This window comes from Collinsella aerofaciens, assembly GCF_015561195.1.
Classification (GTDB): domain Bacteria; phylum Actinomycetota; class Coriobacteriia; order Coriobacteriales; family Coriobacteriaceae; genus Collinsella; species Collinsella aerofaciens_AC.
Genome location: NZ_JADMSU010000011.1, coordinates 1 through 47383, shown reverse-complemented (window position 1 = coordinate 47383; position 47383 = coordinate 1). Strand labels below are relative to the sequence as shown.

39 protein-coding genes and 1 rRNA gene are annotated in these 47383 nt (G+C 59.0%); 34 read left to right on the top strand and 6 right to left on the bottom strand.

Going from position 1 to position 47383, the window contains the following annotated elements:
• The first annotated feature begins 442 nt into the window (after window positions 1-442).
• The gene (locus tag I2H81_RS09200; protein ID WP_195645337.1) at window positions 443-646 is read left to right on the top strand and encodes a hypothetical protein; all 204 of its coding nucleotides are present in this window, start codon (window positions 443-445) and stop codon (window positions 644-646) included.
• Between the two features lie 138 nt (window positions 647-784).
• Entirely contained in the window at window positions 785-979 is a 195-nt protein-coding gene (locus I2H81_RS09195; protein WP_195645336.1) for a hypothetical protein, read from the top strand.
• Between the two features lie 111 nt (window positions 980-1090).
• On the opposite strand, the gene I2H81_RS09190 is transcribed toward I2H81_RS09195, so the two are convergent.
• Window positions 1091-1930: a LysR family transcriptional regulator gene (locus tag I2H81_RS09190; RefSeq protein WP_195645339.1), complete on the bottom strand. Its 840-nt coding sequence runs from the start codon at window positions 1928-1930 to the stop codon at window positions 1091-1093.
• A gap of 177 nt (window positions 1931-2107) precedes the next feature.
• Between I2H81_RS09190 and I2H81_RS09185 the strand changes: the two genes are divergently transcribed.
• The 3 genes from I2H81_RS09185 (at window position 2108) to I2H81_RS09175 (ending at window position 4791) form a co-directional block, all read left to right on the top strand.
• The gene (locus I2H81_RS09185; RefSeq protein WP_195645335.1) at window positions 2108-2959 is read left to right on the top strand and encodes an aldo/keto reductase; all 852 of its coding nucleotides are present in this window, start codon (window positions 2108-2110) and stop codon (window positions 2957-2959) included.
• 61 nt (window positions 2960-3020) lie between these two features.
• Window positions 3021-3899: an aldo/keto reductase gene (locus I2H81_RS09180; protein ID WP_195645334.1), complete on the top strand. Its 879-nt coding sequence runs from the start codon at window positions 3021-3023 to the stop codon at window positions 3897-3899.
• A gap of 286 nt (window positions 3900-4185) precedes the next feature.
• Complete coding sequence (locus tag I2H81_RS09175; RefSeq protein ID WP_195645333.1) at window positions 4186-4791, top strand: helix-turn-helix domain-containing protein; 606 nt, start codon at window positions 4186-4188, stop codon at window positions 4789-4791.
• A gap of 22 nt (window positions 4792-4813) precedes the next feature.
• On the opposite strand, the gene I2H81_RS09170 is transcribed toward I2H81_RS09175, so the two are convergent.
• Window positions 4814-5410, bottom strand: a complete 597-nt coding sequence (locus I2H81_RS09170) for a nitroreductase family protein (protein WP_195645332.1) — start codon at window positions 5408-5410, stop codon at window positions 4814-4816.
• A 294-nt stretch (window positions 5411-5704) separates the two neighbouring features.
• Between I2H81_RS09170 and rrf the strand changes: the two genes are divergently transcribed.
• The 4 genes from rrf to uvrB all read left to right on the top strand — a co-directional run bounded on the left by rrf (window position 5705) and on the right by uvrB (window position 9521).
• Window positions 5705-5819 (top strand): 5S ribosomal RNA (gene rrf, locus I2H81_RS09165).
• Window positions 5820-6013: 194 nt separating this feature from the next.
• Entirely contained in the window at window positions 6014-6655 is a 642-nt protein-coding gene (gene coaE / locus I2H81_RS09160; protein ID WP_195645331.1) for a dephospho-CoA kinase, read from the top strand.
• Complete coding sequence (locus tag I2H81_RS09155) at window positions 6648-7229, top strand: lytic transglycosylase domain-containing protein (RefSeq protein ID WP_195239188.1); 582 nt, start codon at window positions 6648-6650, stop codon at window positions 7227-7229. Before coaE ends, I2H81_RS09155 begins: the two co-directional genes overlap by 8 nt.
• Before the next feature lie 51 nt (window positions 7230-7280).
• Window positions 7281-9521, top strand: coding sequence for an excinuclease ABC subunit UvrB (gene uvrB, locus I2H81_RS09150; RefSeq protein WP_195645330.1), 2241 nt, complete (start codon window positions 7281-7283; stop codon window positions 9519-9521).
• Between the two features lie 65 nt (window positions 9522-9586).
• Here the strand turns inward: uvrB and I2H81_RS09145 are convergent, their stop codons facing one another.
• The 4 genes from I2H81_RS09145 to I2H81_RS09130 form a co-directional block, all read right to left on the bottom strand.
• A complete protein-coding gene (locus I2H81_RS09145; protein WP_195645329.1) occupies window positions 9587-11227 on the bottom strand; it encodes an NAD(P)/FAD-dependent oxidoreductase in 1641 nt (546 codons plus the stop codon).
• 80 nt (window positions 11228-11307) lie between these two features.
• On the bottom strand, window positions 11308-12579 hold the full coding sequence (locus tag I2H81_RS09140) for an NAD(P)/FAD-dependent oxidoreductase (RefSeq protein ID WP_195645328.1): 1272 nt from the start codon (window positions 12577-12579) through the stop codon (window positions 11308-11310).
• A complete protein-coding gene (locus tag I2H81_RS09135) occupies window positions 12580-13410 on the bottom strand; it encodes an Mrp/NBP35 family ATP-binding protein (RefSeq protein WP_022094864.1) in 831 nt (276 codons plus the stop codon). It lies immediately after the preceding gene.
• A gap of 145 nt (window positions 13411-13555) precedes the next feature.
• A complete protein-coding gene (locus I2H81_RS09130; RefSeq protein WP_195645327.1) occupies window positions 13556-15709 on the bottom strand; it encodes an LTA synthase family protein in 2154 nt (717 codons plus the stop codon).
• Window positions 15710-15902: 193 nt separating this feature from the next.
• Here I2H81_RS09130 and uvrA point away from each other — a divergent pair, with 193 nt between their 5' ends.
• From uvrA to I2H81_RS09005, 25 genes are all read left to right on the top strand, one after another.
• Window positions 15903-18782, top strand: a complete 2880-nt coding sequence (uvrA, locus tag I2H81_RS09125; protein ID WP_195645326.1) for an excinuclease ABC subunit UvrA — start codon at window positions 15903-15905, stop codon at window positions 18780-18782.
• A 132-nt stretch (window positions 18783-18914) separates the two neighbouring features.
• On the top strand, window positions 18915-19415 hold the full coding sequence (ybaK, locus tag I2H81_RS09120) for a Cys-tRNA(Pro) deacylase (protein ID WP_195645325.1): 501 nt from the start codon (window positions 18915-18917) through the stop codon (window positions 19413-19415).
• 105 nt (window positions 19416-19520) lie between these two features.
• Window positions 19521-21101 (top strand): murein biosynthesis integral membrane protein MurJ, encoded by a 1581-nt coding sequence (gene murJ, locus I2H81_RS09115; protein ID WP_195535925.1) that lies wholly within the window; start codon window positions 19521-19523, stop codon window positions 21099-21101.
• 6 nt (window positions 21102-21107) lie between these two features.
• Window positions 21108-23048, top strand: a complete 1941-nt coding sequence (gene uvrC / locus I2H81_RS09110) for an excinuclease ABC subunit UvrC (protein WP_324253207.1) — start codon at window positions 21108-21110, stop codon at window positions 23046-23048.
• Window positions 23049-23413: 365 nt separating this feature from the next.
• Window positions 23414-25027 (top strand): ABC transporter substrate-binding protein, encoded by a 1614-nt coding sequence (locus tag I2H81_RS09105; protein WP_195645323.1) that lies wholly within the window; start codon window positions 23414-23416, stop codon window positions 25025-25027.
• A gap of 157 nt (window positions 25028-25184) precedes the next feature.
• Window positions 25185-26141, top strand: coding sequence for an ABC transporter permease (locus tag I2H81_RS09100; RefSeq protein WP_035138896.1), 957 nt, complete (start codon window positions 25185-25187; stop codon window positions 26139-26141).
• Window positions 26142-26144: 3 nt separating this feature from the next.
• Window positions 26145-28160 carry a dipeptide/oligopeptide/nickel ABC transporter permease/ATP-binding protein gene (locus tag I2H81_RS09095; protein ID WP_099431432.1) on the top strand — a complete coding sequence of 672 codons (2016 nt, stop codon included), beginning with the start codon at window positions 26145-26147 and terminating at the stop codon, window positions 28158-28160.
• Window positions 28161-28988, top strand: a complete 828-nt coding sequence (locus I2H81_RS09090) for an ABC transporter ATP-binding protein (protein ID WP_089573612.1) — start codon at window positions 28161-28163, stop codon at window positions 28986-28988.
• A gap of 80 nt (window positions 28989-29068) precedes the next feature.
• Entirely contained in the window at window positions 29069-30046 is a 978-nt protein-coding gene (locus I2H81_RS09085; protein ID WP_195645322.1) for an acetylxylan esterase, read from the top strand.
• Window positions 30039-30890 carry an acetylxylan esterase gene (locus I2H81_RS09080; protein ID WP_195645321.1) on the top strand — a complete coding sequence of 284 codons (852 nt, stop codon included), beginning with the start codon at window positions 30039-30041 and terminating at the stop codon, window positions 30888-30890. Before I2H81_RS09085 ends, I2H81_RS09080 begins: the two co-directional genes overlap by 8 nt.
• A gap of 68 nt (window positions 30891-30958) precedes the next feature.
• Entirely contained in the window at window positions 30959-31879 is a 921-nt protein-coding gene (locus I2H81_RS09075) for a dihydrodipicolinate synthase family protein (RefSeq protein ID WP_089573615.1), read from the top strand.
• Window positions 31880-32051: 172 nt separating this feature from the next.
• Entirely contained in the window at window positions 32052-33017 is a 966-nt protein-coding gene (locus tag I2H81_RS09070; RefSeq protein WP_117766049.1) for an ROK family protein, read from the top strand.
• A gap of 70 nt (window positions 33018-33087) precedes the next feature.
• Window positions 33088-33774: an N-acetylmannosamine-6-phosphate 2-epimerase gene (locus I2H81_RS09065; RefSeq protein ID WP_022094877.1), complete on the top strand. Its 687-nt coding sequence runs from the start codon at window positions 33088-33090 to the stop codon at window positions 33772-33774.
• Between the two features lie 101 nt (window positions 33775-33875).
• Entirely contained in the window at window positions 33876-34796 is a 921-nt protein-coding gene (gene rapZ, locus I2H81_RS09060) for an RNase adapter RapZ (RefSeq protein WP_022094878.1), read from the top strand.
• Window positions 34797-34802: 6 nt separating this feature from the next.
• The gene (whiA, locus tag I2H81_RS09055) at window positions 34803-35732 is read left to right on the top strand and encodes a DNA-binding protein WhiA (RefSeq protein WP_128620088.1); all 930 of its coding nucleotides are present in this window, start codon (window positions 34803-34805) and stop codon (window positions 35730-35732) included.
• Between the two features lie 193 nt (window positions 35733-35925).
• A complete protein-coding gene (gene gap / locus I2H81_RS09050; protein WP_099431436.1) occupies window positions 35926-36951 on the top strand; it encodes a type I glyceraldehyde-3-phosphate dehydrogenase in 1026 nt (341 codons plus the stop codon).
• Between the two features lie 140 nt (window positions 36952-37091).
• Window positions 37092-38282, top strand: coding sequence for a phosphoglycerate kinase (locus I2H81_RS09045; protein ID WP_117564871.1), 1191 nt, complete (start codon window positions 37092-37094; stop codon window positions 38280-38282).
• A complete protein-coding gene (gene tpiA, locus I2H81_RS09040) occupies window positions 38275-39042 on the top strand; it encodes a triose-phosphate isomerase (RefSeq protein WP_022094882.1) in 768 nt (255 codons plus the stop codon). The genes I2H81_RS09045 and tpiA overlap by 8 nt, the downstream gene beginning before the upstream one ends.
• A 5-nt stretch (window positions 39043-39047) precedes the next feature.
• Complete coding sequence (gene gpmI, locus I2H81_RS09035) at window positions 39048-40601, top strand: 2,3-bisphosphoglycerate-independent phosphoglycerate mutase (RefSeq protein ID WP_195645320.1); 1554 nt, start codon at window positions 39048-39050, stop codon at window positions 40599-40601.
• A 164-nt stretch (window positions 40602-40765) separates the two neighbouring features.
• Window positions 40766-41020 carry a preprotein translocase subunit SecG gene (gene secG / locus I2H81_RS09030; protein ID WP_006236144.1) on the top strand — a complete coding sequence of 85 codons (255 nt, stop codon included), beginning with the start codon at window positions 40766-40768 and terminating at the stop codon, window positions 41018-41020.
• Window positions 41021-41313: 293 nt separating this feature from the next.
• Window positions 41314-42990 (top strand): peptide ABC transporter substrate-binding protein, encoded by a 1677-nt coding sequence (locus I2H81_RS09025; protein ID WP_229108151.1) that lies wholly within the window; start codon window positions 41314-41316, stop codon window positions 42988-42990.
• A 156-nt stretch (window positions 42991-43146) separates the two neighbouring features.
• Window positions 43147-44184 (top strand): ABC transporter permease, encoded by a 1038-nt coding sequence (locus I2H81_RS09020; protein ID WP_117637996.1) that lies wholly within the window; start codon window positions 43147-43149, stop codon window positions 44182-44184.
• 14 nt (window positions 44185-44198) lie between these two features.
• Window positions 44199-45134: an ABC transporter permease gene (locus tag I2H81_RS09015; RefSeq protein WP_117770484.1), complete on the top strand. Its 936-nt coding sequence runs from the start codon at window positions 44199-44201 to the stop codon at window positions 45132-45134.
• Between the two features lie 2 nt (window positions 45135-45136).
• The gene (locus I2H81_RS09010; protein WP_022094887.1) at window positions 45137-46228 is read left to right on the top strand and encodes an ABC transporter ATP-binding protein; all 1092 of its coding nucleotides are present in this window, start codon (window positions 45137-45139) and stop codon (window positions 46226-46228) included.
• On the top strand, window positions 46229-47257 hold the full coding sequence (locus I2H81_RS09005; protein ID WP_195645319.1) for an ABC transporter ATP-binding protein: 1029 nt from the start codon (window positions 46229-46231) through the stop codon (window positions 47255-47257).
• Window positions 47258-47383 lie beyond the last annotated feature (126 nt).

Below are 47383 nucleotides of genomic sequence, written 5' to 3'. Positions count from 1 at the left end.
TCAGCCCGTGGGAGGCCAGGGCGCCGCTGACCGGTGGACGGCACCGAGCCGTACGCTTGACTTGAAGAAGGGGGAGGCCTAGCGGCCTCCCCCTTTTTTGCGTCAACTTGAGGATGTTGCGGGGACGGATGTTGCCCTTGTATCGGCTGAGAACGTTCTGCAGGCGTAGACAAAGCAAGAAAAATGGACGCGGAGACGATATTCTATTGCTGGACGAGCATGGCTCCCATGGACTTTGCTTCTATGGGGATAAAGGCAGATGTGCTGCAAGAAAGGGGCTACGGTATGCGCGTGCGATTTCTCGAGTATCCCAAGTGCTCTACGTGTAAGAAGGCTAAGATCTAGCGTGTGCTCAATTAATGGCCGGGGGACGCTGATCAAGAGATATAACATAGGGCCGACCGCGAGGTTTGCGGTCGGCCCTTACTATTTTATTGATTACATGTGGCGGGATACAGCGGCGTTTACGCAAAAACTGCGCGCTTGTCCGGCCGATGACAAGCGTGACCGGTCGCTCTATGGCGTGGATGAGTGCATTTCCGATCGCCTGGGGAGTCTAATCGAGCCGTTTACGGTGGGATGCCGTGGGCGCGTTGCGGCATGGTGCTCGCAGGCGAAGGTCGATGACTTTATGCGGCTGGGATAGATCGGGAGCCGTTTTGTCTCCGTTGCGGTCAACAACAAACCGCATGCGCTCGACCTGCTGCATCTGACCTATGCGCAAAAGTCCATCATCGGGTCGAGTGGCTATGCGCCCGAGGATGTGCGCGACGTGTAAACGGTCATGGCGAGCGGTCGCTGGGACCTGGAACGTATTAACAAGAACGAGTTCGCACTGGAAGTCACCGACTTTGCCGATGTTGAGCACACCGTTCTCGCCCATGGTGGAATCGTAGATGAGCTCAGAGCGGGCGGCAGGGACCTTGGCTTCTCGGTGGTCTTGTCGGCAATCTTGCGGGCGCTTTCGATGCCTATGTAGTCGCGGCCACCAGATTGTTTGCGTCGGCGGGCGCCACGGTAAAGCCGCGGCGGGCAAGAATGTTGTCAGCTAGCACAAGCTGCATGAATGCTTAGTCGCCTGGTTAAGATATTACTGCGCTGCCACCCAATCAAAAGCAGCCTGCGCATCGGGGCGGGCATCGTTGTTGACAAGCAGATAGAACGTGGCGTGCGCCGCGGTATCGCGCAGGGGCGCGATAACCTTGTCCGCGGGGGTATCGATATCGTTTTGTGGCGCATCGCTCACGAAGAACAGCAGATTGGTGGTTTGGGCGAGCTGCAAAAAGACGGTGCGGTCTTCTTGCGTCACAAAACGCGAGTGGGTGAACAGCGTGTCGCAGTAGCTCTTCCAAAAGCCGATCTGGCTGTAGAGCAGAAACGTCTCTCCGTCTAACTCGGCTGCGGAGAGCGTGGAGCGACCGGCCAGCGGGTGTGTCGCGGGGAGCACGACCGAAAGGCTCTCGGTCATGAGCTGTGTGTAGCGGACGGTAGGGAGCATTACGGGCCTGGTCGAGATGCCAAGGTCGATTTGCCCGTTGATGATGGAACGCTCAACGTCCTCTTGCGTGAGCGTCTGCGAGGTGAGTATCGTTTGCGGAAAGTGGTCTACCAGCTGCGCGGTGAGGCGCCAGAGCGGTGCGGGCGCCACCGTTGCCACCGAGAGCACGTTTTGGCGGCGGGCGTAGACGTTGAGGGCCTCGCGCATGAGACGCTCCTCACGTAGGATCTGGCGCGCGTAGTCGAGGGCAATCTTGCCGGCCTCGTTGAGCTGGCTGTGGCGTCCGCTGCGGTCGATGAGCGACTGACCGAGCTCGGCCTCGAGGCGCTGCACGGAGCGGCTGAGTGCGGGCTGCGAGACACGGAGTTCCGTGGCTGCGGCGCTGATGGTACCTGTGCGGTCGATGGCGTCGAGCTGCCTGAGCTGTTCGATATCCGTGAGAAGCTCCTCTCATTCATGCGTCTCGTGCATATGATATCGCGCAATCGGCATTGTACTTTCGATGTGCCGGCACGCAAACTTAAAGCTGTAAAACACGCGCCGGCATTGCCGCCATAACGGGGTTGTCCCTTTGTGGCAGTTTTGTCGCACAAGATGAAAGGGCGTTCTATGCACAGCGTCACGATGAACGATGGCAATAAGATTCCGCAGCTCGGCTATGGTGTGTTTCAGATGACCTCCGATGAGGTGCGCGCGTGTTTGCCGCGCGCCATCGAGGCCGGGTACCGCCATATCGATACCGCCAACATGTATCTCAACGAGCGTGCCGTGGGTGAGGTGATCGCCGCGTGCGGCGTTCCGCGTGAGGAGCTCTTTGTAACCACTAAATTCTTCCCGCAGAGCTATCCGTACGAGAAGTGCGCTGAGGCAATCGACAAGACGCTCGCGCGCCTGGGGCTCGACTATATCGACCTGCTGCTTTTCCATCAGCCTTACGGTGAGTACGTGGACGGTTGGCGCGCGATGGAAGAGGCCGTGCGCGCGGGCAAGGTGCACAGCATCGGCCTGTCGAATTTCAGTGCCGAGAAGGTTCAGGAGGTGCTCGACGTGGCCACCATCAAGCCGGCGGTGCTGCAGGTAGAGATCAACCCCTACTGGAATCAGCATGAGCTCAAGGCGGAGCTTGCCGAGCACGGCATTACCTTTGAGGGCTGGTATCCGCTCGGCCACGGTGACGCTGGACTGCTCAACGCTCCCGTCTTTACCGAGCTTGCTGCCAGGTACGGCAAGACCCCGGCCCAGGTGATTATGCGCTGGCACATCCAGGAAGGCAACGTGGTCTTCCCCAAGACGCTCAGCCCTGCGCATATGGACGACAACCTCGATATCTTTGACTTTGAGTTGACTGAGGACGAGATGGCGCGTATCAACGCCTTGCCGCAGAAGGCCTACTACCATGTGGCCGACGAGGCCCCCGAGTGGGCCATGGCCGAGGTCGACGTGGACGCGGCGCAGCAGTAGGCGCTTAAAGACGTGATATGAACGGGCTGCTCCAAGCGCGGCCAAACATGAAGGGACAGATATGTTTTATAAGACCCTCAACAACGGCGTGAAGATACCCATGCTCGGCTATGGCGTGTTCCAGACCCCGCCCGCCGAGACGGCCGAGTGCGTGCGTCAGGCACTCGAGGTCGGCTATCGTCTCATCGATACCGCGCAGGCCTACGGCAACGAGGAAGGCGTGGGCGCAGGCGTGGCCGCGTCCGGCGTGGCGCGCGACGAGGTGTTTATCACCAGCAAGGTGTGGGTCTCCAACATGACCTACGAGCGCGCGGCTGCATCGATCGACGAAAGCCTCAAGAAGCTCGGTACCGACTACATCGACCTCATGTTGCTGCATCAGGCCATGGGCGACTACACGGGCGCCTACCGTGCCATGGAGGATGCCTGCAAGGCCGGTAAGCTGCGCGCTATCGGCGTCTCCAACTTCTATCCCGAGCGCCTTGTGGACGTGGCGCTGCTCGCCGAGGTGGTGCCTGCCGTCAACCAGATCGAGACGCATCCGTTCCGTCAGCAGGCGGAGGCCCATGCCAACATGGTCGACCTGGGCGTGGCGCACGAGGCCTGGGCGCCGTTTGCCGAGGGTCAGAACGACATCTTTTGCAACCCGCTGCTTGCGTGCATCGGCGCCAACTACGGCAAGACCGCTGGCCAGGTGGTGCTGCGTGCGCTCATGCAGCAGGACGTAATCGTGATTCCCAAGACGGTTCATCGTGACCGCATGGAGCAGAACTTTGACGTCTTCGACTTTGAGCTCACGGTTGAGGATATGGCGGAGTTTGCCACGCTCGAAGACCCATCGGTTCCGCGCATCTTTGATCATTACGATCCCGCCACGGTCAAGTACCTGCTAGGTGAGTTTGTCAAGAAAAACCAGCTTAACGGCGCTACGTTGTACTAGCAGACACAGTTGATTCGCAGCTTGATATGAGGTGCCGCCAGACCATGAGCCGGGCGGCGCTTTTTTGCCATTTCTGGGACGGTTGCTGGGAATTCTGTCCGAGAATGCCGCAAGCGGCGGGGTGCCGCATCGTTTATCGGTGAATGCTATCTTGCCGTCCGCAGTTCATACCCAGCGGCTGACTCTACCGAGCGTAGGTAGGAATCGGCGACGAGACATCTCATAATGAGTTTCACGGGCAGGCGCCGCCCGGTTTTATTGCTTTGATAACTCAGAGGAGACGCACATGTCTACTTACCTATCGCCCGAGACGCTGCGCGAGCTGCGGGCTGAACGGGGGCTTACCCAGGCGGCGCTTGCGGAGAAGATCGGCGTGACCGATAAAGCCGTGAGCAAGTGGGAGACCGGCCGCGGCCTTCCTGATATCACGTTGATTGACGACCTGGCTTCGGCGTTGGGTTGCTCGGTCGCCGAGCTCCTGTGCGGCGAGGTCCGTCGCAACGCCAACCGTGCAGCCAACATGAGCCGCTGCATATTCTATGTGTGCCCTATCTGCGGAAACGTGGTGGTGGCGACGGGTGAGGGCTCGTTTAGCTGCTGCGGGTCCACGATGTTGCCGCAGGAGGCCGAGACGCCCGAGCCGGGCTCGGCACACGATTTCTCAATCGAGCGCGTGGAACACGAATGGTACGTGACGGCTGGCAACCATCCCATGACTAAACAGCATTTCGTGAGCTTTATCGCCTATGTGACGAGCGACGGCGTGAATCTCAAGAAGCTCTATCCCGAGCAGCTTGATTGGCCACGGTTCCACATGACCGGCTCCGGCTGGATCTATGTCTACTGTAATCGGCATGGCCTCTATCGCAAGCGCACGCCGCGCGTGCGATAGCCGGGTTTCCGAATAGCGGTTTTTATGCTTTTGCCCTTTCAATACGGATGATGCGTCCGTCTTCGCGCGGCTTGGGCGCGGGGTGTTTGTCACCTAGGCGCGGGTAACTCAAGAGGAGTTGGGCTATGGCGTAATGGGTGGTCGGCATCTTCCACTGGCGCAGGATTTCCTGGCCGTGGGGATCGTTGAATGCGGGCCAGCCCTGGCCGATGTAGCAGGAAGCGATTCCAAGCGCATCGGCCGCGAGTATCATGTTCTCGGCGGCTGCCATGCAGTCTTCGACGGCAAATAGGAAGTTCTTGGGTCCAAAGAGGGTGATGACGGTGGGTGCGTCGTAGAAGGCGTTCTTGATGTTGGGGTCATCTACGATGCCTGACTGTTCACGCGACACATAGTTTGTGGCAGTTGCCATGTGCGGTCGGGAGTTGGCGCGCTTGATTTTGCCCAGGCGCTCATTGACCGAACGGTCTTGGCAAACAACGAATACTGGGCCCTGGCGCCCGCCGGCACTGGGGGCGTAGAGTCCGGCTTCACGGATTTGCTGCAGAGCGTCCTCCTCGACAAACTGCTCGGAGACATATTTGAACGAATAGGTTGCATCGTCGTTGCTGATTTTCACGCAGCCGGGCAGTGCCTCGGCAATCAGATCGAGCTGCTACTCCAGCTTGCGGTTGGCTTTCTCGAGTTTTTGCTGGTAGAAGCGCTCGCGCTTGCGTGCCTGTGATTGTTTGCGGTTTGGTGGCTCTATTTCTCCTGGATCTGCTTGCCGGTGAGATGCTCGATCTGAATCTAGAAGAGCTGGACGCCGGCAAATCCCTGGGCAATCTCCTCGTCGACTCCTCGACCGTGGGATAGTACTTGATGGCAAGCTCGCGCACGCGGGCGCGGGTTACATCCTCGTCCTCGATCAGATGATAACGGCCAGAGCAAGGGGGCGCGCCCGGTCCCGTTCCGAACCCGGAAGCTAAGTCCCATCGCGCCGAGAGTACTGCGGGGTCAGCCCGTGGGAGGCCAGGGCGCCGCTGACCGGTGGACGGCACCGAGCCGTCATCGAAACTGTAGAAGGGGGAGGCCTCGCGGCCTCCCCCCTTTTTTGCGTTTTATAGAGAGCTGTAATACAAGAACTCGCCTTCTTTTAGCTTGTCTTACTGTTTGGCTGTATTTTGAGTCCTTCTTTTGTATTTGCGCGATAATAACTCCCATTGGCGTTAGGGAGGACTTGATGTTTACCGTTTTTGTCTTGGGCAATATTGCTTCGGGTAAGTCGACTGCCTGCCGCTATTTCGAATCTCATGGCGCCATGCTTATCGATCTGGACGAGCTTGCCAAATCGCTGTATGTGCCAGGCTCCGATATCGTCAATGCCCTCGCGGAAGAATTTGGCTGGGATATTTTGGACGAGGAGGGCGGCGTTCGCCGTAACATCCTCGCTTCTCGAGCTTTTGTTTCTCCTGATGCGGTCGCGAGGCTCAATAGCATTGTGCACCCCGTTCTCATTGAGCAGCTGTCACTGAGGATTCTTGATCCGGTTTGCTGCACGGTTTCGTCCCCCCGTTATCCCTTTGCGGTGGTCGAGGTTTCTGCCCCGACTGGTTTTGAGGATGCTTTTGGCCTGGCTGATGAAATTCTGGTTATCAGCGCTCCTTTAGCAGTTCGTCGCGGGCGTGCTATTCATCGTGGTATGGAGCCATCTGATTTCGATGCCCGTTCTGCTTGCCAGCCTGATGAATCTGCGCTGTGCAATCTCGCTACAACGGTGATTGATAATGCCGCAGGCGATAATTCGCTCTTTGAGCAGCTTGACTCATGGCTTGCATGCCATGGGTTTATAGACACTGCGAATAAGGAGGATGCCGATGCCTAAGACACGTTTCTTTGCGTGGTATCGCCTTATACCGCTGGCTGCCGTTTTTGCCTTCGGCCTTATCTCATTCGTTTACTCGTGTGCTCCTGCGGCTTTCTTTAAGCCGCTGTATCCCATTGACTACGAGGCGTATGTAAAGCAATCTAGTATTTCGCATAATCTGGATCCGTATCTGGTGTGCGCTGTCATTAAGTCTGAATCGAATTGGGATCCCAAGGCCGAATCGAATCAGGGTGCTCAGGGATTGATGCAGCTGATGCCCGTGACTGCTCAGGATATGATCGCCAAGGGCCTTGTCGACGGTGACGAGTATTCGGCCGACAACCTTAACGATCCGGCTACGAATATCGAGTTTGGCTGTGCGTATCTTTCGTATCTTCTAGCGTATTTTAACGGGTCGACTGACAGTGCCATTGCCGCCTATAACGCCGGTATGGGCAATGTCGACGGATGGGCGCAGCAGAACACGTCACTCCATAATGCGATTACCTTCCCTGAAACTCAGGCTTATCTGATTCGTGTCAATAATGCCTGGGTTCGCTATAAGACCCTCTATCCCGATCGGTTCGTATAGGACTATGCCTGCCGCCTGCGTATACTGCAGATATATGAGTTAGGAGTATCCATGGCGGAATTTGAAGTTGAGCGTGTTGGAGGAGAGCTCAAACGTTTTGGCGTTGAGGGCTCTGAGGTGCCATTTAAGGTTGTATCTCCTTATGAGCCTGCAGGTTCTCAGCCTAAGGCCATTGAGTCGCTTGTGCAGGGTGTGAGGGACGGAGATCGCTATCAGGTTTTGCTGGGCGTGACTGGTTCGGGCAAGACCTTCACTATGGCTAAGACTATTGAGGCCCTGGGGAAGCCGACGCTGGTCATGGCTCCCAATAAAACGCTCGCCGCTCAGCTTGCGAGCGAGCTCAAAGAGTTCTTTCCCAACAACGCTGTGGTCTACTTTGTCTCGTACTACGACTACTATCAGCCCGAGGCGTATGTGCCGCAAAGCGATACATATATCGAGAAAGACTCCTCGATTAACGAAGAGGTCGAGATGCTGCGCCATCAGGCGACCGCGTCACTGCTCTCTCGACGCGATGTGATCGTTGTCGCATCGGTCTCGTGTATCTATGGCATTGGCTCTCCTGAGGACTATGCGGGTCTTGCTCCAAACGTCGACAAGAAGGTGCCGCTCGAGCGCGATGACTTTATCCATGCGCTTATCGACATTCAATATGATCGCAATGACTATGACCTAGCGCGCGGCACGTTCCGCGTGCGCGGCGATATTGTCGACGTGTATCCGCCTTATGCCGAGCATCCGTTGCGGTTTGAGTTCTTTGGCGACGAGGTCGAGCTGATTGCCGAGATCGATGAGGTCACCGGCGAGATGATTCGTGAGTACGAGGCCATTCCCGTCTGGCCGGCCTCGCATTACGTGACCGAGAAGCCAAAGGTCAAGGCCGCTCTGAAATCAATCAGTGAAGAGTGCGAGAAGCGTGTGGCCGAGCTCAAGGCGACCGACAAGTTGCTCGAGGCGCAGCGTCTGCAGCAGCGCACCGATTATGATCTTGAGATGCTCGAGACGATGGGCTTTTGCAACGGCATCGAGAACTACTCGCGTCATCTGGACGGTCGCAAGCCGGGTGAGCCGCCGTTTACCCTGATCGATTACTTTCCCAAGGACATGCTCTGTATCATCGACGAGAGCCATGTGACGGTGCCGCAGATCCGCGGCATGCATGAAGGCGACCGCTCGCGTAAGATAACGCTGGTGGAACACGGTTTTCGCCTGCCCTCGGCACTCGATAATCGCCCGCTTCGTTTCGATGAGTTTGAGGCAAGGATACCCCAGTTTATCTATGTTTCGGCCACGCCGGGCGACTACGAGCTGCGGGTGAGCCAAAACGACGTGGAGCAGATTATTCGTCCGACCGGTCTGCTCGACCCCAAGATCGATGTTCGTCCGGTTCGTGGGCAGATTGATGATCTTGAGGACGAGATTCGCGAGCGCGTTGCCCGCAAGGAGCGCGTGCTGGTGACCACGCTCACCAAGCGCATGGCCGAGGACCTGACCGACCATCTGCTTGATGCCGGCATTAAGGTCAATTACATGCATTCCGATACAGCGACGATGGACCGTGTCGAGATCCTGCGAACGCTGCGCGAGGGAAAGATTGATGTTCTCGTTGGCATCAACCTGCTTCGCGAGGGCCTAGACCTTCCCGAAGTCTCACTGGTGGCAATTCTCGATGCCGATAAGGAAGGCTTCTTGCGCAACCGCCGTTCGCTGATCCAGACGATTGGCCGCGCGGCCCGTAACGCCGATGGTGAAGTCATCATGTATGCGGACGTTGTGACCGATTCGATGAAAGAGGCCATCGAGGAGACGCAGCGCCGTCGCGAGATTCAGATGGCATATAACGAAGAGCACGGCATTGTGCCCAAGACGGTGCGCAAGGCCATCAACGACATCTCAAGTTTTATTGCCGAGGCCGAAAAAACCGTGGGTTCCAAGGGGCGCTCGAAGGGCGACTCTCTTGGCCATGGCGCATTCTATACGCCCGATGAGTCGGGCGAGGGCGGTGTGCCGGAAACGGTGGCGCCCGAGCAGACACTTGCGGAGCAGTTGGAAGAACTGCCGCATGACGAGCTTGTGCGGATCGTCGAAACCATGGAAGAGGATATGCGTAACGCTTCTGCCACCATGGACTTTGAGGAGGCGGCGCGCCTGCGCGATGCTGTCGTTCAGATTCGGGCGATGCTCGAGGGTGCGTCTGAGGACGAGACGATTGAGCGCTTACGTTCGCAGGCCCGCAAGGGTTCCACGTTCGCATCGGGCAGAAAGCGCAAGGGTGCACGGTTTAAGAAATAGCGAACAGGCCCCGAGTTCCCTGTGGAGCTCGGGGCCTATGTCTTTTGCGCGCTGGAATTCGTGCGTTAGAGGTCTGCGATCAGGGCTTCGGCACAACGGATGCCGTCGGTGGCCGCGCTCATGATGCCGCCGGCATATCCAGCTCCCTCACCACAAGGGTAGAGGCCCGGGGTCGACACGGCATGGCATGTTCGGTCTCGGGCGACGGTGACCGGTGAGCTCGAGCGGGTCTCCACGCCGGTAAGAACGGCGTCGAGGCGGTCGTAGCCGCGTAGCTTTTTTCCGAGTAGGGGAAGTCCCAGGCGGAGCGACTCGACGATATGCTGCGGCAGGGCTTCGTCAATTGCCGTCCAGGTCACACCGAGCGGATAGGTGGGCTTTACCTTTCCGGGCGCCTTGCTGGCACGTCCTGCGAGGAAATCTCCGACGAGCTGTGCCGGTGCGTTCCAGTTGGAACCGCCCAGGCGATAGGCGGCCGCCTCGCAGGCACGCTGGAGCTCGATGCCGGCGAGCGGGTCATCGTTGGGAAGGTCCTCGGGTGTGACGTTAACGAGCAAGGCGGCATTTGCGTTGCGTCCGTCGCGGGCATTGAGACTGGCGCCGTTGACGCACAGGTGGCCCTGCTCGGAAGAGGCGGCGACAACCTGCCCGCCGGGGCACATGCAAAACGAGAACACGCTGCGGCCGTTGGGAAGATGGGCGACGAGCTTGTAAGGGGCTGCTCCGAGGGCAGGATGTCCCGCCGAGGCTCCGTATTGGACTCGGTCGATGTCGCGCTGCGGATGCTCGATGCGAACGCCCATGGCAAAGGTCTTTTGTGCGAGGGCCACGTTGTGGCCCTTAAGGAGCTCAAAAATATCGCGAGCAGAATGCCCGCAGGCGAGGATGAGGTGCTTTGTCTCGATTGGCTCGCAAGCGGCGTCTTGGGACGACTGGACATCAATACCGGTGATGGCGCCAGACACGTCGATGCGAATGTCGACGAGCTTCGTTCGATAACGGACGACACCTCCGAGCTGCTCGATGCGCTGGGATATAGCGGTGACAACCGTGGGAAGGATGTCGGAGCCAATGTGCGGCTTGGCATCCCACAGAATATCGCGGGGCGCGCCCGCCTCGACGAAGGTTTCGAGGATAAGGCGATGGGCGGGATTTTTGGTTCCCGTATTGAGTTTGCCGTCCGAGAAGGTTCCCGCGCCGCCCAGGCCAAACTGGATATTGCTCTCGGGGTCGAGGATGCGCTCCTTTAGAAAGAGGTCGATCGCCTGCGAGCGGCGAAATGCCGGGTCGCCGCGCTCGATGAGCAAGGGCTTAAGACCTGCTTCGGCGAGCGTAAGCGCAGCGAAAAGGCCGGCGCATCCGGCGCCGACAACGGCAGGGCGTTCTTGAGGTGCGTCGGAGGCGGGGGAGGGGAATGAAGGCTCATCGTCTTCTATCGCGCGTACGCGCGAGCGGTCACGCTCGGCAACGCTGTCGACCGCTTCTCGCTCGAGGTGGGGACTAGTCAGCTCAACACGAAAGCTCAGGATAAAATGGACGTCTCGTTTTTTGCGAGCGTCGATTGACTTGCGGTGGAGCTCGATGGACTTGATTTCGGAGTCCTTGCAACGTAGGACGCGCTTGGCGACTCGCTTGCCAACAATGAGACAGACATTTTCATCGCCGGCTTCATCGAGCGACGCGTTGACTTGGGTGATTTCGATCATCGAGGTCTCCTTAGAGGCAAGAAAGAGGCCGTCCGGTATTCCAGACGGCCCGAATGCGTTTTTGATTATAGACTGCGCGGCTACAGGCTGCTTGCAGCGCGAATGCCCGAGATCCAGGCCCACGCAAGGTTAAAGCCTCCGCAATCGGCGTCGATGTCGAGCGCTTCACCGCAAACGTAAAGCGGGGCGTCGACAACGCTGCGCGCGCGTAGGCTGGGTGTTGAGATACTCTCGACAGATACACCACCACGCGTGACCTGTGCTGAGCGCTCCTCGGCTGTTCCCTTGACGAGCAACTTAAAGTGCTTGAGGATCGAGACCAGGTGGATGACATCGTTGGAGCCTGGATGGCACTGCTCGAACGCTGTGCAGGCGACGCGGGAGAGTTGCGGGGCGAGCATGCCGTCGAGCCAACGGGGATCGCGGGGTGAAAAGTCACCGAACAGCTCAACGCGCCGGTTGAGCATATCGAGCAACTCGTCTTTGGAGAGGTCGGGGAAAACGTCGAGCAGGATCGTATCGCCGTGCTGGATACGACGAGAGAGGTTGAAGACAGCGACACCCGAGATACCGAAGGTTCGAAACAGCACTTCACCGTCTTCGTGCCAGAGCTCATTATGATTGCGGGCGAGCGTCAAGCGGGCACGGACGCGCAGGCCATCCAACGTCTTGAGTGCCGCCCGATCGCCAACGACCGTTGCCGATACGGGGCAGAGGATGGGGCGCAGCGAAGTGAGGGGGAGGCGAAACGTATCGGCGATACCGGTGGGGTTGCCGCCCGTAGCGATAATTACGGCATGTGCCTGCAGGGCCTCGTTCTTGCGAGAGACATCGGCGAGCGCTTTCCGAAGCGAGCGGAGCTCCGATTTTCGGTCATCGTGCTTTTTTGCCTTGAGCGCCCGCGCTGGACGGTCTATTTGGAGTGCCCAGCCTTCGGAAGCTTTGTGCGCCGAGGCAACGTTGGCTCCGCAGATTAAGGTGATACCTAGGCGGTCGCAAACGTTGAGAAGCGCGTCGCGCACCGATTCGGCGCGAAGGGAGCGCGGGTACAGCCGGCCTTCCTCGGAGGTTGTCATGATGCCCAGCGAGGAGAAGAACCCCATAAGCTCTTGTTCGGGCTGGGGGCCCATGACGGATTCAACGAATACGGAGTGGTTATACCGCTGAGGATCAATCGATTCGTTGGAGAGGTTGCAGCGGCCGTTACCGGTCGCAAGGAGCTTGAGGCCGCAGGCGACATCGCGCTCAACGATGCAGACGCTTTTGCCAGCGCGTGCGGCCGTAATGGCGGCGGCGAGGCCTGAAGCCCCGCCGCCGATTACCAAGACGTCATAGAGGGCGCTCGCGTTCACTTAGGCCTCGTCGGTCTCGTGCGGGGTAATAGCCTCGACGGCAGAGACTGCCTTGGGCAACATGCCATCGGGCAGCGCGGTCTCGACCTCGCCCTTATCGCAGGCCTCGGCGAGTGCCGGATTAATGGGAAGCTGACCCAAGATGTCGAGGTTATAGCGCTCTGCGACCTCGGGGAGCTTGCTCTTGCCAAAGACCTCGATCTTCTTGCCGCAGTCGGGGCACTCAATATAGCTCATGTTCTCGACAATGCCCAGAATGGGGACGTTCATCTTCTCGGCCATGTTGACCGCCTTGGCGACGATCATCGAGACCAGATCCTGCGGGCTCGTGACGATGACGATGCCGTCGACCGGCAGCGACTGGAAGACGGTGAGCGCGACGTCGCCTGTTCCCGGAGGCATGTCGACCAGCAGGTAGTCGATGGGGCCCCACGAGGTCTCGCTCCAGAACTGCCTAATGGCGCCTGCGATGACCGGGCCGCGCCAAAGGACGGGGTCGGTCTCGTTTTGGAGCAGCAGGTTGGAGCTCATGACCTTGACGCCGTGCTCGGAGATTTCGGGCAGCATAAGGTTGCCAAGGGCATGGACGTGGCGTCCACTCATACCGAACATCTTGGGGATAGAGGGACCGGTGATGTCGGCATCGAGGACGCCGACCTTGTGGCCGTGACGGGCAAGCTCGGTGGCGATGGCACCGGTGACAAATGACTTGCCGACACCGCCCTTGCCGGAAAGCACGGCGATGACGCGCTTGACCTCGGACAGCGTGTTCTCCTCAAATTGCGACGGCGACGTTTGTCCGCCGGCGGCCTGTGCGTGTTCGCAACCCATGTATGACTCCTTTGTATATGCTGGGGCCGGGGCCCCGCGATGTGACACGAGCGTCATTGTACCCTCGTTTGCGAGCGGGAGTCATTTGCGATGCGTTTGGGCCGAGCGTGCTTGCAATACGATGAGCCCAAGCGAATGGGCGGGCTTACTGAACTTTGCTGGCGAACTCGAGGTATTGCATGCGCTGCAGCTTGTCGATCGTCGAGGCGTAGGGGCTGTCCTCCGATTCCAAGTCGTAGCGCAGCCCGTCGGCACCGAGATAGCCGGCGACATTGATGGTGGGCACATCTGACCTTGTCGCAAGCAGGGCCTTTTGGTAATTGGTGAGCGGGGCGCCGATCTTATTAAGGGTAATGGCTGCAATCTCGTTTGCCCCGACGGTGTCGTAGACGTTGAGCTCGGTATTGCCGGCGATCTCATAGTTAGCCCAGACGAGATATGTCGACTGATAGATACGGAAAGCGTGGCTTGCCGTATCTTCCTGAGGGTACAGCTCGTCGTTGAGAGTCGTTGCGGCGCTCGGCTGATGGTCGCCAAAAAAGACAAGAACAACCGGTCTGCCGATATTGCGGAGCTCGTTGATAAAGTACTCGAGGTCCCGGTCGGATGCGTTGATGCAGGTGAGATAGGTGTTGAGCGCGCTGTTGGCACCCTCACTGGCTCCCTCGACCCAATAGTTTGTCAGCTCTTCGGCGGGAACGGTGCCATAGTCGTAGCCGCCGTGATTTTGCATCGTGACGTCAAAGATGAACTGCGGGGCTTCGTCGGTTCTAAGCAGGTCGAGTATCTTGTCGTAGGTGGCGTAGTCGCATACGCCGGCATGGTAATAGGGCGCACCTTCGAAATCGCCGATTGAAAGAAAGTCTCCAAAGCCCAGCTGCTGATAGATTTTATCTCGATGGTAGTTGACGGGGTTTTGCGGGTGCATAGCGGTAGCGGTATACCCAAGCTCTTTAAGGTCCTTTGCCAGGCTGTTGACGCCATTCATCTGATACAGCTGATAGGGGATTTTGCCTAATCCGACAAAGGCCGTTGTCGCTCCGGTCAAAAATTCGAATTCGGAGTTCGCCGTTCCGCCACCGGCGACCGAAGCGAGCATGGTGCCGCGAACAAGTGTGTCGGGAAGCGAGTTATAGAATGCGGGGCCGGTGTACCCGGCCGCCTGGAGCTGCTCAAAGCACGAAAGGTCGCTAAAACTCTCGTTCATGACGGCAACAATCGTCGGCTTGATTTCATTGAACTGGGCAACGGCCGCCGCGCGCTGTTCGCTCGAGCCATATGTGCTGTCGTAGACGGCGGCGAGCTCCTGCTCGATGCTCTGCGCCTCATCGGGCGTATAGTCTTCAGGCTTCTCAATGGGCAACTCGTTGACCATTTCGGTGAACGAAGTGATAAAACCCTGAGACACATACGTGGTGATGGGCTGCCAACGGTCAAATCCAAAATCCAGCGCCTGCTCCAAGTCGATGCTGGAGAAGCCTGAGAGCCCCACAACGGTCACTAGCAGAAAAGCACAGAGGTTAGCGGCGATAGCGGGGAAGACATGGGTGGGCGCACGGAGCTTTCGCGGTCGGATGAGCGAAAGAAGCCCCAGGGAAATCTCCAACAGGGCGAGAGAGGTTACGATTCCGGCGGTAAAGGTAAACTCGTATCCCTCGCTCACTTCCATTGCGGTGCCAAGGGCCAAGATATCGCTTGGCAGGATGGCTTCGCCTTTAAACGTTATGACGAAGTGCTCGGCAATGCCAAGGATGCAACAGACGACGGGCACGAGGGCCATGACGCCTCCATGACGCTGTCCCAACAAATAAAGGGAGAGCAGAACCGTCGCGAGCAACCCGACGGAAAACCCGAATGAGTTGGCGGGAATGCGATAGAACGTTTCGTTGCAGGCAATTTCGAGTGAAATGAACGAGAGCGCTGAAACAGCGGCGATGACAAGGATGTCACGGCAAATACAGGCAACCGTTCCCGTCGCAAGGTCGGTTTGGTCGATAAGCCCCGAAACCAAGGGCTCGACAAGAAGCATGACGGCGGCAGCACCGAGCGCCGAATAAGAAAGGACCCATAGGGAGCTGCCCTCATTTACGAGCAATTGATTCGTAACCCATGCAGCTACCGCGCCGAGTGGGATGAGGAGCGTCGCGCACCAAAAGACGCGGGCAATGGGTGGCTTTTCGTTGCGTTTGATTGAAAAATACACGCGCACGACGACGGCGGCCACGATAAGGACGGCGATGAATATGAGCAGATTGGCCATGTCGCTCGAAGTGATTTCAAGGGGGATATCTTCGGTCATGGACGTTCCTCTGGTACAGCAAATTAAGTTCAGTATTAGATTACTGTAACCTTTCCACGGCATTTCGAGAAACAAAGCGCCCGATACGCAAAGCTAAAGGTCTGCGAATCTTGTATTACGAACATCTGTGCGCGTCGAGTGCGCTAAACTCATCGGCAGTATGATTCGATGCAATAGGAGGCAAGGAGCTTCCATGTCTGATTCTTCTATCGTTATTCGCGGCGCTCGTGAGCATAACCTCCGGGATATCGATGTTTCCATTCCGCGTGACCAACTCGTGGTCATTACCGGTCTTTCTGGCTCGGGCAAGAGTTCGCTGGCATTCGACACTATCTATGCCGAGGGCCAGCGTCGATACGTCGAGAGCCTTTCGAGTTATGCGCGCCAGTTCTTGGGCCAGATGGACAAACCCGACTTGGATTCAATCGACGGCCTTTCGCCGGCTGTCTCAATTGATCAAAAGACGACATCCAAGAACCCGCGCTCGACGGTGGGCACCGTAACCGAGATTTATGACTACCTGCGACTGCTGTTTGCTCGCGTCGGTACGCCGCACTGCCCCGAGTGCGGTCGGGTTATCGAGCGCCAAACCACCGACCAGGTCGCCGATAAGGTCCTGGCGGCGGGAGAGGGTCGTCGTGCGTTTGTGCTGGCACCGGTGGTACGCGGGCGAAAAGGCGAGTACACCAAACTGTTTGAGGACCTTCGCGCCGAGGGCTTTAGCCGCGTGCGTGTCGACGGCGAGGTTCGCTCGCTTGATGACCCTATCGATTTGGATAAGAAATTCAAGCACGATATCGAGGTCGTGGTCGACCGCATCGTGATTCGCGAGAACTCGCTGGGCCGTATTGCCGAGTCCGTTGAACAGGCGACTGCGCTGGCTCATGGCAATGTAAACGTGTACATGCTGCCCGATCGTGATGCTCCCGAGGGGACCGAGGGCGAGCTGCTGGAGTATTCGCTGGCGTTAGCGTGCCCGGAGCATGGACACTCCATCGATGACCTGCAGCCGCGTGATTTCTCGTTCAACGCGCCCTATGGCGCGTGCCCCGAGTGCGATGGCCTGGGCTTTAAGAAGACGGTCGATGCCGAGGCCCTAATCGAAGACCCTTCGAAGTCGATCGCCGACGGGGTCTTTGGCAGCCTGTTTGGCAACTCTAACTACTATCCGCAGATTTTCGCTGCGGTCTGCAAACACTTTAAGGTGAGCGTCGATACGCCGTGGGAGGATCTGCCTCCGCGGGTGCGTCGCGCGTTTTTAGACGGCATGGGCGACCAGAAGATTTCGGTCGACTATCAAAAGCTCGATGGGCGCCGCAGCCAGTGGGACACCAAGTTCTCGGGCGTGCGCAATATCCTGTACGAGCGCTATACCGAGACGACGAATGAGAACACCAAGGCGCGCTTGGAGAAGTACATCCGCGAGGAGCCGTGCTCGAGCTGCCACGGCGCTCGTTTGCGCCCCGAGATGCTCGCCGTCACCGTGGGCGGCAAGTCCATTTACGAGGTTTGTTGTCTGTCGTGCCGCGAGTCGCTCGAGTTTTTTGAGGGCTTGGAGCTTACCGAGCGCCAACAATTTATCGGCGGGCGCATCGTCAAGGAAATCCTGGAGCGCCTGCGCTTTCTGGTCGATGTCGGACTCGACTATCTGACCCTCGACCGTGCCTCGGCAACGCTTTCCGGAGGCGAGGCCCAGCGCATTCGCCTGGCAACGCAGATCGGCGCCGGCCTCATGGGTGTCCTGTACATTTTGGACGAGCCATCGATCGGCCTCCATCAGCGCGATAACGAGCGCCTGATCAAGACGCTTGAGCGCCTACGCGATATCGGCAATACCGTTATCGTCGTCGAACACGACGAGGATACGATTCGTGCTGCCGACTATGTGATCGACATGGGCCCCGGCGCGGGCGTGAACGGCGGACACGTGGTCGCCGCGGGAACGCCTGCCGATATCATGGCGTGCCCTGATTCGATGACGGGCGCCTACCTGACCGGCAAGCGAATGATTCGGGTTCCCGATGAACGCCGCAAGCCCGGTCGCGGCTGCCTTAAGATCACGGGCGCCCGCGCCAACAACCTCAAAAACGTTACTGCCAAGATCGAGTTTGGTACGCTTACGGTTGTTACCGGCGTGTCGGGATCGGGCAAGAGCTCCCTGGTTACCGACACCATCGCACCTGCCCTTACGAATGCCATTCACCGTTCGACGCGTCCTGTGGGCCCGTACAAAAAGCTTGAGGGCATCGAGTGTATCGATAAGGTTATCGATATCGACCAGTCGCCGATTGGCCGCACGCCGCGTTCCAACCCTGCTACGTACATTGGCCTTTGGGATGATCTTCGCGCGCTGTTTGCGAGTACGCCGGAGTCGAAGGCGCGCGGCTACTCGCCGGGACGTTTCTCCTTTAACGTGAGCGGCGGTCGCTGCGAAGCATGCAAGGGCGACGGACAAATTAAGATCGAGATGCACTTCCTTCCCGATATCTATGTCCCCTGTGAGGTCTGCGGCGGCAAACGCTATAACCGCGAGACGCTTGAGGTCACCTACCGTGGTAAGACCATCTCTGACGTGCTCGACATGAGCGTCACCGAGGCGCTGGCCTTCTTTGGGAATATCCCGCAGATTAAGCGCAAGCTCCAGACGCTGTACGATGTAGGCTTGGGCTACGTGAGCCTGGGCCAGCCCGCCACGACGCTCTCGGGCGGCGAGGCGCAGCGTGTGAAGCTCGCCAAGGAGCTTCATCGACGCCAGACGGGCAAGACGTTCTATATTTTGGACGAGCCGACGACCGGCCTTCATTTTGAGGACGTCCGCCAACTGCTCGATGTGCTGCAGCGCTTGGTCGATGCGGGCAACACGGTACTGGTGATTGAACACAACCTTGATGTCATCAAGGTTGCCGACCGCCTGATTGATATGGGCCCCGAGGGCGGTAACGGCGGCGGAACCGTCGTGGTTTCGGGCACACCGGAGCAGGTTGCGGACTGTCCGCAGAGTTATACGGGCAAGTTTTTGGCGCCGTTGCTCAGGCGTGACCGGGAGCGTCAGGCTCAACTTGATACTCAATAAATAGGCGATTCAGTTTATGGGCGCCATCGACTCCTTGTGATTCGATGGCGCTTGCTGTGTCGAAGTGACGTATGCAGCCGAATTGGACATATACTTAATCCTTGCGTCCGAATGCGAGGGAAAGGATATGCCATGGCAAAGGCTGTAAAGACGCCAAAAACCAATGCGATGCGCGAGCTGGAAAGCGCTGGCATTTCCTATGTTCTACATACGTACGAAGACGATGGTGATGAGTCGGCGGGCCTGGGGGTCGCGATTTCGGAGCAGCTTGGCGAGGAGCCCGGTCAAGGATTTAAGACCTTGGTCTGCGTGACGCCGTCCAACGACCACGTCGTGTGCTGCATCCCTGTTGCCGACGAGCTCGATCTAAAGTCCGCCGCGCGTGCCGCGGGGGAGAAGTCCTTGGCCATGATGCATGTGAAGGACTTGCTCGCGACGACTGGCTACGTTCGCGGCGGCTGCAGTCCGGTCGGTATGAAAAAACGCTACCGGACGCTCATTGATGAGACATGTGTCCTTTGGGATACCATTTTTATTTCGGGAGGCAAGCGTGGTTATCAGCTCGAGCTTGCACCTGATGATTTAATTGCATTTTGCGGGGCGACAGTTGCCGCGATTACGAGAGAGGACTGAGCGATGCCGCAGGAAGAATTGAAGCGCGGAGCTCATTTTGCAGAAGAATCTGCGCCTCAGACACCCTCATCCGAAGCTTCTTCGTCGCGAGATGACACTGACGACATGGGCTCGTCGGACTACTCCACGGTTGGTCGTTCCGCCGGGCTTATGACCATCCTGACCATCGTGTCTCGCGTCACCGGTTTTATCCGCACGTGGGCAATGGCGGCCGCTATCGGCATGTCGCTGCTCTCGTCTTCCTATCAGGTCGCCAACAACCTGCCCAATATGCTCTACGAACTCGTGATGGGCGGCATGCTCGTGACGGCGTTTTTGCCCGTGTACATGGGCGTGAGGCGTGAGCAGGGTCGCGAGGCCTCTAACGAGTACGTGGGCAACCTGCTCGGTATTCTGCTATTGGTGCTGGGTGGCATTTCGTTGCTGGGGACCGTGTTCGCCCCGGGCTTTATCTGGACGCAATCGTTCCTTTCGGGTGACGGCGGCAGCATGGATACCGCTGCGTTCATGTTCCGTTTCTTTGCCATCCAGATTCTGTTTTATGGTTTGGGCTCGGTGTTTTCGGGCGTCCTCAATGCACACCGCGACTACTTCTGGTCGACGTTTGCCCCGGTCCTCAACAATGTGATCGTCATTGCGAGCTTTATGGGCTTTGCGCCCGTGTCCGCACAGTTTGGCGAACGTGCCGGCATCATCTTGATTGCGGCCGGTACGACCCTCGGTGTCTTTGTTCAGATGGCATGTCAGATCCCCGCGCTTGGCAAGCACGGCGTGCATCCCCATATCCATATCGACTTTAAGGACCCCGCACTGCGCCAGACGATTGCGCTCGGTATCCCGACGCTGCTCGCCACGGTGTGCATGTTTGTCTCGACTTCTATCACCAACGCTGCTGCGCTGGTGGTCCAGCCCGAGACTGGTCCTTCCGTCATCGCCTATGCGCGCCTGTGGTACACGCTGCCCTACGCGCTGATTGCCGCCTCGCTTTCGACGGCGCTCTATACCGAGCTCTCTCACGACGCACAGGAGAAGGATTACGACAGCGTCCGCACGGGCATTTCGCGTGGCGTCGCCCAGATGCTGTTCTTCCTGATTCCATTCGCGCTGTACCTGATTGTCTTCGCGCGTCCGCTCAACATGATCTACTGCGCTGGCAAGTTCGATGAGTCCGGTGTGGCGCTGGTGTCGGAGTTCCTTATCTATCTGGCACTTTCCCTGCCGCTCTACGGCGTGGTCGTGCTGATGCAGAAGAGCTTCTCTGCCTTGCTCGACATGAAGCCCTATAGCCGCTATTGTCTGTATTCCGCCATCGGCCAGGCCGGCTCGGTTCTGCTGTTTGGCGTTGTGCTGGGCTTCGGTATGCCGGCAATCGCGCTTTCGTATGTCGTCGACTACGTGATCTTGGTCGGTTGCTCGCTGTGGTGGCTGCGTCGTCGCCTGCGTGGTCTTCAGGTTAAATCTATCCTGCATGGCGGTTTCTTTGGCCTTTTGCTCGGTGGCCTGGGTGCTGCCGCAGGCGCCGGCGTCATGCGGGCGCTTGAGCACTTTGTCGGGGCACTTGGCGGCTCGATTCTGATTACTCTTGGCTACGTTTGCGTTGCGGGTGTCGTCTCGCTTGCTGTTACCTTTGGCCTTGCCGTCGTCCTTAAGATGCCCGAGGTCTCGGCGCTGATTCGTCGCAAGTAGGTGCGCGTGGCCGGTCACGACAACATTCCAACGCTTGCCGAGCAGGTTTCGCGCGTTCCCACGCAGCCCGGCTGCTACCTTTGGAAAGACGCCAAGGGCGATGTCATCTACGTGGGCAAGGCGAAAAACCTGCGCGCCCGTATGCGTCAGTACGTGACGCTGCAGGACGAGCGCCAGAAGATCCCACTGATGATGCAGCTGGTGGCGAGCTTCGACTATATCGTGGTGGAGACCGAGCACGAGGCGTTGGTGCTCGAGCGCAATTTGATTGGTCAGTACCATCCGTACTTTAACGTCGACCTCAAGGATGACAAGAGCTACCCCTTTATCGCCATTACAAAGGGCGACCTGTATCCCGCTATCAAATACACGCGTGAGCGTCATAAACCGGGAACGCGCTATTTTGGACCTTATACCGATAGCCGCGCGGCACGTGAGACGATAGATACGCTGCGCAAGGTTATCCCCATCTGCTCCGCATCCTGTGCGGAGTGGCGTCGTTGTCGCCGTATCGTCGAGTCCCACAAGGGCGAGGAAGACATCGTCAATATGATTTGCGCGCAAAACGGGCGCCCCTGCTTCGACTATCATGTCGGGCGCGGCCCGGGTGCGTGTGTCGGCGCGATTTCCCCGGCAGACTATGCCAAGAACGTCAAGCGTGTCGAACGTTTTTTGTCGGGCCATCGCAAGGACGTCGTCGACGAGCTGACATCCGAGATGACGGAGGCCGCCGAGGCGCTCGATTTTGAGCGCGCCGCCCGCGTCAAACGTCGTTTGGAGGTCATCAGGGGTCTGGACGATCGTCAGCAAGTCGTTTTTCCCTCCAGTGTCGATATCGATGTCATCGGTTTCTATCGCGAGGAGACCATCTCCGCCGCTTGCGTCTTCGTCGTTCGCGAGGGTCGAACAGTTCGCACCTGCGAGCTCATTCTCGACAAGGGTCTTGATGTTGACGAGGAAGAGCTCCAGTCGGGCTTTCTTAAGCGCTATTACGACGAGACGGCTGATATTCCAGCTGAGGTCAACCTTTCCGTCGAGCTTGAGGATGCGGAGGCGCTGGGGGAGTGGCTTGCGGGCAAGCGTGAGCGTTCCTGTCATCTCCATAGGCCGCAGCGTGGCGAAAAGCACCGTCTGCTCGATATGGCATCCAAAAATGCGCGCCATGCCCTCATGCGCTACATGATGCGAACGGGGTACGCTGACGACCGCACCAATCAAGCGCTCCTGGAGCTCGAAAGTGCGTTGGCGCTGCCATCGCCGCCGTTGCGTATCGAGTGCTTCGATATCTCGACGCTGCATGGCACCTTTACGGTCGCCTCGATGGTGGTGTTTACCAACGGGCGCGCCGACAAGAGCCAGTATCGTCGTTTTAAAATCCAGGCCGAATTGGACGAGGCAAACGACTTCGTGTCGATGTCCGAGGTTTTGGGACGACGCTATGCTCCCGAGCGCATGGCCGACGAGCGCTTTGGCTCGCGCCCCGATTTGCTCGTTGTCGATGGCGGTAAGCCGCAATTGACCGCTGCGATCAAGCAACTTGAGGCTCTTGGGCTCGATATACCAGTTTGTGGCTTGGCAAAGGCCGATGAGGAGGTTTTCGTGCCTTGGGACGAGACTCCCGTCGTGCTGCCGACCGGGTCCGCGTCGCTCTATCTAATTAAACAGGTGCGCGATGAATCGCACCGTTTTGCTATCACGTTCCATCGCGAATTGCGCGATAAAGCCATGACGGTATCGGTACTCGATGACGTTCCAGGCGTGGGACCCACCAGAAAACGTGCCCTTATGCGCCATTTTGGCTCGATGAAGCGTTTGCGCGCGGCGAGCGAGCAAGAGATCGCGGAAGTTCGAGGCGTTCCTGCCGATGTCGCCAAAGCGGTTCACGAGGCGCTCGTTGCATGGAATGCCGAGCGCGCCGAGGCGGCGGCAAAGCAATCCGAAAACTAAACACGCCTCTAAACAACTGATATACATGATTGCGTGATTTTCAATCATGTATTTCACGGCGATTACCAGCCGATTTCGGGTTTTATTAACGCTAAAACGTTTGACTAGCCATGATGAACAACCCTGCTATCCTGCGGGTTGACGAAGACTGATATCTCACCTCGTCGATACATACTGTCTGGCGAATCGTTTGTCAATGAATTCGGTGAACGGTAGTAAATACCGTTCAAGCGTATGTATGTATCGGTCGCCGAGCGCGGCACCTCAGTTGGGCTCGTCGGTAGGTAAGGTATATATCGTCCGCAAGTTGCGCGGGGGCACGTCTAGGTGCTCCCGGGTAAGATTCTCTATTGATAGGAGAAGACATGGCCATCATCAACAAGGGTATGTCCAGGCGTTCGTTCCTCGGCCTCACCGGCAGCGTCGCTGCTGTCGCAGGGCTTGGTCTCACCGGCTGCGGTGGCAGCTCCAGCGACGAGGGTTCCGCTTCCGGTTCCACCGATTCCGCCAACCGTGGCGGCGGCGTGATCACCGCTGGTTCCGCTTACGCTCCGTCCAGCTTCGATCCCGCCAGCACCGGCTCCGCTGTGGGCCTGGGTGCTAACTGGCACGTCGTCGAGGGCCTCTACGGCATCGATTACCACGACTACAGCACCTTCAACGAGCTCGCCACCGACGATCCCAAGTCTGTGGACGACACCACTTTCGAGGTCACCATCCGCAAGGGCGCCAAGTTCTCCGATGGCACCGAGGTCACCGCTGACGATGTCGTTGCCTCCTACACCGCTTGCGCCGCTTCCGCTACCTATGCTCCGTTCTTCCAGCCCTTCGAGTCCATCGAGGCCAAGGACGCCAGCACCGTGACGGTCAAGACCAAGGTCCCCAACTTCTCCCTGCTCAAGGATCGTCTGGCCATCATCCGCGTTACCCCGGCCACCCAGACCGAGGAGGATCGCGCCAAGCAGCCGATCGGCTCCGGCCCCTGGATGTACGACTCTATCTCCGATACCGAGATCACCCTGGTTCCCAACCCCGAGTACAACGGCGAGTATGCTGCCGAGGATAAGAAGATCCAGTACAGCATCCTGACCGACCCGACCGCTCGCGTTACCGCTCAGCAGGAGGGCTCCACGCTCGTTATGGAGCTCGTTACCGCTGACGCCGTCGACCAGCTCGAGAGCGCCGGCTGCAAGATCGATAACGTTCAGGGTTTCGGCACCCGCTTCATCATGTTCAACGTCGCCAAGGAGCCTTGGAACAACGTCAAGGTCCGTCAGGCTGTCATGTATGCGCTCGACACCGAGAAGATGGTCAGCAACACCTTCGCCGGCCTTGCCACCGCTGCCAGCTGCTACCTGCCCAAGAGCTTCACCAACTATCATGAGGCTTCCACGGTGTACAAGACCGACGCCAAGAAGGCTAAGAAGCTCATCGAGGAGTCTGGCATCACCCCGGGTGCCATCACCCTGCGCACCACCGACAACGAGCAGATTAAGGGCATGGCCGCCCAGGTCAAGAACGACCTCGACGCTCTCGGCTTCGATGTGACCATCCAGACCGATACCTCGCCGGCCACCTACGCTGCCATCGACGGCGGCGAGGCCTACGATATCCTCCTTGCCCCTGGCGATCCTTCCTGCTTCGGCGCCGACCCCGACCTGCTGCTCAACTGGTGGTACGGCGACAACGTCTGGATGCAGACCCGTTGCCCGTGGAAGGAGTCCGCTGAGTGGCAGAAGCTCCACGGTCTCATGGACGAGGCTCTTGCCGCCGAGGGCGACGAGCAGCAGAAGAAGTGGAACGAGTGCTTCGACATCATTGCCGACAACGCCGTTCTGTACCCCGTTGTCCACGTCAAGACCGTCTCCGCTTCCTGGGACGATCCGTCCACTGCGCCCAACGGCGAGGCCCTCGATGGCTTCAAGGGCATCGGCACGACGAGCATGTCCTTCAGGGGCGTTGCGACCGTCAAGGCGTAAGACTCGCTTGAGTCTGTATGCAGGATGTCGGTCGTTGGGACCGTATCCTCATAGTTGAAACAAAGACCCGGGCGGCAACGATGTCGCTCGGGTCTTGTAATGAGTATCCGTACTCATATACCAGTTGGTCCTACCGACAAAAGAAAGGGGAGAGAACGTGAACAACTTGCTACGTTTGATTGGAAGGCGTCTTGTGGCGCTGCCGATCATGGCATTGGGCGTCACCGTCCTGGTGTTCTTCCTTATGTCGTTCTCCAAGACCGACCCCGCCTACACGGCGTTGGGTGACGGTGCCTCGCCCGAGGCGGTTGCCGAGTACCATGAGAAGTATGGTCTGGACGACCCCTGGCCCGTGCGCTACGTGCGCTATATGGGCGATTTGATCCATGGCGACATGGGCACCTATGGTGCTGCTCGCAACTCCGTTGCCAAGCGCATCTCCACGGCCCTGCCCGTCACGATGCAGCTGACCTTCATCGGTCTTGCCATCGGTGCGGTCGTTTCGTTTTTGCTCGGCGTCATCGCGGCACTGTATCGCGACAAATGGCCGGACCAAGTGATCCGCGTCTTTTCCATCGCCGGCTTGGCAACCCCGTCGTTCTGGCTTGCCGTTCTGTTGATCCTGCTGTTCTCTTCCTACCTTAAGGTGCTCCCGGCATCGGGTGCTCTGCCTCACTTCACCACGAATCCGGTTGGCTATCTGGGACGTATGATCATGCCCGCAATCGCCTTGGCATTTCCGCTGACGGGCCAGATGACTCGTATCGTGCGTACCGCCATGGTCGAGGAGCTCGACAAGGATTATGTCCGTATGGCTCGCGGCGCCGGCGTTCCCGAGAAGGTCGTCGTCGGCATCAACGTTCTTCGCAATGCGCTGATCACCCCGGTCACCACCCTCGGTCTTAAGATCGGCTACCTCATGGGCGGCGCCGTCGTCATCGAGGTTATCTTCAACCTCCCCGGCATGGGCACCGCGATTCTGCAGGGCGTTCAGGGCAACGAGGCGAACCTGGTTCAGGGCGTCGTTATCGTCGTTGCTCTTGCCTTCATCATCATCAACATCGTGGTTGACATGCTCTACCTGCTCATCAACCCGCGCATCAGGACGGTGTAGATTATGGTAAAGATTCGAGAGAAGCAAACCGAGCAGCTCGAGAAGGCTGCCTCCAAGGGGCTCAAGCTCGGTGGCTGGAAGAAGATGACGCTGTCTTCTAAGATTGCCGCCGTCGTGCTGGTACTGGTCGCCCTGACTGCGATTCTGGCGCCCCTTCTTGCCCCCTATAGCCCGGTCGAGATCTTTACGGCTCGCCAGGCTCCCGGTAACGGATTTATCTTCGGTACCGACGATAAGGGTCGCGACATTCTGTCGCGTATGCTCTACGGTGGTCGTTACTCGCTGATTATCGGCTTTGGCGCCACTGCCATGGCTCTGGTCTGCGGCTCGGTCGTGGGCGCCCTTGCAGCGGTTTCGCGCAAGGCCGTTTCCGAGACGATCATGCGTATCTTGGACATCATCATGTCCATCCCGGGCATCGCCCTCGCGGCCGTCTTCGTCTCCATCCTGGGCAACTCCGTGCCGTCGATCATCTTCGCCATCGGCTTTATGTACACTCCGCAGATTGCTCGTATCGTGCGCGCCAACATCGTGTCCGAGTACGGCGAGGACTATGTCCGCGCGGTCATCGTTTCCGGCGCCAAGGCTCCGTGGATTTTGATCAAGCATGTTCTGCGTAACTGCATCGCCCCGATCATGGTCTTCACCGTTACCCTGGTCGCCGACGCCATCATCTTCGAGGCCTCGCTGACCTTCATCGGCGCTGGTATCCAGGAGCCCACCGCTACCTGGGGCAACATCCTGGCCGACGCCCGCGGCGGCGTGCTCGCCGGCCGTTGGTGGCAGGCGCTGTTCCCGGGCCTGGCCATCATGATCACCTGCCTGGCGCTCAACATCCTCTCCGAGGGCATTACCGACGCCATGGCCGCTGCTCCCTCCGCCGCCCTGGATCCGACCGATTCCTCCAAGCGCCGCGAGGCCGACCTGCTGGTCTCCGATCCCGTTCGCGCCTACAAGGAGCAGGCCCAGTCCCTCTCCGCTCGCCTTGGCGCCCTGCGCGATGTCGAGCTCAAGCGTGACGATCGCCATGTGCCCGACGAGTCTGTCGAACCGATCCTTTCGGTCCGCGATTTCTGCATCCAGTTTGAGCACCACGGCGATATCAACGTCGTCGACCATGTCAACTTTGACGTCCGTCCTGGCCAGACTATGGGCCTGGTGGGCGAGTCCGGTTGCGGTAAGTCCATCACCACGCTGGCCATCATGGGCTTGACCGATGAGGACGAGCACCTTTCCGGCGAGGTTCTCTGGGAGGGCCGTGACTTGCTCAAGATGAGCAAGAAGGAGTGGTTCGGCCTGCGCGGTACCGATATCGCTATGGTCTATCAGGACGCCCTGTCCTCGCTCAACCCCTCCATGCTCATCTCTGCCCAGATGAAGCAGCTCACCAAGCGCGGCGGCACCCGCAGCGCCGAGGAACTCCTGGAGCTCGTGGGCCTCGACCCCAAGCGTACGCTCGAGAGCTACCCGCATGAGCTTTCCGGTGGCCAGCGTCAGCGTGTTCTGATCGCTATGGCCCTTACCCGCGACCCCAAGCTGGTCATCTGCGACGAGCCCACGACCGCTCTGGACGTTACCGTCCAGAAGCAGGTCATCAAGCTGCTCAACGACCTTCAGGCCAAACTCGGCTTTGCCATGATCTTCGTCTCGCATGACTTGGCGCTGGTCGCCGAGGTCGCCCATAACATCACGGTTATGTACGCCGGTCAGGTTATCGAGCAGGCGCCCACCAAGGAGCTGCTCACTAACCCGATCCACGAGTACACCCGCGGTCTTCTGGGCTCCGTTCTGTCCATCGAGAGCGGTTCGGGCCGTCTGCACCAGGTGCCCGGCGCCGTTCCGAGCCCGCGCGATTTCCCCAAGGGCGATCGCTTCGCGCCCCGCTCGAGCCATCCGCGCATTGGCCTGGACACCCGTCCGGTCTTCAAGCGCGTGCCCGGCACCGAGCACTTCTATTCCGAGCTCCCCGACGAGGTGCTCAAGGCAAATGGTTTGACCCCTCACGCGGAGGTGATGTAGATGAGCGAGACCGCAGTCAACGGCGTCGAGCCGATCATCTTCCTTGATGACGTCCACGTCACCTTTAGGACCCGTACCGGCTCGATTCTGCACCCCAACCTGGTTCACGCCGTCCAGGGTGTAACGATTAGGCTCATGCCCGGTCAGACGATCGGCATCGTCGGCGAGTCCGGTTGCGGTAAGTCCACCACCGCCAACGTCATGTGCGGCCTGCAGGCCCCCACGAGCGGCAAGGTCTACTTTAAGGGCAAGGACGTAACCAAGCGTACCGCCGAGGACCGTCGCCACATGGGTCGCGTCATCTCGGTCGTGTTCCAGAACCCGGCCACGGCGCTCAACCCCCGAATGGTCGTTCGCGAGCAACTGCTCGACCCCATGCGCGTCCACAACCTGGGTACCGAGGCCGAGCAGGAGAAGCGCGTCAAGGAGCTCTTGGAGCTCACCGGTCTGCCCAGCTCCGCCGCCGAGGTTCTTCCCGGCCAGCTTTCGGGCGGCCAGCGCCAGCGCGTCGCAATTGCCCGTGCCCTGTCGCTGAACCCCGATGCCATCATCGCCGACGAGCCCACCTCGGCTCTGGACGTTTCGGTCCGCGCGCAGATTCTGAACCTGCTGACCGACCTTAAGAAGGAGCTCGGCCTGGCCATGGTGTTCATCAGCCATGACATCCAGACGGTCCGCTATATCTCTGACGACATCATCGTTATGAATGGCGGCAAGATCGTCGAGCAGGGCGAGGCCAAGCAGGTCTTCCAGCACCCCCAGGACCCCTACACCAAGATGCTGCTCGGCGCTGCGCCGTCGCTGCTGCATCCCAAGCTCGGCGAGTAGTCTCGCTTTCCCTCCCGTGCGCCCGGTTCCCTTGCCGGGCGCACCTCCGTTGCGATTTCGAAAGGTTGGGTTCACGAGCCATGCCAAGTGCTCAGGAGCTGCAACAGCAATTTGGTGGGTATCGGGGCGCCATGTCCCGTCCATCCGATTTCGATCTCTTTTGGAATGACCGCATGGCCGAGGCCGATGCCGTCGAGCTCGACTATGCGATCGAGGCGGCATCGGTCACCGATGCCGTGACCTGCCAGCTTTTCGACCTCTGGTATACCGGCATGTGTGGCGCTCGCCTGCATGCCAAGTACCTTAAACCCGTCTCGGACGAGCCCGTGCCATTGGTACTTCAGTTCCATGGGTATCCGGGTGCAAGCCGCAGCTGGTTTGAGCAGGCGTCGTTTGCGGGCATGGGCATGGCACTCATCGCCCTCGACTGCCCCGGTCAAGGAGGTCCCTCCGAGGACATTGGTGGATTTGAGGGCACAACGGTCGCGGGCCATATCGTCGCCGGTATCGACGGCGACCCGGCCAACCTCTACTATGTCCGCTTGCACCAAGATATTCGCATCCTGTGTCGCATCGTTCGCGAGCTCGAGGGCATCAATCTTGCCCGTGTGTTTGTGAACGGCGCGTCGCAGGGCGGCGGTTTGGGCATTGCGACCTGTGCACTTAACAGCGAGCTTATCAATCGCGCCGCCATCCTCTATCCCTTCCTGTCGGATTTCCGCCTGGTCTGGGATTTGGATGCCGACGACATTGCCTACGAGGGCCTGCGCTATTGGTCTCGCTGGTTTGACGAGGACTCGACTCGTATCGACGAAGCCTATGCCAAGCTTGCGTACTTCGATTCCAAGAACTTTGCCCCTATGGTCAAATGCCCCGTGCTGTTTGGCACCGGCACAGCCGATACCGTCTGTCCGCCAGCGACGCAGTTTGCGGTCTATAACAACCTGACCTGTGAAAAGCGTCATGAGTTCTTTGAAGGCTTTGGCCACGAGGAGATTCAGGATTTTGACGATCTGATCATTCCGTTTTTCTGCAAGGGAGGGGAGGCTCATGTCTAAGTGCGAGAGCAATGTCAATGAGCTGATTGTCTCCGACCTTGTGGGGATTCCCGGAACGGTCTCGTCAAGGCTCGCTGATTTCCGGGATTGGCGCGGTGATGCTTCTGCGGATGTTTCCGAATTAGAGATAGCCGCTTCGGACCTTGAGGTTTGCGGGCCGAGTATTACGGCGATCGATTTCGCCAATCCGTATGCCCGCTACTCCGAGGTTTCCTTTGAGCTTGGTGGCGATGTGGTCCACGCACGTTTGATCGAGCCTGCCGGTCGCGCCCGAGCATCCGAGCTCGTGCCGCTATGTCTGATGTTTCACGACATCGACCGACCCGTGCGGGGATGGCATCACATGACGAGGTTTGCGGCCATGGGATATGCCGTGCTTGCGCTGGACGATGAGGCGATTGGACCCAGCGATCTGCGGCAGGGGATTACCTCGCCTGCTTTTGTCAGGCGCGTCCGTTGGGGCTGCGCGTTGGCGGAGGTCGCGCGCAATCTTGATGGCATGGACCCCGACCGCATCTTTGCATGGGGCGAGGGTCTTGGCGGCGGAGTCGCGCTCGCGGTTTCCGCTCTGGACGAGCGGGGCCTCGCCTGTACGGCGGTTGCCAATCCGCTTCCTGGCGGCCTCGAGGTGCTGTCGTCTCGGGTGCGCGGATCGGTGCTCATGGGCACATCGCTTATGGATACCGTGAGCGATCCCAAGGATCAGTTTGCCGTATTCAACGGTCTTGAGTGTGACCGGAGGCATATCATCTATGCAAAATACGCTCACGAGCGCATCAATGCGTTCGAAAACGAAGTCGTCGACTTCTTTAACCAAACGTTCTACTCGTGTTCTTTGGCCTAGACGGCCTGGACACTGCCAACAAGAGTGGGTGGCATAGGGCCGCCCGCCAGACAACTAAGGAGATTCTTGTGGCAACTCAGAAATTCACCGGCGTTATCCCTCCCGTCGTTGTTCCCGATACCGAAGATCACCAGCTTGATGTTGCCTCCTTTGAGCGCAGCATCAACCGCATGATCGATGCCGGCGTCGATGGCCTGTTCTTCCTGGGATCCTCGGGCGAGGTCGTCTTCTCCACCGACGAGCGCCGTCGCCAGATTATCGCCGAGGCCGTTCGTATCGTCGACCACCGTGTGCCCGTCCTGGTCGGCATCATCGATACCGAGACCGAGCGCATGATTGAGCACGGCAAGGTCGCTCAGGAGCTGGGCGCCGATGCCCTCGTCGCCACCTGCCCGTTCTATGCCCTGCAGGGCATGACCGAGGTCGAGGAGCACTTCCGCATCCTGCACGAGGAGCTTGACCTGCCCATCTTCGCCTATGACATTCCCGTCTGCGTTCACACCAAGCTCCCCTGGAAGCTCCTTGCCAAGCTCGGCGCCGAGGGCGTCCTTGCTGGCGTCAAGGATTCCTCGGGTGATGACATCTCGTTCCGCTACCTCGTTCAGGAGAACGAGAAGAACGGCCATCCGATGAGCATCCTCACCGGCCACGAGGTTGTTGTCGACGGCGCTTACCTCGGTGGCGCCGACGGCTCTGTCCCGGGTCTCGCCAACGTTGAGCCCGAGGGCTACGTTCGTCAGTGGAAGGCCGCTCAGGCTGGTGACTGGGCTACCGTCAAGGCCGAGCAGGATCGCCTCAATGAGATTTCGCACATCTGGGATGTCACCTCGGGCGTCCAGGGCTATGCCGGTGGCGTCGGCGCCTTCAAGACCGCTATGAACCTCATGGGTATCTTCGACAGCCCGACCATGCCGCGCCCGGTGAAGGCCATGACCGGCGAGAACGTCGAGGCTATTAGGAAGGTCCTCCAGGACAACGGCCTCCTGTAAAGCTTTCCCAGGCACCCGACCTCGCCGTTCAACCGTGTGGCCATGACTATTAGGTCAATGGCCACACGGTTTCTCGGCGATCTTGGGCACCTGGAAAACCTTTACTGCGCTGTGACGGCTAGCCTGACGGCGCATTTCCTATAGTTGTTTTTTATCTCCGAAGGAGAGCGACATGGAGAACAAGTACGTCTGTTCTGTCGATATCGGCGGAACTAAGATCGCGACTGCCATCATGGAGTACCCGGCTGACGGTAGTGTGCCCCATCCCGTTTTTGAGGCCGAGGTTCCCACCGAGGCCCAAGAGGGCGGCGAGGCCGTCTTCCAGCGTATCGAGGCGTCCATCAAGGCTGCTCTCGAGGCGAATCCCGATGTCGAGGTCCTTGGCGTCGGTATCGGTGCCGCCGGCGTCGTCGATCCCAAGACGGGCGCCATCGCGTATGCCAATGAGATCATGCCCGGCTGGTCCGGCGTTCAGTTGGGGCCGCGTCTGCGCGAGGATCTCGGTCTTCCCGTTGCCGTTGTAGGCGACGTGCAGGCTCATGCTCTGGGCGAGGCCCACTGGGGCGTCGGCAAGGGCAAGTTCTCCGTCTTGTGTCTTGGCATCGGTACGGGCATCGGCGGCGCATATGTCGAGAACGGCCGCGTGATGCAGGGCTTCCATGGTGCTGCTGGCCATATGGGCCACATCGAGTGCTCGGCTGCCGCCGGCATTCCCTGCGCCTGCGGGCGTTCCGGCCATCTGGAGTCGGTTGCTTCGGGCACTTCCATTGGTCGTATGTACGATGAGCGCTTTGGCCGCGTCGACCCCAGCCGTCCTTCGGTCGGTCGCGATGTGAACGACCTGTGCCGTGCAGGCGACGCAAAGGCGACCGAGGTCATCTATGACGCCGGCTTTGCACTGGGCGCCAGCTTAGGCTCGCTCGCCAACATCTTGGATCCCGAGGTCATCGTGCTTTCGGGCGGCGTGATTCACCAGGGTCCCGATTGGCGTTCGCAGACGTGGAAGGACTCGGTGCACGAGGGCTATGCCAGCCAGGCGCTCGACCCGCTTCAGGACACACCGATCCTCATCGGTTCTCTGGAGGGCGACGCGCCGCTTATCGGTGCCGCTGAGCATCTTCTTGCCTCGTTGAAGTAAACGTATCTGCTGTAGGAGCCTCCCGAGACAACACGCCTCGGGAGGCTGTTCTGAGAAAGGTTGCAGCCTTATGACCGTCGATCCTTTGATTCAATCCCTGAAGGGCAAGCTCGTCGTGAGCGTTCAGGCGTATATGGGCGAGCCTCTTCGTACGCCCGAGACCATGGCTCAAATGTCTCGCGCTTGCGAGCTTGGCGGCGCCGCCGCCATTCGCTGTCAGGGCCTTGCCGACATTGCCGCCATTAAGGGTCGCTGTGAGGTTCCTGTTATCGGCCTGTGGAAGGATGGACACGAGGGCGTTTACATCACGCCGACGCTGCGTCACGCCCGCGCCTGCGTTGCTGCTGGTGCCGATATCGTGGCGATCGACGCCACCGATCGTCCGCGCCCCGATGGCAAGACGGTCGAGGATACCTTCCGTCCGCTGCACGAGGAGGGTGTGCTCCTGATGGCGGATTGTGCCACCATCGAGGACATTCGCCGTGCGGTTGATATGGGCTTCGACCTGGTATCCACCACGCTCTCTCACGGTGTCGCCGCCATCGACTGCACTATGGCCGACGGTCCCGATCTGCCACTCCTGCGTCAGGCGACCGAGGAATTCCCCGGTCTTCCCATCATCTGCGAGGGCCGCGTGCACACGCCCGAGGAGGCTCGCGCCGCGATCGATGCTGGCGCCTGGGCCGTTGTCGTCGGCACCGCCATCACGCACCCCACGAGTATTACGAGTTGGTTCAAGGCTGCGCTTGAGGCGTAAGACGGGCCTCGTATCCGCTCGGGGCGGTATACTCAATATAGGCAATTGACCGCGCGGGATCCGGGTTGCTGGGTCCCGCGCTTGTTTTTGGGAGGCAGCACATGCAAAAGGGAGATGCCATGGATGCGGCGGAGCGCTCGGAGCGCATCCCCGATATCGTCATCATCACCGGAATGTCCGGTTCGGGCCGCACACAGGCCATGCACGTGTTCGAGGACATGGGCTATTTTTGCATCGACAACTTGCCTCCGCGTCTGATCGCCCAGCTTGCCGAGCTCGTCGGCATCAATACGGGCGTGGGCAGGCATCTCGCCGTCACCTGCGATTTGCGTAGCCAGGGACTGTTTGACGAGTTGCTCGATGCGGTCGCCGCGCTCGAAGAGCGCGAGATGAGCTGCGACATCGTGTTCCTGGAGGCTTCTGACGAGGTGCTGATTCGTCGCTACAGCGAAAATCGCCGCCGTCATCCCATTGCCAAGCCGGGGGAGACTACGGCCGATGCCATTCAGCGCGAGCGCCTTCAGCTGCAGGGCGTGCGCGATCGAGCCGATATGATTATCGACACGAGCCGTCTGCGCACCTCTGCGCTGCGCAACAAGCTACGTATGGCATTTTCCGAACTGTCCGACCAACAGCTCATGGACGTCCATGTGTTCTCGTTTGGCTTTAAGCACGGCATGCCCGTCGAGGCGGACATTATGATCGACGTCCGCTTCCTGCCCAATCCGTTCTACGATCCCGAGATGCGCACGATGACCGGTCTCGATAAAAAGGTCTCCGATTTTGTTCTGGACCATCCCAAGACGCAGGAGTTTTGGAAGGCTTGGACACAGCTGCTCGATACGGTGATGCCGGGCTATATCGCGGAGGGTAAACCGCAGCTTTCTATCGCCATCGGCTGCACGGGCGGACAGCACCGTAGCGTCGCCATTGCCGAGGCCACGGCCCGTTACCTGGAAGGCGCCCAGTACCACGTGAGCATCTCCCACCGCGATCTGTCGCGCGCCAACACGAAGGCATAGGCCTGCATGTCGTTTACCGCTGAGGTGCGCGACGAGCTTGCGCGCTGCGAACCCGAATGTGAATACTGCGACTTGTCGACACTTGCCGCCCTCACGCGCGTGAGTGGTACGCTCTCGCTTACCGGCTCTGGGCGGTATCGTTTGACAGTTGCGACTGAGACGGGAGCCGTCGCGCGCACGATGATCACGCTGACGCATCGCATCCTTAAGCTCAAAACGGAATTCACCGTTCGTAAATCGGTCTTGCATAAGGTCCGTAACTATCTCATTACCCTGCCCGATCAACCCGACCTGGACAAGGCTCTGGTGCTGCTAGGCATTCTAGACCGCAGGGGAGGGCTCGTCGCTGGTGTTCCCCGACACATCGTTGCCCGTCCCTGCTGCAGGCTTGCCTACATCCGCGGCGCGCTCATCGCGGGTGGCTTCGTGGCCGATCCACGCGGCGATTTTCATTTGGAGATCGCGGTGCAGGGCGAGCAATATGCTAAGGGGCTTTGCGACCTGTTGGGGCAGATTGGGGTCCATGCTCGTGTTAATGCACGACGGGGGTCGTATGCCGTGTACATTAAGAGCGCTGAGGAAATCGAGCATTTATTAAAGCTGATTGGTGCCAAGCGCAGCGTTGCCGAGATTGAGGAGGCGCGCGCGGTCAAGTTGGTTAAGAACGATGTGAACCGTCGCGTGAACGCCGAGCTCGCCAACCAGACCAGAAGCGCCGGTGCTGCCCAACATCAGCTTGCGCTTATCGATGAGCTCGAGCAGCGCGGCCTTCGCGATGCGCTTCCGGATGCCTTGGCGGTCTTTTGCGACCTGCGCGAGCGCTATCCCGATCTGTCGCTGCGTGATTTAGGGGAGATGGCCGACCCTCCCTTGTCGAAGTCGGCCCTCTACCATCGTGTTTTACGGCTTGAAAAGCTCATTGAAGCAAACGGGTAGTTTAAAGTATCGACTTATATACGGATTTAGCTGCTATTTTATTCTTTAAAACGTTTTAACGTAAATTTGATTTTCAATTTCGACTATTCTCGTGAAATTCAAGTCCAAAAAAAGGTATATTAGGCGAGTGGTTAGTTTGTGGGCCTCAACGGCGGGCGCTGTAGCTTGCGGGGGCCTTACGAAAGGAGACACAATGGCAGTAAAGGTTGCTATTAACGGCTTCGGTCGCATCGGTCGTCTGGCTTTCCGTCAGATGTTCGGTCATGAGGGCTCCGAGATTGTCGCTATCAACGACCTCACCTCTCCCGATATGCTCGCTTACCTTCTGAAGTACGACTCCACGCAGGGCAACTACGCTCGCGATCACGAGGTCGTTGCTGGCGAGGATTCCATCACCGTTGACGGCAAGGAGATCAAGATCTACAAGGAGGCCGACGCCAACAACCTGCCTTGGGGCGACCTCGACGTCGACGTCGTTCTCGAGTGCACCGGCTTCTACACCAGCAAGGCTAAGGCTCAGGCCCACATCAACGCTGGCGCCAAGAAGGTCGTCATCTCCGCTCCGGCCGGCAGCGATCTGCCCACCATCGTGTACAACGTCAACCACGAGACGCTGACCGCTGAGGACAACATCATCTCCGCTGCTTCCTGCACCACCAACTGCCTCGCCCCGATGGCCAAGGGTCTGAACGACTTCGCTCCCATCGTGTCCGGCATCATGACCACCATTCACGCCTGGACCGGCGACCAGATGCCGCTCGACGGCCCGCAGCGCAAGGGCAACAAGCGTCGTAGCCGCGCCTGCGCCGTCAACATCGTCCCCAACACCACCGGTGCCGCCAAGGCTATCGGCCTGGTTCTCCCCGAGCTCAACGGTAAGCTCATCGGTGCCGCCCAGCGCGTCCCGACGCCGACCGGCTCCATCACCAACCTCTACGCTGTTGTTGACAAGAAGGTCACCGTCGACGAGGTCAACGCCGCTATGAAGGCCTACGCTTCCACCATCTCCGAGACCTTCGGTTACAACGAGGACGACATCGTCTCCACCGACATCATCGGCGAGACCCACGGCTCCATCTTCGACGCCACTCAGACCATGTGCTCTGACCTCGGCAACGGCCAGACCCTCGTTCAGGTCACCTCTTGGTACGACAACGAGAACTCCTACACCTCTCAGATGGTCCGCACCATCAAGTACTTCGAGAAGTTCGTTGCTTAATTTAGCTTTTAGCGAATAGCTCGTTGAGCGTCTAAAGAAGGGCGCGGCCTCATAGGGCTTACACCCTAGGGTCGCGCCCTTTTTATAGGAAATCGTCTGCCGTAATGGGAGGCAGACACGTACGAAAGGTAGAAGCAAACATGGCCTTTACCAAGAAGACCGTCCGCGACATCGATGTCGACGGCAAGCGCGTTCTCGTCCGCGTTGACTTCAACGTGCCTATCAAGGATGGCGTCGTTGGCGACACCACCCGCATCAAGGCTGCCCTGCCCACCATCAACTACCTCGTTGAGCACAACGCTCGCGTCATCCTCATGAGCCACCTCGGCCGTCCCGATGGCACCGGCTTCCAGCCCGAGCTCTCCCTTGAGCCTGTTGCCAAGAAGCTCGCTGAGCTCTCTGGTCTCGATGTTGCCTTTGTCGCCGACACCTACGGCGAGAAGGCCGCCGAGGCTGTTGCCGCCGTCGAGCCGGGCAAGGTCCTCGTTCTCGAGAACGTCCGTTTCGACAAGCGTGAGAAGAAGAACGATCCCGAGATCGCCAAGAAGCTCGCTTCCTATGGTGACGTCTTCGTTCTCGATGCCTTCGGCACCGCTCACCGCGCCCAGGGTTCCGTCGTGGGCCCCGCCGCTTACCTGCCTGCCGTCGCCGGCTTCCTGCTCGAGAAAGAGGTCGACACGCTGACCGGCATCTTCGCCGAGCCCGAGCGCCCCTTCGTCGCTATCGTCGGCGGTTCCAAGGTTTCCTCCAAGATCGGCGTTCTCGATCACCTCATCGACTCCGCTGACACCCTGATCATCGGTGGCGGCATGGCCTACACCTTCTTCCTGGCTCAGGGCCTGACCGTCGGTCAGTCCCTCAAGGAAGAGGACTGGGTCGAGCGCGCTGGCGAGATGCTCAAGAAGGCCGAGGAGAAGGGCGTTAAGATCCTGCTCCCCATCGATAACCGCGTTGCCGATCACTTTGGCGAGGACGCTGTCCCCGAGGTTGTCGCTTCCGACGCTATCCCCGACGATCGTGAGGGCATGGACATCGGTCCCAAGACCGAGGAGCTCTACGCCGAGGCCGTCAAGGGCGCCAAGACCGTGTTCTGGAACGGCCCCATGGGCGTCTTCGAGTTCGACAACTTCGCTCACGGCACCCAGGCTATCGCCGAGGCCGTCGCCGAGGCCGACTGCACCTCGATCATCGGCGGTGGCGACTCTGTCGCGGCTGTCAACAAGTTCAACCTGGCCGACAAGATGAGCTGGATCTCCACCGGTGGTGGCGCTTCCATGGAGCTCGTCGAGGGTAAGGCCCTGCCCGGAGTGGAGGCGCTTCTCGATGCCTAATCGCACCCTTCTTATCGCTGGTAACTGGAAGATGAACAACGACGTCGCCGAGGCCGCCAAGCTCGCCGACGAGCTGGCTCAGGCTCTGCCCGAGGTTCCGGCTGGCGTCGAGGTGCTCGTCTGCCCTCCGACCATCGACATCACCACGGTTCATGACCGCATTCAGGCTGCCCCCATCGCCCTCGGTGCACAGAACGTGTACTGGGAGGCCAAGGGTGCCTTCACCGGTGAGTCCTCTTGCGACATGCTCAAGTCCGCTGGCTGCACCTACTGCATCATCGGTCACTCCGAGCGTCGCGACTACTTCCACGAGACCGACGAGGATCAGAACAAGAAGGCCAAGGCTCTCGTTGCCGCCGGTCTTGTTCCCGTCTTCTGCTGCGGCGAGTCCCTCGAGGTCCGCGAGGCTGGCACCTATGTCGAGCACGTCGTGAACCAGGTCAAGGCTGGCCTTGCCGGTCTTGAGATCACCTGCCCCAAGCAGGTCGTCGTCGCCTACGAGCCCATCTGGGCCATCGGCACCGGCAAGACCGCTACCGCTGAGGACGCTCAGGAGGTCTGCGGCGCTATCCGTGAGACCCTCAAGGAGATGTTTGGCGAGGAGCTCGCTAACGGCATCCGCGTTCTCTATGGTGGCTCTGCAAAGCCCGGCAACATCGCCGAGCTCGTCGCCAAGCCTGACGTTGACGGCGCCCTCGTGGGCGGCGCTTCGCTCAAGGCTGCCGACTTCGCCTCTATGGTCGTCAAGGCAGGCGAGTAGGACATATGGCACAGCGTCATCTTCCTGCACTCCTGATCATCATGGACGGCTGCGGCCTTGCTCCGGCCGATGGCGAGAACGCCGTCGCCGCTGCCAAGACGCCCTTCCTTGATAGCCTGTACGAGAAGTATCCTCACACCACGCTCGGTGCTTCGGGCGAGGACGTGGGCCTTCCCGACGGTCAGATGGGCAACTCCGAGGTGGGCCACCTCAACATCGGTGCCGGCCGCATCGTGTTCCAGGAGCTTTCGCGCATCAACAACGCCATCAAGGACGGCTCCATCGCCAAGAACGAGGTCTTCGTCAAGGCTATGGACGATGTCAAGGCCGAAGGCAAGACCCTGCACCTCATGGGCCTTATGAGCCCTGGCGGTGTTCATTCTCACATGAACCACGTCGAGGCTCTGGTCAAGATGGCTGCCCAGCATGGCGTCAAGACCGTTCGCGTCCACGCCTTCATGGATGGCCGCGACGTTGACCCGCAGTCCGGTGCCGGCTACATGAGCGAGTTCTGCGCCTTCCTGGCTAAGATCTCCGAGGAGACCGGTTGCGACGCTCGCGTTGCCACCGTTTCGGGCCGCTATTGGGCCATGGACCGCGACAACCGTTGGGAGCGCATCCAGCGCGCCTACGACGTCATGGTCAACGCGTCCGATGCCGATACCGACCCCGTTGCCGGTATCAAGGCCTACTACGAGAAGGATCCGCGCGGCGACGAGTTCGTCGAGCCCTTCGCTGCCCACAACGAGGGCATTCACGAGGGCGACGCGGCCATCTTCTTCAACTTCCGTCCCGACCGCGCTCGTCAGATGACCCGCGTGTTCACGGACAAGGAGTTCGACGGCTTTGAGCGCGAGCAGATTAAGCTTTCGCACTTTGTGACGATGACCGAGTACGATCCGACGTTTGACGTCGAGGTCGCCTTCCCCAAGACGTTCCCCGAGAACGTTCTGGCCGACGTTATCGCCGCCAACGGCCTGAAGCAGCTGCACACCGCCGAGACTGAGAAGTACGCCCATGTGACGTTCTTCCTCAACGGCGGCATCGAGGAGCCCAAGGAGGGCGAGGAGCGCGTGCTCGTCGCTTCCCCCAAGGTCGCTACCTACGATCTGCAGCCCGAGATGAGCGCTCCCGAGGTTACCGAGAAGCTCGTCGCCGCTATTAGCGAGGATCGCGCTGATTTCTACATCGTGAACTTCGCGAACTGCGACATGGTTGGTCACACTGGTGTCTTCGACGCCGCCGTTAAGGCCGTCGAGGCTGTTGACGATGCTCTGTCCAAGGTTGTCCCGGCGATTCTCGCTAAGGGCGGCTTTGCGCTGATTACCGCCGACCATGGCAACGCCGATCACATGTTTGACGTTGCTTCCGACGGTTCCAAGCATCCGTTTACGGCCCACACCACCAACCGTGTGCCGTTCATCATCGTTGATGAGAAGGCGCAGCTCACCGGTATTGAGGACGGCCGTCTTTCCGATATCGCTCCGACCATGCTCACCATGGCTGGCATTGAGCCTTCCGCCGAGATGACGGGTCGCGTACTCGCCACCGAGGCCTAATAGAAAACAAATACCGTTTTCTAGTAAGGGGGTTGTCCACAACCGGACAACCCCCTTTTTGGTATTTCTGCCATTTCTACCCCGTCCCCAAATGGCAGGTGGGGGAGTGCTGGGGGTTGTGGTACAGTACTGGAGTTTGAATTGTTCTATTAAGGAGCTTATCTATGGGTCCGTTTCAGATTCTTCTGTTTGTCGTTTGGGCTGTCTCTGCCGTGGCGTTGACGATTCTCGTCCTGATGCACTCCGGTAAGGGTACCGGCGTTTCGGATATGATCGCTAGTTCGCTGTATAACTCCAGCTCTGCAACGGGCGTCATGGAGCAGAACCTCGATCGCCTGACCGTCATCATGGCTGTCGTGTTTGCCGTGTGCGTCGTGCTGTGCATGTTCTTCTTCCCGCAGGGCATCGTCGGCTACTAAGCATCGGCGTATATGCGTTTGTAAAGGGTCCCGCATGTGCGGGGCCCTTTTTGTTTACAGACTTGTAACAGAGTCAAAATATCCCCACATACTTCGCCCAACTAAAGAAATTCTCGACCGTTAACCGGAATTAGCCCCAAATCGTGAATAAAATGCGCTACTGTATTGCAAAACGTTGGCCTGTTGTGCATAACCAGCCATAGCAGCGGGCGGCGTTTTGATGGTTCGGATCGGATTGTCTCGACATATGTCCGACTGAACATTTCTTTGTCCTATCTCATAAGGAGGATGGCATGGCTGATTCTATGTTCCACCAGCCCGTTATGGGTCGTCGCGCCTTTGTCGGCGGTACCCTTGCTGCGAGCTCCATGGCTTTTCTTGCCGCATGCGGCAAGAAGGGCGGCGACGCTTCCGGTTCTGAGTCCGGTTCGACGCTGAACTTCTACATCAACAACCCGGTCTGCATCGACCCCTACAACGTCCAGGAGGATCAGGGCACTCAGGTCAACTACCAGCTGTTCGACGCTCTGACTACCTACGACAACGAGAAGGGCGAGATTGTCCCGCTGGCTTGCGAGTCCTTCGAGGCCAACGACGACGCCACCGAGTTCACCTTCAAGATCAAGAAGGCCAAGTTCCACAACGGTGACGACGTTACCTCCAAGTCCTTCAAGCTCGGTTGGGAGCGTCTGGTTAACACCAAGTCGGCCATCGCTACCGAGTACGGCCCTTCCGAGGTCTCCTATCACCTTTCCATGGTCGAGGGCTATGATGACCTGCTTGCCGGTAACGCTACTGAGCTCAGCGGTGTTACCTGCCCCGACGATGAGACCCTCGTCGTCAAGCTGTCTTCCGCTTACGCCGACTTCCCCTTCGTCGCCTCTCACCCGGCTCTGGCCCCGGTTCCCGAGTGCGCCGAGTCCGATGTCAAGAGCTTCTACCTTGCCCCGGTCGGTAACGGCCCGTTCATGATGGACGGCAAGTGGGAGGATGGTCAGGAGATCAACCTCAAGAAGTTCGACGATTACTATGGCGACAAGGCCAAGATCGATGGCATCCACTTCCAGGTCATCAAGGACATGGAGACCGCTTACAAGGAGTTCCAGGCCGGTAACCTCGATGTCTGCGACGTTCCCGTTGCTCAGATCGACGCCGCCAAGAAGGATCGCGGCGTGTCTAAGGACGGCTACACCATGGGTGACGGCGAGCGCATGCTGCTCGGCGCCGAGCCTTCCACGTACTATCTGACGTGCAACAACACGGCCGAGCCGTTCAACAACGCCGACCTGCGCAGGGGCATCTCCCTGGCCATCAACCGTGAGGCCATTTGCAAGACCATCTTCAAGGGCACTCGTACCCCCGCTGACGGCATCGTTCCTCCGGGAATCGCCGGCTACAAGGAGGGCGCATGGGAGTTCTGCGAGTACAACGTTGATAAGGCCAACGAGTACCTCGACAAGGTCGCTCCTGCTGGCGCCAACGGCGACCGCGGCATCAACGTGACCCTGTCCTACAACCAGGATGGTGGCCACAAGGAGATCATGGAGTCCATCATCGGCGACCTCGCCAAGGTGGGCGTTACCGCTACTTCTGATACCCCTGAGTGGTCTGCCCTGCTCGAGCAGTATCAGAACTTCAACTATCAGTTTGGTCGTCTGGGCTGGATCGCCGACTACCCGATCATGGACAACTTCCTGTACCCGCTGTTCCACTCCGACTCCCTCGGCGGCGACAACCGCTCTGGTTACAACAACCCCGAGTTCGACGCTAAGGTTGACGAGGCTCGTACCACGGTTGACGACGAAGAGCGTATCGCTAAGATGCAGGAGGCCGACGCTATGGTCGCTGCCGACTGCCCGGTCATCCCGGTGATGTTCTACACGCACACCATCGCCGGCTCCGATCGCATCAAGCACCTCTATGTCGATCCGCAGAAGCACGCCGATCTGGGTACCGCTGAGCTCGCCTAAGAGTTTGCAGCTTCCGTGAGGGTCAAGTATTTACGTAGACCTCATGGGAAACATACAGTTCCCCCTAACCTGGGGTAAACTGGCTGATGGTAATTTTGGGATGCCGGTCTGGCGATCGGCATCCCATTTAGGTTAATCCCTAGATAGGGGAGTGGTATGGGTAAGTACATCGTTAAACGTGTGCTTCAGTTCATCCCGGTGTTTTTGGGCGTCACGCTGATTCTGTTCGCCCTCCAGAATATCGTGCCGGGAGATCCGATCAAGCTGATCGGTGGAGACAAGGCTCTGTCCCCCGAGGTAGAGCTTCAACTTCGCGTGCGCTATCACCTGGTCCAGACGGACGAGGACGGCAACGCGATCCTTGACGAGAACGGCGATCCCGTTCAGACGTCGCTTGTAGACCGTTATCTGTATTACATGAACGGTCTGCTTCATGGCGATCTGGGTAATTCGTACCAGCGTAAGCTGCCGGTTACGGAAATCTTTGCCCAGAAGTATCCGTATACGGTCAAACTTGCCGCGTGCGCTATCGTGCTCGAGGCAATTATGGGTATCGGTGCGGGTATCATTTCGGCGGTAAAGCGTTATTCCTTCTGGGATATTTTGGTTACGCTCACCACGTCGATCCTCGTTGCTGTCCCGGCCTTCTGGCTCGGTATGTTGCTGCAGCTGTTCTTTGGCGTCATCCTCAAGGATGCCACCGGCGGCGCATTTTCCATGCCGATTTCGGGTGCCGGCGGTTCCAGCTCTCAGTATCAGGATTGGATGCACTATGTGCTTCCGACCATTACGCTGGCTTCGGTTTCGACCGCCTATGCTGCCCGCATCATGCGCTCGCAGTTGCTTGACGTCATGAACCAGGATTACATCCGTACGGCAAAGGCCAAGGGTCTCTCCAATCGCGCGATCATCATCAAGCATGCGCTTAAGAATGCACTCATCCCCGTCGTTACCTATATTGGTGTCGACTTTGGCGGCATGCTTTCGGGCGCCATCCTGACCGAGACGGTCTTTAACTGGCCCGGTATCGGCTATGAGGTCTATCGCGCTATTAGCATGCGTGACTGGCCCATCGTTATGGGCGGCGTTACGCTCATCGTTGTCGTCGTCATGGTGATCAACCTGCTCGTCGACATTAGCTATGCATTCCTCGACCCGCGCATCCGCCTTGGCGGTCCGTCGGATAAGGCCTAAGGGAGGTACGTCTCATGCAGGAAACTGATTCTCAGTCTCAGGAGCAGGCTACCGCCACCAAGGCCGCATCTGCTCCCGCCAAGTCCCGCACGCTGTGGGGCGACGCTTTTAAGCGTCTTCGTAAAAACAAGCTCGCCGTTATCGGTGTCTGCTGGATTATCATCGTCGTTTTGGTTGCCCTGACCGCCGATCTGTGGGCTAAGCCTTGGCTCGGTTCGCCGACGGCTTCCGATTCGACCACCATGGCCGAGACGTCGCTGCTGGCTCCGTGTGCAGAGCATCCGTTTGGCACTGACGCCCTTGGCCGTGACATTCTCGTCCGCGTTATCTACGGTGCACGTGTTTCGCTTTCCGTCGGTATTATGGCCACCGCGATCTCAACGTTGATCGGTCTGGTCATGGGCGCCCTGGCCGGTTTCTACGGCGGCATCTGGGATACGATCATCATGCGCTGTGCGGATATCTTCCTGGCGTTCCCGTACGTGCTGTTCGTTGTCGCCATGATCGCCGTTATCGGCCGTGGTCTTCAGAACGTCTTTATCGCCATCGGTATTCTCGGCTGGCCTTCGATTGCGCGTGTCTTCCGCTCCGCAATCTTGACGGTCAAGGAAAACGACTATGTTGACGCTGCGCGTGCGATGGGTGCATCTGATGCTCGTATCGTCGTGCGTCACATCTTCCCGAACTCCGTCGCCTCCATCGTGGTCTACGCGACCATGAACATTGGTGGTGCCATTTTGACCGAGTCCGCTCTGTCCTTCCTCGGCATGGGCGTTATTCCGCCTACGCCTTCGTGGGGCTCCATGATTCAGGACGGTCAGCAGTATCTTCTGACTGCTCCCTGGATGATGATCATGCCCGGTCTGGCAATTCTCTCGACGGTGCTCGCTTTCACCCTGCTGGGTGACGGTCTGCGCGACGCCCTCGACGTCAAGATGAAGGACGCATAAGGATGAAGAAGAACAAGAACTATGTGGACCTGAAGGACCAGCCGGTTCCCGAGGGCCAGCATCTGCTCGAGGTCGATGACCTTAAGATGTATTTCCACACCGAGGATGGCGTCGTTCGCGCTGTCGACGGTGTCTCCTACACGCTCGATCGCGGTGAGACCCTGGGCGTCGTCGGCGAGTCCGGCTCCGGTAAGTCCGTGACCGCCATGACCATCATGGGCCTTATCTCGATGCCTCCGGGAAAGATTGAGGGCGGTGACGTTCGCTACCGCGGCCGTTCTATCCTCGAGATGACCGAGGAAGAGATGCAACACATTCGCGGTAACGACATCGCTATGATCTTCCAGGATCCTATGACCTCCCTGAACCCGGTCTACAAGATCGGCAAGCAGGTGGGCGAGGGCCTTCGTCTGCACCGTGGTTACTCCAAGCAGGAGGCGCTCAAGCGCGCCACCGAGCTTTTGGACCTCGTCGGTATTCCCGAGCCCGAGAAGCGCGTCAACGAGTATCCGCACCAGTTCTCCGGCGGTATGCGTCAGCGCGTCATGATCGCCATGGCTCTTGCCTGCGACCCCGATATTCTGATTGCCGACGAGCCCACGACTGCTCTGGACGTTACCATCCAGGCTCAGATTATTGAGCTTATGCAGGAGATGCAGGAGAAGAACGGCAACGCCATCATCATGATCACCCACGACCTGGGTGTTGTCGCCGATATGGCCGATAAGATCATGGTTATGTACGCCGGCCGTCCCGTCGAGTTCGGTACTGCTGAGGAAATCTTCTACGAGAGCCGCCATCCCTACACCTGGGGTCTTATTCGTTCCATTCCGGAGCAGGCCATCGAGGAGAAGAAGCCGCTTACGCCGATTCACGGCAACCCGCCTTCGCTCATGAACCTGCCTGAGGGTTGCGTCTTCTCTCCTCGCTGCCCCTATGCGACGGACAAGTGCCGCAAGCAGCGCCCCGAGCGCGTTGTCACCGAGTCTGGTCACTACTCTGCGTGCCACTACTCCGGTGACCCCGAGTTCCTCAAGAACGCTCCTGAGACGTCCCGTACGCGCAAGGATTCCAAGAAGGGAGGCGAGGCGTAAATGGCAGACAATAACGAGCGTACTCCGCTGCTGAAGGTCGAGCACCTCTCTAAGGAGTTCCCCGCAGAGTCCGGCATGTTCGCCAAGCGTTTTTCCAAGCGCGTCGTCTCTGCTGTAAATGACATCTCTTTTGAGATTTATCCGGGCGAGACCTTTGGTCTGGTCGGCGAGTCTGGTTGCGGTAAGTCCACCACGGGCCGCACCATCATGCGTCTGACCAAGCCGACTGCCGGTAAGGTGTTCTTCCAGGGCAAAGATGTTGCCGAGATGAGCAAGCATGAGATCAAGGACATGCGTCGCGAGATGCAGTTTATCTTCCAGGATCCTTACGCTTCGCTCAATCCTCGTATGACCATCGGCGAGATCGTCTCCGAGCCCATGACCATCCATGGCGTGGGTACCAAGGAGGAGCGCATTGAGCGCGTCCGTGAGCTGCTAGACGTCGTCGGCCTGAACCCCGAGCACATCAACCGCTACCCGCACGAGTTCTCGGGCGGTCAGCGTCAGCGTGTCGGCATCGCCCGCGCGTTCGCTCTGAAGCCCAAGCTGATCATCTGCGACGAGCCTGTCTCTGCACTTGACGTATCCATTCAGGCCCAGGTTCTGAACCTTCTTAAGGAGCTCCAGGACAAGTTCGGTACGGCCTATCTCTTCATTGCTCACGACCTCTCTGTCGTGCAGCATATCTCCGACCGTGTTGCCGTTATGTATCTAGGTAAGATGGTCGAGGTTTCGGACTGGAAGACGCTCTATAGCGAGCCTCACCATCCGTACACGCAGTCGCTGCTGTCTGCCGTGCCGGTTCCCGATCCTGATATCCAGAAGACCCGCAAGCGCATCATTCTTGCCGGCGATCCGCCCTCACCGCTGGATCCGCCGTCGGGCTGCCGTTTCCACACTCGCTGCCCGATCGCGCAGGGCATCTGCTCCGAGAAGCTTCCAGAGTTTAAGGAAGTTGCCCCGGGCCACTGCTGCGCGTGCCACTTCGCGGAGCCGTTCCCGATCAAGGAATCGCACATCGACCTGTAGTCGGTGAGCTGGCCGGGCCCGTGCTGGAGTGTCCTTTCAGAACGTCCTCGGACATGCAAGAAGCCCTCGCTGCGCACTTCGTGCGGCGAGGGCTTCTTGCGTCCTGCGGAATGTTCTGAAAGGACA

Coding starts and splice junctions, on each gene's coding strand:
- I2H81_RS09200 (WP_195645337.1), top strand. CDS start 443: ATGTGGCGGGATACAGCGGCGTTTACGCAAAAACTGCGCGCTTGTCCG.
- I2H81_RS09195 (WP_195645336.1), top strand. CDS start 785: ATGGCGAGCGGTCGCTGGGACCTGGAACGTATTAACAAGAACGAGTTC.
- I2H81_RS09185 (WP_195645335.1), top strand. CDS start 2,108: ATGCACAGCGTCACGATGAACGATGGCAATAAGATTCCGCAGCTCGGC.
- I2H81_RS09180 (WP_195645334.1), top strand. CDS start 3,021: ATGTTTTATAAGACCCTCAACAACGGCGTGAAGATACCCATGCTCGGC.
- I2H81_RS09175 (WP_195645333.1), top strand. CDS start 4,186: ATGTCTACTTACCTATCGCCCGAGACGCTGCGCGAGCTGCGGGCTGAA.
- coaE (WP_195645331.1), top strand. CDS start 6,014: ATGTTTACCGTTTTTGTCTTGGGCAATATTGCTTCGGGTAAGTCGACT.
- I2H81_RS09155 (WP_195239188.1), top strand. CDS start 6,648: ATGCCTAAGACACGTTTCTTTGCGTGGTATCGCCTTATACCGCTGGCT.
- uvrB (WP_195645330.1), top strand. CDS start 7,281: ATGGCGGAATTTGAAGTTGAGCGTGTTGGAGGAGAGCTCAAACGTTTT.
- I2H81_RS09145 (WP_195645329.1), bottom strand. CDS start 11,227: ATGATCGAAATCACCCAAGTCAACGCGTCGCTCGATGAAGCCGGCGAT.
- I2H81_RS09135 (WP_022094864.1), bottom strand. CDS start 13,410: ATGGGTTGCGAACACGCACAGGCCGCCGGCGGACAAACGTCGCCGTCG.
- I2H81_RS09130 (WP_195645327.1), bottom strand. CDS start 15,709: ATGACCGAAGATATCCCCCTTGAAATCACTTCGAGCGACATGGCCAAT.
- uvrA (WP_195645326.1), top strand. CDS start 15,903: ATGTCTGATTCTTCTATCGTTATTCGCGGCGCTCGTGAGCATAACCTC.
- ybaK (WP_195645325.1), top strand. CDS start 18,915: ATGGCAAAGGCTGTAAAGACGCCAAAAACCAATGCGATGCGCGAGCTG.
- murJ (WP_195535925.1), top strand. CDS start 19,521: ATGGGCTCGTCGGACTACTCCACGGTTGGTCGTTCCGCCGGGCTTATG.
- I2H81_RS09105 (WP_195645323.1), top strand. CDS start 23,414: ATGGCCATCATCAACAAGGGTATGTCCAGGCGTTCGTTCCTCGGCCTC.
- I2H81_RS09095 (WP_099431432.1), top strand. CDS start 26,145: ATGGTAAAGATTCGAGAGAAGCAAACCGAGCAGCTCGAGAAGGCTGCC.
- I2H81_RS09090 (WP_089573612.1), top strand. CDS start 28,161: ATGAGCGAGACCGCAGTCAACGGCGTCGAGCCGATCATCTTCCTTGAT.
- I2H81_RS09085 (WP_195645322.1), top strand. CDS start 29,069: ATGCCAAGTGCTCAGGAGCTGCAACAGCAATTTGGTGGGTATCGGGGC.
- I2H81_RS09080 (WP_195645321.1), top strand. CDS start 30,039: ATGTCTAAGTGCGAGAGCAATGTCAATGAGCTGATTGTCTCCGACCTT.
- I2H81_RS09070 (WP_117766049.1), top strand. CDS start 32,052: ATGGAGAACAAGTACGTCTGTTCTGTCGATATCGGCGGAACTAAGATC.
- I2H81_RS09065 (WP_022094877.1), top strand. CDS start 33,088: ATGACCGTCGATCCTTTGATTCAATCCCTGAAGGGCAAGCTCGTCGTG.
- rapZ (WP_022094878.1), top strand. CDS start 33,876: ATGCAAAAGGGAGATGCCATGGATGCGGCGGAGCGCTCGGAGCGCATC.
- whiA (WP_128620088.1), top strand. CDS start 34,803: ATGTCGTTTACCGCTGAGGTGCGCGACGAGCTTGCGCGCTGCGAACCC.
- gap (WP_099431436.1), top strand. CDS start 35,926: ATGGCAGTAAAGGTTGCTATTAACGGCTTCGGTCGCATCGGTCGTCTG.
- I2H81_RS09045 (WP_117564871.1), top strand. CDS start 37,092: ATGGCCTTTACCAAGAAGACCGTCCGCGACATCGATGTCGACGGCAAG.
- tpiA (WP_022094882.1), top strand. CDS start 38,275: ATGCCTAATCGCACCCTTCTTATCGCTGGTAACTGGAAGATGAACAAC.
- gpmI (WP_195645320.1), top strand. CDS start 39,048: ATGGCACAGCGTCATCTTCCTGCACTCCTGATCATCATGGACGGCTGC.
- secG (WP_006236144.1), top strand. CDS start 40,766: ATGGGTCCGTTTCAGATTCTTCTGTTTGTCGTTTGGGCTGTCTCTGCC.
- I2H81_RS09025 (WP_229108151.1), top strand. CDS start 41,314: ATGGCTGATTCTATGTTCCACCAGCCCGTTATGGGTCGTCGCGCCTTT.
- I2H81_RS09020 (WP_117637996.1), top strand. CDS start 43,147: ATGGGTAAGTACATCGTTAAACGTGTGCTTCAGTTCATCCCGGTGTTT.
- I2H81_RS09015 (WP_117770484.1), top strand. CDS start 44,199: ATGCAGGAAACTGATTCTCAGTCTCAGGAGCAGGCTACCGCCACCAAG.
- I2H81_RS09010 (WP_022094887.1), top strand. CDS start 45,137: ATGAAGAAGAACAAGAACTATGTGGACCTGAAGGACCAGCCGGTTCCC.
- I2H81_RS09005 (WP_195645319.1), top strand. CDS start 46,229: ATGGCAGACAATAACGAGCGTACTCCGCTGCTGAAGGTCGAGCACCTC.